Raw genomic sequence first — 56,223 nt, 5'->3', positions numbered from 1 at the left:
AGCCGTCATCTCATGACGAGCGGTTGCTCTGCAGCGGTTGCTGACCGTCGCGGCCATCGTCCGTGCGACAGCAAAGTGCCCAAAGCCGCTGCTTGCAACGAACTTCAGACTGGCCTGAGTCGTACGCGGACCAGTGAGCACGAGAGCTCCCACCAACACAGGGCGCTCAGCGTGACTGGCCTAGCCGGCGCTTTGCCCTCCAGAACCAGCCGCCCCAAAGTGGCGATCAACAACCGCAAACTAGGTTGCTCGTCGAACGTTAATGAAGCGCAGCGGCCTACTGCGCAGCCAGAAAGCGTTTGAAAAGTTCATCAGCAAACGACGCGCTGGTGTAAGCCGCGTAGGGCTGCCATCCGTCATGCTTTTGACTATCGGCATAGTCACAAACGCTCTTTATGGCGATACCCATCGTCGGGCGGGTGGTCGCGTATTCCGTAGCCACCATTACGGCAAACGCTTCCATCTCGATGGCAATGAGATCACGATTCTGATTCACAATTTCAAGCGCCACGGATTCGTTAGCAATCACACTAGCGCCGGAAGCCATCGGGCCGACATGGCATCCGAATTTTCCCGAAGGCAAATCTCGCCGCCAACCGTCGCGCACGCGAGCCGCAAACGTCCCACATCGAGAGATTTCGTCACACATATTCTCGATGCCGACACCGAGATCCGCTTGCTTAGGGGAGAGCCGAAACACGTTCGATCCCTCATCGGCCTCGGCATGCTTGCCACTCCCCCAGTCCCACGTTGGCGACCCGACAATCACGTCGCCAAGATTTGCTTTTCCCTTAACTCCCGCACAGATACCTGTCATCGCTAGCAGTGACGGCTCAAAGTTCAAAACAAGCTTAGTCGCGATCGCAGCAGAAGCCGCCATACCTTTCCTCAGGGCACTGGCGGCGACGATTGAAAAGATCTCGCCATTTTGCAGTTGAATTTTCCCAAAGCGATAAAGCGTGGGGTCCTCCGGAATGCGAAAGTCAGTCCAGCCATATTCCAGCTGGAGCACGGCTTCCAACTCGGAGCCCATGGCAGTTACGACCGCCACATCAACCTTGGGAATGCTTCGTGCCGCCCGCTTGAGCGCTAGCGTGGCCTTGCCGGAAAGGTGCGTCTTCCAATCATCCGCGCGATCCGATATTTCGCAAATGGCGCACCCGCGGATCAGCACTTCGCTCTGCATCTTAGCAAATAGCCCATCTTCGCTAGTGACGAAAACGACGTCACCCGGAAAGCTAGACCTATTGTCTAGAAGAAGCAAATCAAAAAAATCTAGGCCTCCACGTTCTGCGGGCGCAGCCCCCGCATTTGGCGGCAGTTTTAGATCGATGAGCAGCAAATCGAACTTCTCTTTTCTCAGCCTTCTGCGCGCAGATGCGACGTTCGTCTCATGAACGATCTGCACCGCTAGATCAAGAGATTTGAGCACGTCATAGACCTTTTCCACCTTCTGGTGCGTGTCATCGACTATCAAGACATTCATTTGGCAGATTCCATGATCTTCGTAACGAACCCACTAAGCTGACTTTTCCATGCTTCTTGAGTCGAACTAAAGTAGACAACACCCAAGTATGCTGGACAAAACTCCTCTTCCAACTGACGATCTAATTGCTCCAAAGTCAGCTGGGCTGAGCCGCTCCCAAATCTATCCAACATTGTCACAACGACAGTGGGCTTCTCGATTTTTCTCAGTTTGCATTGTTTTAGGAGATCCCGACCAGCAAAATGCTCTGGCGCCTCCAAAGAATTATCGTAATTGGGCATGCTCATATCCAAAACAATTCCGGCTATCTCGTTCTTGCGCTTAACCAGCATCTGAAGTGCAGACGTAAATGACCGAGCGCGCAGTAGAGTCACCTCTGGGTGTTTCCCCTCGAGCTCAATAATGATCTTGTTTGCCTTGTCTTCATCGTCTTCCACAAACAGCAAGTTCATTGCAGCTCCGCAGTTTTGAAGGAAAAAACAACTCGGAATTTAGATCCCTCGTACCCAAACGACAGTAGTGGATTCTTGTATAAAGGACTATCGAGGGCAATGTAGATCTTTCGAAATCCACTTCGACCCTCTCCTTGTGCAAGTCTACGAGACTCCGGCGTGGCCAACGTCTCCCTCAAATGCTCCAAATGGCTAAGTTGCTCATCGCTCGGCAAACCAGCGTCGCTCAATACTTCACCCCTGAAGTCTCCGCTCACATAGGAAAGCGAAATATCAACACGCAGAGCGACTCCTGCGTCTTGAGAATGCTTAACAGCATTCTCAAACAGCACATAAAAGATGTCGACTAACGTATCCAATGAGCGTCCAGGAAGCTGTGCGTCCGCAGTCTCGATGGCGCATTGCGGGCCTATCCAAGGATTTGGGATGGACATTGTGCGATTGACCATCGCCGCAGCTATCTGCGGCGGGAAGTCGATGTCAAAATCCTTGCGGTCATAAACTTCGCTGCGCCGGAACCAACCAATAACGTTCTCCAAGGCCTGTTGAGTCGCAGTGCGCGCGCGGGCCGTGGCATTCTGCAACCCGCCCAGACCGGTGCGAATTGCGACGACGGACAGCTCCGCGTCTAGCTGATTGAAGGCTTCCATAAGCTCAACACGCAGCAGTTGTTCCAAGTACAGCCTGACTCTTGACAAGTTATCGTCAGTCTTTTCCCACAGCGCGTCTACACAGCGAACGATAAGCTCATCCAGATCCTTGAAGTCCGCGTCATATCGTTGGAAGAGCTTCTTCTCCAGCGTGGAGAAAAAATACTTAAAAAGAGCGGCAGACTGCTTGTCGCCAGGCCTAAAACCGTAAAACGATTGAATCTGTATACGCTCATCTCTTGTTTTTGACAACAGGTCATCAAAAGTGCTTGAGAACTTATCCAGTGCTACTAGTGCTACTAGTGCTTCTTTAGCTGCATCTTCCGGAACGCGCTGCTGCCAATACACGTTTTTAGAATACTCGCCTGATGAATTCTTCGCAGTTACCAGATGCTCATCCATGACCGCTTTGCGAAGGGCATCGACGAACTTTCCGTGTCGAACACGGGTGCTCAAATAGGCATTGAGACCGTGATCGCCGGTCAGGAACTCCTTAGATATCTCTTCAAATATTGCGGTGAACTGAATGTCCGCTTGACTGGGAGGTTCTTCGAAATCAACGAGATGCACCTTGGACAATAGGAACGGAACTGAAGCCTGTCCTTCCATGCCCGCAACGGCATTTTCAAACTTGCGCAGCAAATCGTCGATTGACTTGCCGTGAGCCCCGACGGAACCTTTGTATTGTGCATATGGATTTTTTAGGCGCCCCTTCAGCGAGCGCTTGATGGCTTCAATGTCAACGTGCACCTTGCTTTTCTCAACCAACGCAGTAGTTTTTGCTATTTCCTGCTGCTTAATACGAGAGGCAAGCTCCTCGTGGTACACCTTGGCATTTTCGGGGTCAACTTGCGCCAAGACCTTGCACGCCTCTATACGCGCCTCTTCTATTTCCTCTGCGGAATTATAAATTAGGGTCTGGCGCATAACCTCGGGTTGCCAAACGTATTTCAAATAGGCGGCCACGAAGTCCACTCCGAACTGGTCGCTTCGCGCAAGAAGCTGGAACGGAGTGTATATTTCATTTTCTGTACAAAACCTCTCGAAGGCCAGTCGAGGTATGCTCATATCTCCAGGTTCGCCATTGACCTGCTGATCGAGGCTCAACAAGATCCCCATGCAAATGCTATTGGGCCATAAATCAATATCCGGCAAACATTCAACGAGGCGCGTGGTAGGGAGCAAGGTCGGCGCATCAGGGGAATTCATGTATGCGCCAACAACCATATCGACGGCTTCCAGATATTTGCCATCGAGCATCAAAGCTAGCGCCGCCCCGCCCGCACAGCGGAGCTTCACCGCTGCCCTTGTGTCGCTTTCTACTACGCGGATATACAGCGCAGTTGCTTCCACATAGCACTTTTGCACGAGTAGAAAACGAGCCCTGTATCGCGCCACCCGTATATCCAGTTTATTGGAGCATTTGCTACCAATGACGTCTTCAACCAGTGCCGATGTTATCGGGAATTTTCCCGCAGTCTTCAGCTTCTCAATCACGGCTTCACGCTCAGGCGCTACCATGCAGAGCGCGGTAAACGGCGTGGTGTATGGATCCCTCGTGAACATGTCTCGCATCCAGTCCTGAACGTTCTTATCTTGTTCAGGCGTGATCTCATACATGACCACGACGCGTAGATAAAGCGCCCAGCAATGGTCCGCGAAACGATCAGCCAATATGAATAAGTTGTGTGCACCTTTAAAGAACGCTGCTCCTGCAGATAGAACGCTGAAAAGGTGCTGATTAACTAATTCGCCTATATTCTCGCTACCAGTTAACGCCTCATCTAAAGCGACGCACGCTTTGACATAGAGGACCCGCATCGCTCCATCAGTGGGATCCTCATCCAACAATCCTTTCGTCAGGCTCTTACAAGCAGGATAGTCACCAGCCGTGTATCGTTCGATTGATTGAGCGCGCGTAGCGTGTCGAAGGGATAGAGCATTGAAATTCACAGGGCCGCCGAGCATCGTGACGACCCCGCCAAGTCGAGAGTCAGAAGTCTCTCGGTATAAACGATTCACGGCTTTTAGTATTGGGCTCGTCAGCTCAGCCGGAAGCATGTCATCTGAGGTCGCCGCTTGTAGGCAATGGACGAGACTCTCGTAGTGATCGATTACCGAAGCCTGGGAATCAACAAAAAGGCGACTGGAGACGGCTTGCTCAGAGGAAGTAACTAGATCAAATACTTTCGCCTGATAATAGGACTTGTATATTGGCGACTGGACGCTTTCTGCAATGTCCTCGCGAATCTTATCCCGAAGATTCGCCCCTTCTGCCCGCTTGGCAATAAAGTACACCAGAACGTGCAATCTACCGTTGAGATGCACTTCTTCAAGCGTTTTTCTAGCCATTTCCGCCGGAGCGCTATCTCGCGGCGAAATATATGAGCACGCAATCCTGTTTTGGTACAACCAGATCGATTTTCCAAATGCCGATTCGATACCGTCAAGAACAGCCGAGGCGCTCTCATAATCACTACGCAGGATGGCTTTCTCAAACAGAACTCTCTGTGTAAGGAAATCGGCAATCTCTTGAGAAAAAACGGTCGCTCGCGCCAGACCCCACAACATCTCGCGAACCGCGTTACTTGCCTCGCGTGGAGTTCTTGAAGAGAATAACTGTGAGGCCGATCGCGGAAATGCAGGGCCGTGATAGTCTTGCAATGAACCTTTAAGCGGGAAAATCTTTCGGTACGCAGAAAAATACTCACCTTCAGGCATCAGCTCCCGAAAATGATAGATTCCCAAATACCGTTTTGCTGGATTTCTGATCTTTGCTTGAATAGCGGCAGCGATTTTTGTATTTGCCATGTTCCGTCCCTGAGCACCTAACATGATGGTGAGCGTACTGTGAAGTCAGGTTGACGTTGGGCAAGACGTCAGCTCGGCTACCCCTTGCGGCTTCCAACGAGCCTTGAACGCTCGTTTTGGGCAACTGAGTCGAACCTGTTGGCGGCCGCTCGGGGCACTTTGCTGAACCTCGGACGCCGCCGGCGAAGGACAGGACCCAGCCTGAAGCGGGCGCCAACGCTTCTCCAATCCCTTGGCTCAAACCATGTCGACTGAGCCTGCGCTGCGGCAGCGCGGACGTGAGCTAAGCCACGGCTTTGGCCGCCTGATCGCATACCGTGTGTCGAGCGGCCGCCGAAGCGGTGTTTTTCGGCAGGCGCGCCGCAGCGCTCGGTCTATCTTGGCGGCCATGAACTCCCGCCACCGCCACCGCCGGCCGCTGCCGCAGCCCAGCCTCGCACCGCGTCGCATCAGCCTCGCAAACGGAGCCGTGAGGCTGGTCGTCGACGACCTCATCCCTTGCCACGAGCGGCCGGTGCAGGCCGAGTTGAGGGCGCTGGAGCGCTTCTCGGCGCTGATGGCCGGGCAGGGGTGGCCTGCGCATGTGTCGCGCATGGCCTATGACCGCATCTATGCCGGCGAGCGCTTCGGCTTCGCCAAGCGAGTGGGCCGGGGCGCGCTGCCGGCGCTGGCGCGCCAGCTGCTGCAGAGCTGGCGCGTCAATCGCAGCCAGCTTGTGTAGAGCGCTTCGGGGGCTGCCCCCGGCGTGCGGTCAGTACGCGCTGCGCGGAGTGTTGCGGTCGAGCACGGAGGTCAGGTGCTTGCACATGTTCTCGCCCGTCGTGGTCAGCCGCAGTGAGCCGCCATGCCATTCGAGCCAGTTCAGGGTCACGTACTCCTCGATGGTGGCCTCGTCGATGTCGGCAGCGCGGCGGCGCTTGAGCAGGTCAACGGTGGCGAGCAAGCCGTCGCGAAGCGCGTCGCGTCGCAGGGTTTCGGGGGCGGGGCGGGCCGGCTTCATCAGGATCTCCAGGGTGCATGTCAGGGGAGCTTCGTCGAAGGACGAGATCGGCCCTGTCATGCAGGTCGTCAATGGGTTGCGCAAGGTCGCGTTCGGGCGCGCTTGGGCAGAGGGTGCGGCGCCAGCGGTGCCGGCTCGAAGCGGATTCGAGAAGGGGAGTGTGGCGCTCGCCGCTGGAGGCAGGTGACGACCGATGTGCGCCGGCGGGAGCCGACAAACCGGGAGACGCGGGTGTGATGCGTGGCGTCCAGCCTACCGAGGTGTCGCGGCAGTGAGCAGACGCGCGACAGGCGGGGGGAAGTGTACGCCGCGCCCTTGTCGGACAGCACCTCGTTTGGGCCGCCGCAGCCGATCGGACGGCTTGGCGTCAATACACTGAAATTCACCGCTGCTTGCCGCTGCGCGCACGCAGCCACTTTGACTGGAGAGGTGCGAATGATTGGGAGCAGAACCCGTTCCGCAAGCGGGGTGCCTGGCCTGGATGAGGTGCTGCATGGCGGGCTGATTGCCGGCCGGGTCTACCTGATCGATGGCGAGCCGGGTGCTGGCAAGACGACGCTGGCGTTGCAGTACCTGATACAGGGCGTGCGGGAAGGCGAGCCCTGTCTGTACGTGACGCTGAGCGAGACGGCCGACGAGCTGCGCGCGGGAGCGGAGTCGCACGGCTTGTCGCTGGACGGCATCGAGATCGTCGAGCTCGTCGTCGACGAGGACGACCTGCTGGGCGACACCGAGCTGACGATGTATCTCCCCTCGGAGGTCGAGCTCAACGAGACGACCCGGCGCATCCTGGCGGCGGTGGAGCGCGGCAAGCCCAGCCGCATGGTGCTGGATTCGCTGTCCGAGCTGCGCCTGCTGGCCCAGAGTTCGCTGCGCTACCGCCGCCAGATCCTTGCGCTCAAGCAGTTCTTCGTCGGCCGCCAGTGCACGGCGCTGTTTCTGGATGACCGCTCGGGTGACACCATCGACACGCAGGTGCACAGCATTGCGCATGGCGTCATTGCGCTGGAGCGCAGGGTGCCTGCCTACGGGCCGGCCCAGCGGCAACTGCATGTCACCAAGCTGCGCGGCAGCGACTTCATCAGCGGCCAGCAGGACCTGCTGATCCGCCGCGGTGGCCTGCAGGTGTTCCCACGGCTCACGCCCAATGAACACGGCTCGGCCTACGCCCGCGACACGCTGTCCAGCGGCATCGCGGCGCTGGACCAACTGCTCGGCGGCGGTGTGGACCGCGGCACGTCCACGTTGCTCATCGGCCCGGCGGGGGCGGGCAAGTCCACCATCGCGTCGCAGTACGCGGTGCAGGCCGCGCAGCGCGGCACGCATGCAGCCATCTTCACCTTTGAGGAGTCCCGCACGCTGCTGCTGGACCGTCTGGAAGGCCTGGGCATGGACATCGATGGCCTGGACGGCAAGCTGGTCGTTCGTCAGCTCGACCCGGCCGAGGTGCTGCCCAGCCAGTTCGCCAACATCGTGCGCAACGCCGTAGAGAACGACGGGGCACGGGTCGTCGTCATCGACAGCCTCAACGGCTACCTGAACGCGATGCCGGAAGAGCGCGCGCTAACCGTCCAGTTGCACGAGTTGCTGAGCTACCTCAACAACCACGGTGTCGCGACCTTCATCGTCGCGACGCAGTCGGGCCTGATGGGCGCCGGCATGCGCAATGTGGTGGACACCAGCTACCTGGCCGACGCCATCGTGCTGTTCCGCATGTACGAGCATGCCGGCGCGGTGCGCAAGGCCATCTCGGTTGTCAAGAAGCGCAGCGGCAAGCATGAAGAGACCATCCGCCAGCTCTGGTTCGATGAGCAGGGCGTTCACGTCGGGCCGCCGCTGACGCATCTGCGCGGCGTCATGTCGGGCGTGCCCGTCGAGCTCAGCAGCACCCCTGTGCCCGTGAGAGGGGCCGACGATGGCGGCGGGCAGCTCTGAGCCGACCTACAGCGAGCGGGTGATCATCCTCGCGCCGACGGTGCGCGATGCGGATGTCACGCGGCGCGCGCTGGCGGGGGCCGGCCTGGAGGGCGCCGTCGCGCGCGACTGGTGCCACGCGCAGGAGCTGATCCACGACGGCGCCGGTGCGTTGATGTTCACTGACCTGACGCTGGCCGGCCCGGGCTTTGCCGGTCTGCTCGTCGCGCTGCAGAACCAGCCGGCGTGGTCCAACCTGCCGCTGCTGGCCCTGTGTCGCCAGGGCTTGCTCACGCCGACGCTGAGTGAGGCCGGGCTGCGCAACCTGACGGTGCTGGACCGGCCCACGTCGATGCGCACCATGCTCAGCGCCGTGATGACGGCGCTGCGCGGGCGGCGCTGGCAGTACCAGATCCGCGACCAGATCGAAACGTTGGTGCAGGCCGATCACTCCCTGCGCCGTGCCGACCAGCGCAAGGACGAGTTCCTCGCCACGCTGGCGCACGAGCTGCGCAACCCGCTGGCGCCCATCCGCACCGGGCTGGAGCTGCTGGCGCAGTTGCCGGCAGACGCGCCCCGGCGCGAGACCGTCACGGCCATGATGGACCGGCAGATGAGCCAGCTGCTGCGCCTCATCGACGACCTGCTGGAGGTGTCACGCATCTCCACCGGTAAGCTCATCCTGCAGCGTGAGCGCCTGGACCTGCGCCGCGTGGTGGAGACGGCGCTGGAATCCTGCGCGCCCCTGGTGGCACGCGGTGGGCACCACCTGAGCGTGGACCTGCCCGACGAGACGCTGTGGGTCGACGGCGATGCGGCGCGCCTGGCGCAGTCGCTGAGCAACCTCGTCAACAACGCGGCCAAGTACACGCCCGACGGCGGCCGCATCGCCGTCACGCTGGCGCGCGCAGGCCAGCAGGCGGTGCTGACCGTGCAGGACAGCGGCGTGGGCTTGCCGCCCGACATGACGGCCCGGGTGTTCGACATGTTTGCCCAGGTCAACCGTTCACTGGAGCGTGCCCAGGGCGGCCTGGGCATCGGCCTGGCGCTGGTGCGCAGCCTGGTTGCGCTGCACGGCGGCCAGGTCAGCGCCGCCAGCCCGGGGCCGGGGCAGGGCAGCACCTTCACGATCCGCCTGCCCATGCTGGCACCGCAGCCGGTGACCGTGGCTGCCGCGCCCGAGGCGGCGGCGCCGTCGCACAAGGCGCTGCGTGTGCTGGTGGTGGACGACAACGAGGACGCCGCAGAGTCGCTGGCGATGCTGCTGGCGCTGGAAGGCCATGAGGTGCGCGTCCAGCACAGCGGCGCCGAAGCGCTGGACGCCGCGCCCGTGTTCCAGCCGCAGGCCGTCTTCTGCGACGTGGGCATGCCGGGCATGACGGGCCACGAGTTCGCGACCCAACTGCGCCAGGACCCGCGCTTCGCAACGACGCTGCTCGTGGCGCTGACCGGCTGGGGCACCGAGGAGGACAAGCGCCGCTCGCGTGCCGCCGGCTTTGATGAGCATCTGACCAAACCGGCCGGCGAGCAGGCCTTGGCGATGCTGCTCGGGCGGATCTAGCGGCAAGGCGACGGGCCATCGGGCGGCTGCAATCGCACCCAACGGGGCGTTTGGAACTGACGAACGGCCGCCCTCGGAAAACCACGCAGAATCCGCGCCAAGCCGAAGATGCGGCTGCTTGGAGAGAGACAGATGCGGATCAAGTTGGATGGGTGGGTGTCGCGAGGCCTGGGTGTCGCCTTGCTGGGCCTGACGCTGGGAGGCGCACAGGCCCAGCCTGTGGCCAAGGTCAAGCCCAGGCCTGCGCTGGTGCGCACGGTGGCCGCGCCCGTTACCGTTGAGCCCAGCTTCGTGCGCGAACTCGGCGGCATCGAGGAATACCGCCTGCCCAACGGCCTGCAGATCCTGCTGTTCCCCGACGCGACGCAGACCACCACCACCGTCAACATCACCTACCGCGTCGGCAGCCGCCACGAGGCGCCGGGCGAGTACGGCATGGCCCATCTGCTGGAGCACATGCTGTTCAAGGGCACCGAGCGCCACAAGGACATTCCCGGCGCGATGAAGGACCATGGCGCCCAGTTCAACGGCACGACGACGGCGGACCGCACCAACTACTTCGCGAGCTTCAACGCCAACGCCGAGACGCTGGACTTCCTGCTCGACCTGGAAGCCGACCGCCTGGCCAACAGCCGCGTCGCGAAGGCCGACCTTGACACCGAGATGACGGTGGTGCGCAACGAGTTCGAGCGCGGCGAAAACCAGCCCTTTGCCGTGCTGTCCCAGCGCGTCAACGCGGCGGCTTTTGCGTGGCACCCGTATGGCCACGCCACCATCGGCCCGAAGAGCGACATCGAGAACGTGCCCATCGAGAAGCTGCAGGGCTTCTACAAGCGCTACTACCGGCCCGACAACGCGACGCTGCTGATCGCCGGCGCCTTCGACAAGCCCGCCACGCTGGCGCTGATCGCCAAGCATTTCGGCCCCCTCGCCAAGCCGGCCACGCCCGTGCAGCTTCCCTACACGGTGGAGCCCGCGCAGGATGGTGAGCGCAGCGTCGTCGTGCGCCGCGTGGGCGGCCAGCCCATCCTGCTGGCGGCCTATCACGTGCCGGCCATCACCCACCCGGACACGCCGGCCCTGATCGTCTACGGCCTGCTGATGAGCCTGCAACCCAGTGGCCAGCTCTACAAGCAGATCGTTGAGCCCAAGCTGGCCGTGGCGGCCGGCATCGGCGGCTCGGGCGGGGTCGACCCGGGCACCGTGAGCGCCTTCGCGGCGCTGCCGCCGGGTGCGGACGTGAGCCAGGTCGAGACGCTGCTGCTGGACCTTGCCGAGGGCCGCAGCGCCAAGCCGTTCGAGGAGAGCGAGCTGGTGCGCGTGCGCGACATCGCCGTCAACAGCTATCGCCAGCGGATGAAGAACCCCGAGGCGTTGATCCAGCAGATCTCGGGCCTGGTCGCGGCGGGCGACTGGCGCCTGCTCTTCCAGTTGATGGAGGACATTCCCAAGGTCACGCTGGCCGACGTGGAGCGCGTGCGCGCGGCCTACTTCAGGCCCGCCAACCGCACGCTGGGCCGCTACCTGCCGGCGGACGCCGTGGAGCGCGTCGAGATCCCGGCCGCGCCCGCGCTGGACCAGCGCCTGGCCACGCTGCAAGGCCCGCCCAAGGTGGAGGCCGGCGAGCAGCTGGAGCCCGTGCCGGCGGTGCTGGAGTCGCGCATGAAGCGCACCACGTTGCCGAGCGGCATCGCCTTGCACACGCTGCAAAAGCAGACGCGCGGCAACACCGTCGTGCTGCAGATGCAGCTGCGCTGGGGCGAACGTGACGCGACCTATGCGCGCAACGGCACCGGCCTTGTCGGCGCGCTGATGGACGAGGGCAGTGCCGGCTACACCAAGCAGCAGCTGCAGGACGCCCTCATCAAGCTGCGCGCCAGCCTCAACGTCAGCAGCTACGACCAGGGCGCCACCCTCTTCATCAGCGCCGAGCGCGATACGCTGCTGCCGGCCTTGCGCGTGGCCGCCGACGCGTTGCGCAAGCCGCTGCTGCCGCAGGACGCCTTCGACCGCGAGATCAAGGCCGGCATCGCCGGCATCGAGGCCTCGCGCCAGGAGCCCGGCGTGCTGCGCCAGGAGGCCACGCGCGGCCACTACAACAAGGCGCGCGGCGTCACCCTCGGGCATCCGGACTACGTCATGGGCGTGGACGAGCGCATCGCCAACCTGAAGGCCACGACGCTGGACGACGTGAAGCGCTTTTACGCCGACTACTGGTCGACCAACGAGGCCCAGGTCAGCGCGGTCGGCGCCTTGCCGGAGGGCCTCGCCGCCGAAGTGGACAAGCTCTTCGGCGACTGGAAGAAGCCCGCCGCACCGAAGTTCGTGCGCCATGTGCCGCAGCACCTGGCCGTGCCGCCGGCACGCTTTGACGCCATCGCGCGCGACAAGGCCAACGCCATCGTGCGCATGCACCAGACGTTGCCGCTGAACAGCGAAGACCCCGACTACGCCGCGCTTGAGCTTGCTGTGCACATCTTCGGCGGCGGCGGGCTGGAGAGCCGGCTGTCCGAGCGCGTGCGCCAGAAGGAGGGCCTGACCTACGGCATCGGCGCGTCGCTGGGCGCGAGCTACTGGGGCACGGCAGGCAGCTTCGCCATCCAGGCCAGCTACGCGCCCGACAAGCGCGAGCGCGTCATCGCCGTCGTGCAGGAAGAGGTGGCCCGCATGGCCGCCGACGGCGTGACGGCCGCCGAATTGGCGCGCGCCAAGAAGGACATCCTGGAGGGCCGCAAGCAGGGCCGTGCCGACCCCGGCGCACTGGCCGGCGGCCTGACCAGCCTGGCCGAGCGCGGCGAGACCTGGGCGGCGGCGCAGAAGCGCGACGAAGCACTGGCCGCCGTCACCGTCGAGCAGGCCAACGCCGCCTGGCGCAAGCACATTGACGCGAAGAACTTCATCATTTCGACCGCAGGCGACTTCAAGTAGCAGTAGGTCTAGAGTTGGCCATTCCCCTTCAGGAGACCCGCGATGAAGATCGACCCCTACCTGTTCTTTGACGGCCGCTGCGAAGAGGCCATCGAGTTCTACAAGAAGGCGCTCGGCGCCCGTGTGGAATTCATGATGCGCAACTCCGAGAGCCCCGAGCCGCAGCCCGAGGGCATGCTGCCGCCGGGCTCGGAGAACAAGATCATGCATGCCTCGGTGCACATCGGCGGCGCGCTGGTCATGATGTCCGACGGCATGTGCACGGGCGAAGGCAGCTTCAAGGGCTTCTCGCTGTCGCTGGACTGCCCCGACCACGACGCCGCCCGCGAGGCCTTTGCCGCGCTCGCCGTTGGCGGCAAGGTGACGATGCCGCTGGGCAAGACCTTCTGGGCGCCGCTGTTCGGCATGGTCACCGACCCCTTCGGCGTGGGCTGGATGGTCGGCGTGTCGCCTGATGCGGAGTGAAGAACGGATTGCAGCTGCCCGCGCACCTCAAGGCCGACTGCTCGGCCTGCGCGGCGCTGTGCTGCGTGATCCCGCCCTTCGACGCGGTGCAGGGCTTCGGCTTCGACAAGCCCGCCGAGAAGGCCTGTCACCATCTCTGCGCGGACTTCCGCTGCGGCATCCATGACGGGCTGATCGAGCGGGGGTTTTCCGGCTGCGTGGCCTTCGACTGCTTGGGCGCCGGCCAACGGCTGACGGCGCAGGCCGTCGAGCGCTTCGGCAGCGCCGACTGGCGCGCGCGGCCCGACGTGGCGCGTTGGCTGTTCGCGGCCTATCCACGCATGCGCCAGGCGCAGGAATGGCTGGCGCGGCTCAGCCTGGCGGCAGCCGTGTCGGACTCGGGCGACCTGCGCATGCTGGCGGCCGAGCTGGAGGCGCAGTCGCCGAGCTGGCCGGACTGGAGCGCGGCCGAGCTCGCCGGCTGGCAGACTCGCGTGCAGGCGGCCCTGGCGCCGCTGGCACGGAATGGAAATTCAAGGAACTGATGCGATGCATGGATTGATGGGCAGCTTCAAGGCTGCAGAGGGCCGGCGCGCCGAACTGATCGCGCTGATGCTGGCCGAAACGGGCGAGATGCCGGGCTGCCTGAGCTACGTGATTGCCGAGGACCCGGCCGACGACGTGACCGTCTGGATCACCGAAGTCTGGGACAGCGCCGACGCGCACCAGGCCTCGCTCAAGCTGCCGGCGGTGCAGGCCGTCATCGCCAAGGCCCGGCCGCTGATCGCCAGCTTCGGCGAGTACCGCGTCACGCGGCCCATCGGCGGCCATCGCCTGGGAGCGCGTTGACATGCAATGGCACCGCCCCCGATCCCGCCGCGTTCAGGTGGCCGCCGTGCTGGCCAGCGTGATCGCCGCAGGCACGGTGCTCTACCTGTTCGACAGCTTCGGCATCGTCGGCCCTTCGACGCACACGGACCGGCAACTGGTCGCGACCGTCGACCTGCGCATCGGCAACCCGGTGGTGGAGCTTGCACGCGGCGAAGCCAAAGCCCGCAAGGACCTCGACGACGGCCTGCTTCAGCTGCAGACCTTCCTCGAACAGCCGCCGAGCAAGGCTGACCTGGCCAGGGCCGAGCGCCTGAAGACGCGTTACGGCGTCATCTGGATCAGCCGCGGCGCCGTGCCCACGCCGCAGTCGCAGGCCTACGCCGACGGCTACAACCGCGTGGTGCAGGCCGAGATCGAACGTCTGCATGGCCAGGACTTCCTGGAACGGTTGTTGCGCGACAGTGGACTCCCCAAGCTGGACAAGGCGGCACCGCCATGAAGCTCATCGGCATCCTCGATTCCCCCTTCGTGCGCCGCGTCGCCATCTCGATGCGCCTGCTGGGCCTGCCCTTCGAGCATGCGGCCGTGTCGGTGTTTCGCGGCTTCGGCGAGTTTCAGCAGATCAACCCGGTCGTGAAGGCACCCACGTTGATCGCCGACGATGGCAGCGTCTTGATGGACTCGACGCTGATGCTGATCTACGCCGAGGCGCTCGCCGGGCGCAGCCTGATGCCCGCCGAGCCGGCCGCGTTGCTGCGCGAACTGCGCCTCGTCGGCCTGGCGCTGGCGGGCTGCGAGAAGACGGCGCAGATCGTCTACGAGCGCGGCCTGCGCCCGGCCGAGAAGCTGCATCAGCCCTGGATAGACCGCGTCACCGGCCAGCTGCATGCCGCCTATGGCGAGTTGGACGCCGAGTTGGCCGCCCAGCCGCTGGACACGCGCGAGGCCGGTCTTCAGCAGGCCGCCATCACGGCCGGCGTGGCCTGGACCTTCACGCAGTTCATGCTGCCCGACGCGGCACCGGCCGCTCGCTTCCCGCATCTGGCCGCGCACGCGGCGGCGATGGAAGCGCTGCCGGTGTTCCGCGCCATTCCCTGTGACGACGCACTCAACCTCTGACATGGCTTCCAGGGCGGCGGCGCGCTGGGCGCCTACCAGGCGGGCTTTGTCGAGGCGCTGGAGGACGCGAACCTGCCGCCGGACTGGCTGGTGGGCACGTCCATCGGCGCCATCAATGCGGCCTTGATCGCCGGCAATGCGCCGGGTGATCGGGTGGTGGCGATGCGCAGCTTCTGGGAACGCGTGACGCGGCCGGCCTTTGCGCCGCAACTGCCCTCCAGCCCCTGGACGGCGCTGTGGCAGCAGGGCCTGCAGACCCGGCAGACGCTGACCAGCGGCGTGCCGGGCTTCTTCAAGCCGCGCGGCCCGCAGTCGTGGGACATGAACCGCCGCGCGCCGCTGGCGGACCTTCCCGAAGGGTTGTGGACTGAAAGGCCGCGCGCGGCGTTGCAAATGCTCGCCGGGTGCCCAACCCGGCTCCGCTTTGCGCCTTGCTCGCGGCCTTTCTGACCACAACGCGACCCGTTGCCATGGCGACAGCTGGCCCCCACGCTAGCCGAATCATGGAGCACCTGGGCGACCACGAGCGCATGCAGAACCTGCGCCGCGCGCAGCGCCTGGTCGGCAGGCAGCTCGGCGCCAAGGCCGCCGCCGACCCGGGCGTCAAGGAGCTGCTGGCGCTGGGTTGCGACTCGCGCATCGCGAGAACGGCGATTGATGGACGCCGATGCGCGGCTCGTGAATTCGAGAGAAGCGTAACGTCGGTAAGCGAATCCACCGCGATCTGCGTTCGCGCATCTGCTGGAGATACTCCCGCGCCTGACCGACCCAGGGCGACCCAGGGCACGTGCCAGATGGCTTGCTTATTGGCGGGTCATCTCGGGCTGGGACCATGAACAACTATTGGAGGAACACCATGAAATTCTCAAACTGGATTCGCTGCGCCATCGTGGCGGTCATGACCCCCCTGCTGAGCGTCGGCGCGTTGGCACAGGCCGGCTATCAGTCGACCCATACCGGCAAAGGTACCTACTACGGATACGGCGGTGGCGGGAATTGCAGCTTGCCCATGCCGGCAAGCACCACCCTCACAGCCGCCATGAATGCGGCGGACTACAACGGCTCGCAAGCCTGTGGTGCCTACATCGAGGTGACCAACCTCAACACGATGCAGAAGGTCGTGGTGCGCATCGACGACCAATGCCCTGGATGCGGCGTCGGCGATGTCGATCTTTCGGAGCAAGCCTTCGCCAAGATCTCTCCACTGGGCGCGGGCATCATTCCGATCAGCTGGACGTATGTGAGCGGCACGTCCACGCCGGCCAAGGTGTACTTCAAGGAAGGCTCCAGTGAATGGTGGGCTGGCATCCAGGTGCGCGAGCATCGCAACCCGGTCGCCAGCGTTGCCTACCGGCGCACGGGCAGCGGGTCGTCCTATGCCGGCCTGCCGCGTGAGTCGTACAACTACTTCATCGCGTCCGGCGGCATGGGCGCGGGGCCCTATGACCTGCAGATCACGGATGTCTTCGGCAACGTGCTCAACGTCGGCTCGGTGGCGCTGGCGGTCACCACTGAAATTTCCACGGGCCAGCAGTTCCCACAGGTTCTGGCCACGGGCGTGACCGGCGGCGGGTCGTCCGGGTCGCCCGGCACCACTACCACCGTTGGAGCCACGACGAGCCTGAGTCCCATCAACGAATGGAACGGCGGCTACTGCACCAATGTCAACGTCACCAACCCGAACAGCTCGCCACTGACCTGGACGGTCAAGATCACCATCGCCGGCACGGTGAGCAGCTCGTGGAATGGCAACCTGACCCAGTCGGACACCCAGCTCACCGCGACCGGGGCGGACTGGAACAAGACGCTGGCCGCAGGCGCGACAACGCAGTTCGGGTTCTGCGCCAACCGCTGAAATGCGGCGATAGGTCTGCGGATGGGCCATGGTGGCCGCCAAGCCGACAACAGTAGCTCAGGCACCGGCTGACTGTGCCGTCAGCTCAGGCCTGGGCCAGCGCATCCAGTTTCTGCACTGTCGCCCAGTTGCGTGTAGTGCCCGCTTCGCCGAGCTTCTTGAGCAACAGCACCGCTGCCTTGCTTTCCAGGATGCCGTTGCCGCACCACAGATAGGCCGCGTACGCCGTGATGACGAAGCGCTCGCCGCTGTCGGCCATGACGGTTGCGGCGGCCTGCAGCGTGGTGGTGTCGGCAGGGATGGCGACCAGGAGGCGACTTGGGTCGTCAGCCTCGGCAATCGGATGGGCCGCCGCGATGGTGGCCCACTCGGCGGCCGTCTTCAGGATGACGACGGCGTCGACGCCGAGCTTCTCGGCCACTGCCGCGCGGATCTTGTCGGCGCTGAGCTTCTTCTTCACGTCGAAGACCGCGTTGCCGCTGTTCAGCAGCGTCGCGACGTTCGTGGCGCCCAGTTCAGTGAGCAGCGCCTTGAGGTCAGCCATCGCCAGGCGCTTGGCCTTGCCGACGTTGATGCCGCGCCAAAGGGCGACGTAGCGCATGTTCCGAACTCCTGTGAAAGAAAAGGCGGGCTGCCGAGCCGGGGTTGTAGCTCAGAACCAGGGGCGCAGCCTCTCGACGTAGCCCTCAGGCAGCACATGCCCGCCCGGGAAGCGCAGGTGCTGCTTGCTGGTGCCGGGCAGCGCGTCGAACAGGGCCTGGTTCTGCGCCGCGCTGGCGTGCTCGTCGTCATCCGCGCTGAGCAGCCACACGGTCTTGCCGGCCAGCCCGGCGAGGAGGCGTTGCGGTGAGACGGCGGCCAGCTTGTCGTCCACGTAAGGCGGCACGATGGCCGCGACCGCCTCGATGCGCGTGTCCAGGCCGCCCAGCAACAGTGCCATCTGCGCCCCCATGCTGTAGCCGGCCGCGCGGATGTGGCGGGCGTCGATGGTGGGCTGGCGCACCGCCCAGTCCAGCAGCACGCGGTAGTCCTTCACCGTGTCGACGACCATGCGCTCGTAGGCTTCGCGCCGGCCCCACAGGTGCAGGTCGCGCATGATGTGTCGGACGGTGTGGTCAGGGTTCTTTCGATCACCGTGCTCGCGCGCGTCGAGCGCCAGCACGGCGTAGCCGCGGGACAGCGCCAGCGCGGTGATGCGCTGCGTCTGTTCGATGGTGGGGCGTTCCTTGAACTCGGCCTGCCACCAGCGATGGTGGTTGCGGCCCATGCCGTGCAGGCCGAGCAGCACGGGCACGGGCCCGGTGGCGCCCCTGGGGTAGACGATGCGCCCCGTCGCCTCGCGGCCGTCGAAGCTGATGAAGCGCAGCGTCTGCGCCCGGTGGCCGCCGTCGATATCTTCCAGCGGGTCGAGCCGAACCTCCAGCCCGGCCACCGGCGCAAGGGCGTGGCGCGACTGCAGCTCGGTCGGCGAGAGGTCATAGGGTCTGAGACCGAAGGCGGCCCACCAGACGGCGCCTGCGGCGGCGGCCAGCCCAAGGAGAGCAGAGATGTATTTGCCGGCTTTCTTCATCATCGTGGTGGCTGTCTGGTGGGGAGAGGCCGCCAGTCTGTGAGACCACGCGTGAAGGAAACGTGAGGCCTCAGGAGACCAGGCTGACGCGCGTGACGCCGGCCTCGTGGCTCAGTTCAAGCCTCAGGCCGTGGCGCTCGGCCAACCGCCGCACGATGGACAGGCCCAGGCCCAGGCCGGCGCTGGCCTCGCCCTTCAGGCCCGTCTCGCGGCCGGCCGCGCCAGCCTGCAGCAGCGCTGGCGGCGGCGGTTCGCTCGCATTGCTGAGGCTCAGGCGTCGCGGGTCGGCCTCGATGCGGATGTGCGGCGAGCCGCGATGCGCCAGCGCATTGGCCAGCAAATTGGCGAGCAACAGTCGCGTCAGCGCCGGTGGCCAGGGACGGGTCAAGCCGGGCGGCACATCGATCTCCAGCGCCACGCCGTGCCGGTCCAGCAGCGGCGCGTGGGCGAGCACCAGCTGTTCGATCTGGGGCAGCAGTGCCAGTTCGGGCGCGGCGGCGGGCACGTCGCTCTCGCGCGCCAGGGTGAGCAGCAGGTCCACGGTCTGGTGCAACTGCCAGATCGCCGAGTCCATGGTCGCCAGCGTCGCCTGCTGTGTGGGCGAGGCGCTGCGCTGCAGGTCCTCGCGGGCCATGCCGAGCACCGCCAGCGGCGTGCGCAACTCGTGGCTGGCGTCGCGCGTGAAGGTTTGTTCGCGTGCGATGAGATCGCGGGTGCGCCGGTTCAGCGCGTCCAGGTGGCGGGCCAGTCGGCCGACCTCATCCTCCGCGGCCTGCGGCGGGCCGGCCAGATCAAGCGGCAACTGCTCGGGGCGGCTTTGCGCCACGCGGTCCGCCAGCCGGGCCAGCGGCGCGCTGCTGCGCCAGGCCAGCCAGGCGCCCAGGGCCAGCGCCAGCAGCGTCGCACCGCCGCAGCACAGGCCCAGCCACAGCAGCAGCCGATGGCGCATGGGCCGCACCACCAACTGGCTGCCCACCTCGGCCACCAGCAGCGCCCCGGCGGCATCAAGTGGCTGCAGGTGATAGTGCCGGCCCGCCTCGCCCGGCAGCTCGCGGGCTTGCGGGCGCGCGGCGAGTGCTCGGGCGAAGTCATCGGGCAGCGAGGCGCCGTCGCGGTAGATGCGGATGAAGTCCTGTGCCGGCACGGCCCAGTCGCCATGCCGGGCATGGTGGGCCTGCTGGCGGCTGAGTTCCTGGCGCAGCGCGCTGGCGAAGAATTCGTCCTCGACGGCGTAGACGAACAGCATCGCGAACAGGCCGAACAGCGCGCTGACCGCCAGCGCATAGCCGGCGAAGGCCAGCGTCAGGCGGCGACGCAAGCGCGGTCGGTAAGCAGGCGCTGCTGCGCTCATCCAGGCAGATCCAGGCGCAGCCCCACGCCGTGAACCGTCTTGACCAGCGCCTGGTCCGCGGCCAGCGCCTGGCGCAGCGTGTAGAGATGGCTGCGCAGCGCGTCGGACTCGGGCGGCTCGTCTGCCCACAGCTGCTGCTGCAGCTCGCTGCGCGTGACGGTGCGCGGCCAGGCCTCGGCCAGGGCCACCAGCAGCCGATACGCTTGGCGCGGCAGTGGCAAGACCGGGCCATCCCCGGCACTGACTGCGCCTGCACGCCGGTCGATGCGCAGCGGGCCACGCTGCAGCACCGGGCTGCGCCCCAGCTCACCGCGCCGCGCCAGCGCCTGGCAGCGCCACAGCAGTTCCTCGCCGGCAAAGGGCTTGAGCAGGTAATCGTCGGCGCCTGCGCCGAAGCCCTGGCGCTTGTCGTCCAGGCCGTCGCGGGCGGTCAGCATCAGCACGGGCACGTGGCGGTCGGCTTGTTCGCGCAACCGGCGGCATAGCTCAATGCCGTCCAGGCCGGGCAGGCCCAGGTCCAGCACCAGCACGTCGGGTGGCTGCTCCAGCGCCAGCTGCAGGCCCAGCCGGCCGTCGCTGGCTTCCTCCACCAACCAGCCCGCGCCCTGCAGCAGCGCCGCGATCTGGGCGCGCAGCGGCGCATGGTCCTCGACGACCAGGATGCGATTCACGGCGTCTCCTCGGCGCAGGCGATGCGCGTCAGTCTAGGCAAGGCCGCGTGAAGGAAACGTCAAGGAAGCGCTGCGCTCGAGGGCGGGTTCGGCGCTTCCTCAGGCCATGCCTTGGTGCCGCAGCAGCGCGTCGATCTTCGGCTCACGGCCACGGAAGGCCTTGAAGTTCTCGATGGCATCGCGCGCGCCGCCTTGCTCCAGCACTTCATTCAGAAAGCGCTTGCCGGTCGCCGGGTTGAACACGCCTTCTTCCTCGAAGGCGCTCCAGGCGTCGGCGCTGAGCAGCTCGGCCCATTTGTAGCTGTAGTAGCCCGCCGCGTAGCCGCCCGCAAAAATGTGCGAGAAGCTGTGCTGGAAGCGGTTGAAGCTCGGCGGGACGAGCACGGCGACTTCGGCGCGAACGTCGTCGACCACCTTCTGCACGTCGGCCTCCGAGCCCGGCGTGGCATGCAGGCGCATGTCGAACAGCGAGAACTCGATCTGGCGCAGCGTCATCAGCCCGCTCTGGAAGTTCTTGGCGGCGATCATCTTGTCGAACAGCTCGCGCGGTAGCGGCTCGCCCGTGTCGACATGGCCGCTCAGCTGGCAGAGGACGTCCCACTCCCAGCAGAAGTTCTCCATGAACTGGCTGGGCAGCTCGACGGCGTCCCACTCGACGCCGGAGATGCCCGACACGCCCAGGTCGTTCACCTGCGTCAGCATGTGATGCAGGCCGTGGCCGAACTCGTGGAAGAGGGTGATGACGTCGTCGTGCGTCAGCAGCGCAGGTTTGTCGCCCACCGGAGGCGCGAAGTTGCAGGTCAGCAGCGCGACCGGCGTCTGCTGTTCGCCGGAAGGCTTGAGCCAGCGGCTGCGCACTTCGTCCATCCAGGCGCCGGGGCGCTTGCCGTTGCGGGCGTAGAGGTCGAGGTAGAACTGGGCGATCAACACGCCACCACGGCGCATCTCGTAGAACTTGACGGTCTCGTGCCAGACCGAGGCGTGGGCCTCGCTGATCGACACATCGAACAGCCGCTCGATGATGGAGAACAGGCCGGGCACCACCTTCGTGGCCGTGAAGTAGAGCTTCACCGTCTGGTCGCTGAAGGCGTAGCGGGCTTCCTTGAGCTTCTCGCTCCAGTAGGACACGTCCCAGGATTCGAGCGGTTGCCCCTTGGCGAACTCGCGCAGCTCGGCCAGGTCCTTCTCGGCGAAGGGGCGGGCACGCTTGGCGAGGTCGCTCAGGAAAGTCGTCACCTCGGCCGGCGTGGAGGCCATCTTGGGCGCCAGCGACACGTCGGCGAAGTTGGCGTAGCCGAGCAGCTGAGCTTCCTCCTGACGCAACGCCACGATCTCGCGCAGCGCGGCGGTGTTGTCCCACTCCGGCTTGCCCGATTCGCTCGCGCGGGTCACGTAGGCGCGGTAGAGCTTCTCGCGCAGCGCGCGGTTCTCGGCGTATTGCATGACGGGCAGGTAGACCGGGAAGTGCAGCGTGATCTTGTGGCCACCATCGTCCAGCTTGGTCGCGTCCAGCACGTCCTGCGGCACGCCGGCGAGTTCGTCGGCGGTCGCGATGTAGCTCCAGCCATCGGTCGCGTCCAGCACATGCTCGCTGAACTGCTGCTGCAGCTCGGCGCTGCGTTCCTGGATGGCCGCGTAGCGCTCGCGGGCCTCGCCCTGCAGCTCGGCGCCGGACAGCACGAAGTCGCGGATGGCGTGCTTGAGCAGCTGCTGGCGCGGCGCGCTCAAGGAATCGCCCTGCGCGGCCACGACGGCCTTGTACTTGGCGAACAGCGCCTCGTTGGCGCCCATCGCCGTGCTGAACTCGGTGACGGCCGGCAGCACCGCGTTGTAGGCCTCGCGCAGCGCGGGCGTGTCCGCCACGGCGTTGAGATGGCCGACGGCATGCCAGGCCGTGCCCATGCGCTCGGTCGCGGTGTCGAGGATGCGTGACAACACGTCGTAGTCGGCCGGTGTTTCGGGCCTGGTGGCCTCGTCCAGCGCGGCTTGCGCGGCGGCCAGCAGCTCGGTGATGGCGGGCTGCACATGTTCGGGGCAGATGGCCGCGAACTCGGGCAGGGCGGCGGTGGAGAGCAGGGGATTGGTCATGATGGAGATGCAGTAGGGCTCAGAGGCCGAAACTCAACTGGCGTTCGTGTCTTAGTGCGAGCAAAAGTACACGATCTTGACCATGAGCGTAGAGCAGGACGTAAGGCTTGACGACGAGTTCGCGCAGATGCGGCAGGCCTTGAGCCGCCGCTTGCGCGATGGCCCGCTCGGCCAGCGCTCGCCCCTGAAAAGATTGCGCCTGCAGGAAGCGAGCCGGGCGGCCGGAAGCAGGATTCCAACTGAGCAGTTCCCGCACCTCGGCCAACTGGGAGAGCAGCCGGGCGTAGCGCGCATCTGCACTGGCGTCATCCTGCTGGCGCATGAATTCGCCGCTCGCCCGCACGTCGCGGATGAAGGATTGCGAGGCCTGGAGCCGGGCGTGGACGGGCAGTGGCACGAAGCTCAGCGTGCAGGCAGGGCCAGCGCGGCATCCAGCAAGCTGTCGTCCACCACGCGTCCAGAGGCCAAGTCAGCCAACCCTTCCAGCGCCCCCTGGCCGAGCATCAGGTGGCCGTGCTCGGCTTCGAGCGCGTGGTAGTAGTCGAGCTTGCGGGCGTCCACCAAGGCGACATAGCTGCTGCCGTTTTTCGTCAGCACCTTCTCGCGACCGGCGCTCACCACGTCTTCCGCGAGCTCCGTCAACCGGGCGCGCGCATCGCTGATGGGAACCACGTCACTGCTTCGTATGCTCATGGCAACTCCTGTTAACGGATTCGTTGCAGCATAGTGCAACGGTCAGTCGACAGATTCAAGCCCGCTCTGCCGATTCAAGCGTGTTGACCAGCAACATGGCAATCGTCATCGGGCCGACCCCGCCCGGCACGGGGGTGATCCAGCCCGCCACTTCCTTCACACCGTCGAAGTCCACGTCGCCGCAGAGCTTGCCGTCGTCGTTGCGGTTCATGCCCACGTCGATGACGACGGCGCCGGGCTTGACCATGTCGGCCGTCAGCACGTTGCGCTTGCCCACGGCGGCGACGATCACGTCGGCCTGGCGCGTCATGGCGCCCAGGTCCGCCGTGCCGCTGTGGCAGACGGTGACGGTGGCGTTCGCGGCCAGCAGCATCAGCGCCATCGGCTTGCCGACGATGTTGCTGCGGCCGATGACGACGGCGTGCTTGCCCTTCAGGTCCTTCATGCCGATGTGTTCCAGCATCTTCATGCAGCCGTAAGGCGTGCAGGCCTTGAAACCGGGCTCACCCACCAGCAGCGCGCCAGCGCTGGCGACGTGGAAGCCGTCGACGTCCTTGGCCGGTGAGATGGACTCGATGACCTTGTGGTCGTCGATGTGCTTGGGCAGAGGCAGCTGCACCAGGATGCCGTGGATGGTCGGATCGTTGTTCAGCGCCTCGACGCGGGCCAGCAACTCGGCCTCGGTCATCGTCGCCTCGTACTTTTCCAGCCGCGAGTGGATGCCGGCTTCCTCGCAGGCCTTGACCTTGTTGCGCACATAGACCTGGCTGGCCGGGTTGTCGCCAACGAGGACGACGGCGAGGCCGGGCTGGTGGCCTTTGGCGGTCAGCGCGGCGGCGCGGGTGGCGGCTTCGGCACGCAGTTGCTTGGCCAGGGCGAGGCCGTCGATCAGTTGGGCAGTCATGGCAGATGAGTTCGGTTCATGTTCAGAAAGCAAAAAGCCGCTGAAAGTTCAGCGGCCTCTTGGGTAAATCAAGAACTCAAGCCTTGGCGGTCGCACCCAAGGCAATCTTGAGCAGGTCGGCCACCGTGTTGGCGTTGAGCTTTTCCATGATGTTGGCGCGGTGGGCTTCGACCGTCTTGATGCTGATGCCGAGGTCGTCGGCAATCTGCTTGTTCAGGCGGCCGGCGACGATGCGCTCCAGCACTTGCGCTTCACGTGTCGTGAGCCGCGCCAGCAGGGCGTCGCGGCTTGCGGCTTCCTGGTGGCTGGAGAAGGCTTCGCGGGCCTGGTCGAGCATGCGCTCCACGAGTGCCAGCAGTTCCTCTTCCTTGAACGGCTTCTCGATGAAGTCCATCGCGCCCTTCTTCATCGTCTGCACTGCCATGGGCACGTCGCCGTGGCCGGTGATGAAGACGATGGGCAAGGGGCTCTTGCGCTCGATGAGACGGTCCTGGAGTTCCAGGCCGGTCATGCCGTCCATGCGGATGTCTGCGATGAGGCAGGCGACCTCGCGGGGGTCGTAGCGCGTGAGGAAGGATTCGGCCGAGTCAAAACATTTGACCCGGTAGTCCTTGCCTTCAAGCAGCCACTGCAGGGAGTCGCGGACCGCTTCGTCGTCGTCTACGACGTAGACGTTGCCCTTTTTGGGGATCAAGCTCATGGTGTGGTGGGTTCGGTTCTCTGAGCGTGGCCGGCGGCACCGTTGGAGGCGTCCGCGCGCAGGTGTTCTGAGGTGATGGTGACCGGGATCGTGAAGGCGAATCGGCACCCAACGACGAGGGCGCCATTGTAGAGGTTCTCGGCTTTTATCCGGCCCTGGTGGGACTCGACGATAGACCGGCATAACCCTAAGCCGATGCCCAGGCCATCGGCCTTGGTGGAGAAGAAGGCCTCATACATGCGGGCCAGCACCTCGTCGGGCAAGCCGGGCCCCATGTCGGTCACCGAGAACTCGATGTGGCCGCCCAGCTCCGCGCTGTGCTTGGGCACCACGCGCAGCTCGATGTGGCGGCGCGAGGTGGGCAGGGAGGCGTTGTCGATGGCCTCCGCCGCGTTCTTCAGCAGGTTCATCAGCACCTGCTCGATGAGGATGGGGTCCACCATCATCTGCGGCAGCCGCTGCGCGATGTAGGTGTGGATGGCGACGTTGCGGCGGCGCAGTTCGATGCCCGCCAGCTCCACGGCGTCCTCGACGATGTCGGGCGCAAAGGCCGGCGCGCGCTGCGGCTCGCTGCGCTTCACGAAGTTGCGGATGCGGTGAATGATCTGGCCGGCGCGCTCGGCCTGCTTGGCCGTCTTGGTCAGCGCGGCCATCAGCGACTCCTTGTCGATGCTGTCCGCGCGCACGCGGCTGACCATGCCGTTGCAGTAGTTGGTGATGGCGGTCAGCGGCTGGTTCAGCTCGTGGGCCACGCTGGAGGCCATTTCGCCCATGGTCATCAGCCGGCTGGTGACTTGCGCCTTGTCGGCCTGCAAGGCGGCCTGGGCCTCGGCGGCGCGGCGCATCGTGATGTCGGTGGCGATCAGCATCTGCGCCAGGCGGCCGTCGGTCCACTGCAGGTAGCGGGCGCGCACGTCGAACCACATCGCCAGCGATTCCACGTAGACCTCGCGCGGGTCCGAACCCAGGTCGGTCAGGGCCTCGGCGGGCAGGCCGGAATAGTCGTCCACCTCGTCGGCGCTGTCGTCGATGCCGCGCCGGTTGGTGGTGCCCATCAACTGGCCGCCCGCCAGCAGCGCGTGGCCGGCCGGGTCGGCGCCGAACCAGAGCCGGTAGCTGCGGTTGGCGAACAGCAGCTCGGGCGGCGTGACGGACAGCACGGACACGGCCGCGTCCAGCCCTTCCAGCACGGTCGTGAAGCGTTCGTGCGAGGCGGAGAGCTGGTCGCGCACGCGCTTGGCCTCGGTGATGTTGGTCATCGAGGTCATCCAGCCGGTCTGCTTGCCCTTGGTGTCCACCAGCGGCGAAACATAGACGCGCGCATCGAAGGTCGAGCCGTCCTTGCGCTGGATCCTGACCTCCACGCCGCCCGAGGGGCTGCGGCCGCCGAGCTCCTGCTGCAGCAGCCGCGCGTTCTCCTCGCGGCGGTCGTTGGGCCAGAAGGGGTAGGGCGGCGTGCGGCCGACGAGGTCGGTGTCCGAGAACCCCGTCATCGCGCAGAAGGCCGGGTTCACGTAGGTGATGCGCGTGTCCATGTCCATGGCGCGCATACCGGTCAGCATGGAGTTCTCCATCGCGCGGCGGAAGTTGGTCTCCAGCGTCAGCGCGTTCTGAATCTGTGTGCGTCGGCGCATGTGGCGCCAGGTGCCGAGCAGCATCCACACCGTCATGCCCGCGAGCGCCAGCACCAGCCAGAACAGCGCGTTGTTGATGAGGCCGATGGACGTGCGCCAGCCCTGGCCGCGCAGCACCAGGCCGTTCAGCGCCGGCGCCAGCGGTACGTCGTGCAGCAGCGCCGCGCGGCGCAGGCGCTGGCCGGGCATGGGCGTGACGGTGCTGCTGACGACCTGGTCGCGCGAATCCAGCACGGCGATGCTGTGGCGCGTGGAGACCTCGCTGGGCACGTAGTAGCGCAGCAGGGCCTCGACGGTGTACTCGGCGATCAGCACGCCGACGAAGCCGCCCCGGTCGATCAGCGGGATGTGCAGCTGGAAGACGGTGACGCCGTTGCTGTCGGTGAATGGCGGCGAGTAGACGGGCTGGCGTCGGTCCTTGGCGGCCTCGAAGGCTTGTTCCGCCGCGTTGGACTGGTTGGGCATGGGCATGGACGGGTCGTTGCCGTCGGCGGACATCAGGCCGTCGGCCTGGAAGCCCGACGCGCCCACGCTGCTGCGGCGCTCGCGCTTGTTGCTCAGCCAGGTCACATGCGTCAGCTCGGGCCGGTCGCGCGCAAAGGCCTGGGCCTGGGCGGAGAACTCATGCGCGTCGATCTGGCGGGTGACCACTTCGCGCGCAATGCGCACGAGCTGCTCCTGGTTCTCGATCAGGCGCAGGCGGATCTGCTGCTGGGCGATCTCGGTGTCACGCTTGACGGACTCGGTCTCGCGCTCGATTTCTTCGTTGCGCAGATACCAGAAGGCCGAAATGATGGCCGCCAGGAAAAGCAGCACGGAGATCAGCGGGCCCAGCGTGGCCAGCCTGTCCTGGCGCGACGGCGACTGCCGGAACCACCAGGTGGCGACCAGGCGGCGCCAAGGCGCCAGCAGGCGTTGTCGGCGTGTGCGGGTCACGGGAGCGTGCGAATCAAGGGCCATCGCTAAATTATCCGGGGCGGCGGCAGTCACCGTAATTTCACAATAAGAAATCGTCTCGCGCCATTTGGGAAGTTCAAGCGCTTTATGAGACACTGCGGCCGCCCGCAGCGCCTGCGTTCGCGCACGCCCTTGTAGAACACCCGCCGCCCGTAGAGGTGGCACTTGAAGGAGACACGGCCATGTCAGCCCAGCCACAAGAGTTTCTCGGCGCCGCCGCGAACGACAACGACCCGCAGGAAACCCGTGAGTGGCTGGATGCCCTCTCGGCCGTCATCGGCGAGGAGGGCGATGCATCAGGAAGCGAGCGCGCCCACTTCCTGCTCGAAACCCTGATCGACCACGCCCGCCAGGCCGGCATCGACGTGCCGTTCTCGGCCAACACGGCCTACGTCAACACCATCCCGACCGACCAGGAAGAACGCTTCCCCGGCAACATCGAGATCGAGGAGCGTCTGCGCGCATTCATGCGCTGGAACGCGATGGCGATGGTGGTGCGTGCCAACAAGCACAACCCCGAAGATGGGGGTGACCTGGGCGGCCACATCAGCTCGTTCGCGTCGCTGGCCACCATGCTGGGCTGCGGCTTCAACCACTTCTGGCATGCCGACGACGGCGTGCACGGTGGCGACCTGCTCTACATCCAGGGCCACAGCGCCCCGGGCATCTACGCCCGCGCCTTCATGGAAGGCCGCATCACCGAAGAACAGCTCATCAACTTCCGCCAGGAAGTAGACGGCAAGGGCCTGTCGAGCTACCCGCATCCCAAGCTGATGCCCCACTTCTGGCAGTTCCCGACCGTCTCGATGGGCCTGGGCCCCTTGATGGCCATCTACCAGGCCCGCTTCCTGAAGTACCTGCATGCCCGCGGCATCGCCGACACGAGCAAGCGCAAAGTCTGGGTCTTCCTGGGCGACGGCGAGATGGACGAGCCGGAATCGCTGGGCGCCATCGGCCTGGCCGCACGCGAGAAGCTCGACAACCTGATCTTCGTCGTCAACTGCAATCTGCAGCGCCTGGACGGCCCGGTGCGCGGCAACGGCAAGATCATCCAGGAGCTCGAAGGCGAGTTCCGCGGCGCCGGCTGGAACGTCATCAAGCTGATCTGGGGCGGCTACTGGGACCCGCTGCTGGCGCGCGACAAGGACGAGCTGCTGCGCAAGGTCATGATGGACACCGTCGACGGTGACTACCAGGCCATGAAGGCCAACGACGGCGCCTTCGTGCGCAAGAACTTCTTCGGCAAGCATCCCAAGCTGCTGGAACTCGTCGCCAAGATGAGCGACGAGGACATCTGGCGCCTGCAACGCGGCGGCCACGATCCGCAGAAGGTCTATGCTGCGTATCACAAGGCGGTCAACACCGTCGGCCAGCCGACAGTGCTGCTGATCAAGACCGTCAAGGGCTTCGGCATGGGCAAGATCGGTGAAGGCAAGAACACCGCCCACCAGACCAAGAAGCTGCAGGACGACGACATCCGCGCCATGCGCGACCGTTTCAACATCCCCGTGTCGGATGAAGACCTGCCCAAGATCCCGTTCTACCAACCGGCCGAAGGCTCGCAGGAACTGAAGTACCTGCACGAGCGCCGCAAGGCCCTGGGTGGCTACCTGCCCAAGCGCCGCGCCAAGACCGACGAGGCGTTGAAGGTGCCCGACCTGGCCACCTTCCAGCCCGTGTTGGACCCGACGGCGGAAGGCCGTGAGATCTCGACGACGCAGGCCTATGTGCGCTTCCTGACCACGCTGCTGCGCGACAAGGAGCTCGGCCCGCGCGTCGTGCCCATCCTGGTGGATGAGGCGCGCACCTTTGGCATGGAAGGCCTGTTCCGCCAGATCGGCATCTACAACCCTGCGGGCCAACAGTACACGCCGGTCGACCGCGACCAGGTCATGTACTACCGCGAGGACAAGGCCGGCCAGGTGCTGCAGGAAGGCATCAACGAAGCCGGCGGCATGGCCAGTTGGATCGCTGCGGCAACGTCGTACTCGACGAACAACCGCGTGATGATTCCGTTCTTCGTCTACTACTCGATGTTCGGCTTCCAACGCATCGGCGACCTGGCCTGGGCCGCCGGCGACATGCAGGCCCGTGGCTTCCTGCTGGGCGGCACGTCCGGCCGCACGACGCTGAACGGCGAAGGCCTGCAGCACGAGGACGGCCACAGCCACATCTTGGCCAGCACGATTCCTAACTGCGTGTCCTATGACCCGACCTTCGCGCACGAAGTGGCGGTCATCATGCAGCGCGGCTTGAAGCGCATGGTGGAAGACCAGGAAAACGTCTACTACTACATCACCCTGCTGAACGAGAACTACCCGATGCCTGGCCTCAAGGCCGGCACCGAGGAACACATCCTCAAGGGCATGTACCTGCTCGAAGAGGCCGACGCGGGCAAGACCATCGCCGTCAACCTGCTGGGCTCCGGCACCATCCTGCGCGAGAGCCAAGTGGCCAAGATGCTGCTGGAAGAAGAGTGGGGCGTGGGCGCCAACGTGTGGAGCTGCCCGAGCTTCAACGAGCTGGCCCGCGACGGCCAGAACGCCGAGCGCTGGAACCTGCTGCACCCGACCGAACTGGCCTGCGTGCCTTTCGTGACGCAGCAACTCGGCCACACCAAGGGCCCGGTGATCGCGTCGACCGACTACATGAAGAACTACGCCGAGCAGATCCGCGCCTTCATCCCGCGTGGCCGTTCGTACAAGGTGCTGGGCACCGACGGCTTCGGGCGCTCGGACTTCCGCAGCAAGCTGCGTGCGCACTTCGAAGTCAACCGCCACTACATCGTCGTGGCCGCGCTGAAGGCGTTGGCCGATGACGGCGCGGTGCCGGTCGAGCGCGTGGCGGAGGCGATTGCCAAGTACGGCATTGACGCCAACAAGATCAATCCTTTGTACGCGTAAGCCCGGGGAGACAAAAAAATGGCATTGGTTGAAGTCAAGGTTCCGGACATCGGCGATTTCGACGAAGTCGGCGTCATCGAGGTGCTGGTCAAGGTGGGCGACACCGTCAAGGTCGAGCAAAGCCTGATCACCGTCGAGAGCGACAAGGCGTCGATGGAGATTCCGTCGTCGCAGGCCGGCGTCGTCAAGGAGATCAAGGTCGCCGTGGGCGACAAGGTCAAGCAGGGCAGCGTGCTGGTGCTCGTCGAAGGCGAGGGCGCTGCTGCGCCCGCGCCTGCGGCGGCCGCCCCGGCCCCTGCCGCTGCTGCACCGGCCCCAGCTCCTGCGGCCGAGCCCGCCGCGCCTGCGCCGGCCCCCGCGCAGAGCAGCGGCCCCGTCACCATCGAAGTGCCCGACATCGGCGACTTCGACGAAGTGGCCGTCATCGAGCTGCTCGTGAAGGTCGGCGACACCGTCAAGGTCGAGCAGAGCCTCATCACCGTCGAGAGCGACAAGGCCTCGATGGAGATCCCGTCGTCGACCGCCGGTGTCGTCGAGGAGTTGCTCGTCAAGATCGGCGACAAGGTCAAGAAGGGCTCGCCGCTGGCGCGCGTGACTGCTACCGGTGGCGCATCTGCGCCCGTCGCAGCGCCCGCCACGGCCGCTGCGTCTCCGGCCCCGTCGCCTGCGGCTCCCGCAGCCGCCGAAGTAAAGACGGTGCCAACCGCCGCGCTGCCGCCGCACCAGCCCTCCGCGCCCACTGGCAACCTGCCGCACGCCTCGCCCAGCATCCGCAAGATCGCCCGTGAACTCGGCGTGCCGCTGGCCGAGGTGAAGGGCAGTGGCGCCAAGGGCCGCATCGTCGAGAGCGACGTGCAGGGCTTCGTCAAGGCCGTCATGAGCGGCGCGGTGCAGACCGCTGCGCAAAAGGCTGTCGCACCCCCGGCAGCTTCTGGCGGTGGCTCTGGCCTCAATGTGCTGGCCTGGCCCAAGGTCGACTTCGAGAAGTTCGGTGCCGTCGAGCGCAAGGAGCTGTCGCGCATCAAGAAGATCTCGGGCGCCAACCTGCATCGCAACTGGGTGGTCATCCCGCACGTCACCAACCATGACGATGCCGACATCACCGAGCTGGAAGCCTTCCGCGTCCAGCTGAACAAGGAGAACGAGAAGGCCGGCATCAAGGTCACGATGCTTGCCTTCATGATCAAGGCGGCCGTGGCGGCGCTGAAGAAGTTCCCCGAGTTCAACAGCTCGCTCGATGGCGACACGTTGGTGCTGAAGCAGTTCTTCCACATCGGCTTCGCGGCAGACACGCCCAACGGCCTCGTCGTGCCCGTCATCCGCGACGCCGACAAGAAGGGCATCTTCCAGATCACCGCCGAAATGGGTGAGCTGGCCAAGAAGGCCCGCGACGGCAAGCTCGGCCCCGCCGACATGACCGGCGGCTGCTTCTCGATCTCGTCACTCGGCGGCATCGGCGGCAAGTACTTCACGCCCATCATCAATGCGCCCGAGGTGTCCATCATGGGCGTCTGCAAGAGCAGCATCGAGCCCGTGTGGGACGGCAAGGCCTTCCAGCCGCGCCTGATCCTGCCGCTGTCGTTGAGCTGGGACCACCGCGTCATCGACGGCGCTGCGGCTGCTCGCTTCAACGTCTACTTCGCGTCGCTGCTGTCCGACTTCCGTCGGATCGCGCTGTAAGAGGGGCTGGACTCATGGCAATCATTGAAGTTCAAGTTCCGGACATCGGCGACTTCGACGAAGTCGGCGTCATCGAGCTGTTAGTCAAGCCCGGCGATACCGTCAAGGTCGAGCAGAGCCTCATCACCGTCGAGAGCGACAAGGCGTCGATCGAGATCCCGTCGTCTGCGGCCGGCGTGGTGAAAGAGCTGCGCGTCAACATCGGCGACAAGGTCAAGAAGGGCTCGGTCGTGCTGACGCTGGAGTCGGCGGAAGCCGCTGCCCCCGCGCCGACTCCTGCTGCTGCGGCGCCTGTGGCGGCTCCCGTTGCCGCCGCACCGGCTCCTGCCGCTGCGACGTACACGGGCAGCGCCGACCAAGCCTTCGACCTCGTCGTCCTCGGCGGTGGCCCCGGTGGCTACTCCGCTGCCTTCCGCGCCGCCGACCTGGGCCTGAAGGTGGCTCTCGTCGAGCGTTACGCCACCCTCGGCGGCGTCTGCCTGAACGTCGGCTGCATCCCGTCCAAGGCGCTGCTGCATGTGGCGGCCGTCATGGACGAGGTCAGCCACATGGCCGACCTCGGCGTGAAGTTCGGCGAGCCCGAAGTCGACATCGACAAGCTGCGCGCCCACAAGAACAAGGTCACCGGCAAGCTGACCGGTGGTCTGGCGGCGATGGCCAAGATGCGCAAGGTAGCAGTGCTACGAGGCGTCGGCACATTGCTCGATGCCCAGAACCTCAAGGTCGAAGCGACCGAAGGCGCCGTGGGCCAAGCCAAGACCGGGTCCTCGCAGACCGTGGCCTTCAAGCGCCTCATCATCGCGGCCGGCTCACAAGCCGTGCGGCTGCCCTTCCTGCCCAACGATCCGCGCATCGTGGACTCGACCGGCGCGCTGGAGATGGACGTCGAGGCCGAGAAGATGCTCATCGTCGGCGGCGGCATCATCGGCCTGGAGATGGGCACCGTGTACTCCACGCTGGGCACGCGCCTGGACGTCGTCGAGATGCTGCCCACGCTGATGACCGGCGCCGACCGCGACCTCGTCAAGGTCTGGCAAAAGTTCAACGCGCACCGCTTCGACAACATCATGTTGAACACGAAGACGGTGGGCGCCGAGGCCAGGCCCGACGGCATCTGGGTCACCTTCGAAGGCGAGGGCGCCCCGAAAGAGCCGCAGCGCTACGACCTCGTGCTGCAGGCCGTGGGCCGCGCGCCCAATGGCAAGAAGGTGGGCGCCGAGAACGCCGGCGTGACGGTGAGCGACCGCGGCTTCATCCCGGTCGACGTGCAGATGCGCACCAATGTGCCGAGTGTGTTCGCCATCGGCGACATCGTTGGCCAACCCATGCTGGCCCACAAGGCGGTGCACGAAGGCCACGTCGCGGCGGAAGTCATCGCCGGCGAACTGCTGGGCGACGAGAAGCTCAAGAAGAGCCAGTTCGACGCCCGCGTGATTCCGAGCGTGGCCTACACCGACCCCGAGGTAGCGTGGGTCGGCATCACCGAGGACGAGGCCAAGGCCAAGGGCATCAAGATCACCAAGGGCCTGTTCCCGTGGACGGCCTCGGGCCGTGCGATTGCCAACGGCCGCGACGAGGGCTTCACCAAGCTGCTGTTCGACGAAGAGAGCCACCGCATCATCGGCGGCGGCATCGTCGGCACGCATGCCGGCGACATGATCGGCGAGATCGCGTTGGCCATCGAGATGGGCGCGGACGCAGTGGACATCGGCAAGACCATCCACCCGCACCCCACACTGGGCGAGTCGCTCGGCATGGCGGCGGAAGTGGCGCACGGGTCCTGCACGGACATACCGCCGGTGCGCAAGCGCTGACCCGGCCTGCGCAGGCAAGGCCCGACCCTGGTGCTCCAGCGTCGGGCCTTTGTCTTTCAGCGCGCCTCCTCGCTGGGGGGCTCGCGATGCTGCTCGTCCTTGCGATGCGGCTTGTGCTCACCGCGCTCTTCGTCGTGGCGGGCCTCTGGCGGCGTGGCCAGCTTCGCCGGTGGGCGTGGCCGGTGCGTGTCGGCCGGGGGCGCTGAAGGCGCCTCGTGACGCTGTGCTTGTGGATGTGCCGCTTCCTGTTTAAGCGCCTCGCGAGTCGGTTCCGGGTGGGGCGGCTGGGGATGGGGTTCCTGCGCATGAAACGGCTGCGGAGCCTGAGGGCGGTACTCCGGTGGGCGGTCGTCCTGTGGCCTTGGACGCGGCCCCTCGGACGCGGGCATGGCATGCGGTGTCGGCATCTCGGTCGCAGCGCGGGGTGGCGAGGCAGGCGGCCGAGCAAACTCCGCGCCCTGGGCACCCCTCGGCTGTAGCGGCATCGCATGTGGCTCGGGCTCGCGGGCCGTGCTGGTGGGCGTCGCCCCGTGCGGCGCGGCGGGCTCCAGGCGCACGGCTTGGGCCGGAGGCAGCGCTGGCGGGGTGTGACCGGTGCTGAAGTTGGCCACCGGGGTCGTGCTGGTCGGTCGCGGAGCCTGGGCGTGCACAAGCGCCGGCAGCGCGGCGGCGAGGTGGGCTTGCGCCGGCACTTCGGTATGGAAGGCCTGCCCGTTGGCTGTCGCGGTGGGCGGGGCGACCACGGTCACATTTGTCACGTTGGTGATGTTCGTGACGTGGTTGATGTTGTTGATCGTCGTGTTGCGGGAGACGTTGTTCGTCACGTTGTTGTTGGTCACGCGCATGCCCACGTTGACCACTGGTGGTGCGCTGACCACCACCGCAGGCGGCGTGCCGATAGGCGCCGGGATGATCAGGCCCGCGCGCGAGCCGGGAGGCGGCGGGATGAACACACCGGCTGGGCCGATGGGCCGCTCGCCCCCGCCGATGGAGACCTGTAACGACAAGCGCAGGCCGGGCGCCGGTGGGGCGAAGTTGACGCCCGCTGCGGCCCAGTGGCCGGCGACGTAGACCACCGCGCTGTCACGATGCTCGTAGTAGGGCTGGGTCCAGTGGTAGCCCGGCTGCGGCGGCGGCAACCAGCGGCCGGCGCACCACACCCACTGGCCTTGCCAGCCCCAGTAGCCGCCCACCCAGACGGCCTCCGGCATCGGTGGCGCTGGTGGCGCCTCGACCAGCATCGGCGGCGGCGCCACGTCCACCAGCACGGCGTCTGGCTGGACCATCGGCGGCTCGATGTAGACGCTGATCGTGGGCGGCGGCGGTAGTGGCGTCCAGGCCGGTGCGGCGACGTTCATCCGGACATCGGCGTGCAGATCGACGTGGCGCGGTTGTGCGCAGCCGGCCAGCAGGGCTGCCACGAGAGCGGCCACCGGGGTGAGGGTGGATTTGAGCGACATGAAGGAACAAATAGCCGAGAGGCCGGTTCAATGTCGCGTGCGGCCTCCTGGTTGACCCGGATCGGCCGGAGCGGCAGGCTGGACGGTTCTCTGCAAGCGAGTAAGCAGATGCGCCAGCCCGCCCGCCACAATGGCACATGACCTTTTTCTACTGGTTCATGGCCTTCGTGATGGCCGCCAGCCTGCTGCCGTCGGCGCTCTTCATGGGCATCTATGTCTTTACTGGCGAAGACGAGGCCTTCCTGCGGGCGCGCAAGTTCTGGACCTTCCTGCGCGTGTTCACGCTGCTGTGCTTCAACGTCACGTTGTGGGGCCACGTCATCGTCGGCGCCTGGCAGTTGCTGCACTGACGCCGAAAGCTCAAAGCCTCGACTCGTACATCGCCGGGCAGTTCGCCGTGCCGAAGCGGTCCACCGGCACGCGGAACCGCTGGCCCACGCGCAGCTGCTGCCAGCGCGCCTGCGTGACGCGGCAGACCCAGGCGTGGTCGCTGCGGTCGCGCAGCTCGATCTCGAAGTAAGCCTCGCGCTTGCCCAGGCGTTCGCTGCCGGCCTCGCCCGGCGGGGCCACGCGTAGCGGCGGGCGGGGCCAGTCGGGCCGGTCGGCCGGGCCGCCGGCGCTCTGGGCGATCCACTGGCGGCGCCAGACGATCTGGGTGTAGCGGCAATGCTCGCTGGGCTCGGCGCGCTTGCCCGTGAGGTCGGCCCTCAGGCGGCGCGTCACGTCGCGGGCATCGGCGGGCAGGTCGTCGCACCAGTCCGAGCCCGACTCGCTGCGCAGCCGCTCGATGACGATCTCCATGCGCCAGCTGCGTTTCGTCAGCTGCACGGCAACGCCCGAGGGGCCGAAGATCCACCAGCCCAGCGTGGCGAGCGTCACCACCACCATGGCGACGAGGACGACGACGCGCAGGCGAGGCAATTTCACGCCGCGTCGAACTGCTCGTCGACGGCTTCTTCCCAGTGGCCGAGTTCTTCCCAGTCGATGTGCAGCCAGTCCATGGCGCTCGCGTGGTGGCTGGCCCAGTCAGCGTCTTCGGGCAGACCTTCGTGGCGGCGCATCAGGTGCTCGGCGATGAGGCCGGCGGCGATCAAGGTGTGGGTCTCGGGCTCAATGCCGGCGTGTCCCAGGGCCGCGTAGTCGTGGTGCAGGCGGATGGCGGCCAGCAGCGGCGCCGGCAGGTTCCACACGCGAATGACCAGCGCGCCGACGACGGCGTGGTCGGTGCGGTGGTTGGCGTTCTCGGTGGCGATGTAGGGCCGGTCGATGCGCGCGCCGGCCTCCACCATCGTCGCCGCGTAGCCGCGCACGCTCTGCAGCAGCACCGGCACGCCGACGTGCAGAAACAGGCCGAAGCTGTGCGCCAGCTCGGGCGACAGGCCCGGCAGCTCGCGCGCGATGGTCGCCATGGCGATGGCGCGCTTGGCGCTGCGCTCCCAGAAGCGGGCCAGTTGAGGCGAGTTGACGGGGATGGCGTGCCGCACGAGAAAGCCCGTCATGACGGCCACGCTCTCGCGCAGGCCGATGCGCGTCATCGCCTGGCCGACGGTGGTGCAGGGCAGGCCCACGGGCTTGAACAGCGGGCTGTTGGCGGTGCGCAGCAGCGTGGCGGCCATGGCCACGTCGCTGGAGGCGATGCGGGCGACGAGGTTGAGGTCGGGCTCGGGCTGGCTCATGGCCTGCTGCAGCTGGGCCAGCAGTTCGGGGCAGGGCGGGATCTGGATGTGCTGCAAGGGGCCGCGGCGGCGCGACTGGTCGAGGTCGTCGCGGATCTGCTGCGCGCGCGCGCCGGGAGCGGCAGCAACGGCGCTCGCGTGGGAAGGTGCCGGGTTCTGCATGGCAAAAATCTTAGAGGGCCGGGGCGGCAGTTGGCCCGGGTACAGTGAAATCAATCCCTGCCCGCCGTCAATCTTGCCGACTTCGCCCGCCCGTTTCGCCGTGCCAACCCCGCCCCGCCGTTGGTGGCTGGCCGCGTTGCTCGCGTTGCCCCTGCTGGCCTCTGCGGCCTATGACGCCGGGCGCGTGCTGGAGGCCGCCGCCGAGCGCGGGCCGCGTGTCGTGGAGCAGGCCCGGGCGCTGGTGCAGCAGATCGAGCGCAGCGGCACCCACGAGGAGCTGCAGCGGCTCAAGGACGTCAACGACTTCTTCAACCACCGCCTGGACTTCAGGGACGATGCCGTTACCTGGGGCCTGCCCGACTACTGGGCCTCGCCGCTGGAAAGCCTTGATAAGCGCGCCGGTGACTGCGAGGACTACGCCATCGCCAAGTACTTCAGCCTTGCCGCCGCCGGCGTGCCCACGGTGCGGCTGCGCATGGTTTACGTGCGGGCGCGGCAGCAGGGGCAGTCGCTGGCGCACATGGTGCTGGCCTACTATGCCGAGCCGGGCGCCGAGCCCTTGATCCTGGACAACCTGCGCCCCGAGGTGCTGCCGGCCTCGCAGCGCACCGACCTGACGCCGGTGTTCAGCTTCAACACCGAGGGCCTGTGGCAGGGCATGGGCCAGGTCACGGCGGGCGACCCGCTGGCGCGGTTGTCGCTGTGGCGGGAGCTGGTGGCCAAGGTCAAAGCCGAGGGATTCTTATGAGGAATGAGACATGTCGTTGATGCGGCAGATCGCCTGGCTCGTGTTGGGCGTGGTGCTGGCGGCGCTGGTGGGCGCGGTCGGTCTGTCGACGTTGTCGTTGCGGCAGCTGATGCAGACGCAGCTCGAGCTGAAGAACGCCGACAACGCGCAGTCCCTGGGCCTGGCGCTGTCGCAGCAAGGCGGGGATGCCGAGCTCATCAAGCTGCTGATCTCGGCCCAGTTCGACACCGGCTCCTACGAGTTCGTGCGTTGGCGCAGCGCCAAGGGCGAGATGCTGTTCGAGCGCGCTGGCGCGGCCCGGCCGGGGCAGTCGCCCACGTGGTTCCGCAACCTCGTGCCCATCGAGGCGCCGGTGGGCGTGGCCCAGCTGTCCAGCGGCTGGAACGCCATCGGCGCCGTCGAATTGAAGAGCCAGTCCAGCTACGCGCATGACGCCCTCTGGCTGGCCTCGCGTCGGCTGCTGGCCTGGCTGCTGGTGGTGGGCATTGCCGCCGCCGTGCTGGCCTGGGCTGGCCTGCGCCGCATCCGCCGCCCGCTGGACGCCGCCGTGGCCCAGGCCGAGGGCGTGCTGGCCGGCAGCTATGGCCAGGTGGCCGAGCCGCGCGTGCCCGAGCTGCAGCGGCTGACGCGCGCGATGAACGCGATGGTGCAGCGCGTGCGCGATCTTTTTGAGGCGCAGGCCGGCCAGTTGCTGGTGCTGCGCGAGCAGGTGCACCACGACCCGCTGACCGGCGTGTCCACGCGCAAGCATTTCCTCGCCGAACTGGACGCCTCCTTGCAGCGCGACGACGGCCCGGCCGTGGCCGGCCTCGTGCTTGTGCGCCTGCGGGACCTGGGCGACCTCAATGGCCGCCTGGGCCGGGGCGCGGTGGACGACGTGCTGCTGACGGTGGTGACGGCGCTGCAGGCCTATCCCGAGTCGGTGCCCGGCTGCCGCGTCGGCCGGCTCAACGGCGGCGACTTCGCGCTGTGGCTGCCGGCCGAGGGCGTGGCGGCCGAGACGGCGCATGCGCTGTCCGACGCGCTGCGCGCCAGCCTGCCGGCCTTCGGCCCGGGCGTGCAGGTGGCGCTCGGCGCCATCGAGCTGCCGCGCGAACGGCCCAGCACGGTCTGGCTCGGCGAGGCCGATGCGGCGCTGGCGCGGGCCGAGCATCTGAGCGAGTCGCGTGGCGGCTTCGTCGTCGAGATCGTGGCCGAGCCGAGCGTGGGCCGCGAGCAGGGCGAGGGTCTGTGGCGCCAGCAGTTGCAGGAGGCGGTGACGCAGGAGCGCGGCCGGCTGGTCGAGTTCCCGGTGCGTGACCGCAGTGGCCGGGTGCTGCATCTGGAATGCCCGCTGCAGCTGCAGCTCGATGCCGGCGATCTGCAGTCCTTCCTGCCCGCCGCATCCTGGCTGCCGTTCGCAGCGCGGGCGCGCATGACGGCGGCGGTGGACCTGTTCGCCGTCGGCCTGGCGCTGAAGGCCATCGCGGCCGATGGGCAGGCGCGCTGCATCAACGTGGCGCCGGCGTCGCTGGCCGATGCCAGCTTCCTGCCGCAGTTACGCGAGCTGCTGAGCCAATGGCCGCAGGCGGCACGGGCGCTGCTGCTGGATCTATCCGAGGCGGCGGCGACCGAGCATTTCGAGCGGCTGCTGGAGCTGGGCCTGCAGCTGCGGCCGCTGGGCGTGAAGCTGGGCCTGGAGCACGCCGGCGCTGGCCTGGCGCAGGTGGAGCGGCTGTATCAGGCGGGGCTGGACTACGTGAAGCTGGATGCGTCCGTGCTGCTCGGCGTTGCCGGCGAGGCGGGGCGGGCGGCGTTTGTGCGGGGCATGGTGATCATGCTGAGGAGCCTGGCGCTGAAGGTCTACGGCGAGGGCGTCGTCGACGAGATGGATGCGCAGGCGTTGTGGGATTGCGAGTTGGATGGGCTGACGGGGCCGTGGGTGACGGCTAGTCGCGGGCGTTGACTGCTTGCTATGACAGAGAGAGTGCGTGCTCGGGGCATTGCCGGGAGTCCGCCGCCGGGCGGGACTTCCGGCAATGCAGCGAGCAGGCGCTCTCCTCGCAAAAGCAACCCAACCAACCCAACCTCAGATCTTCATCTCCCACCGCAATTGCCACGACGTATAGCTCGCCCCACCGCTGTTGCTCGTGATGACCTGTGCACCTGTGTTGATCACGCTGCCCGTGAAGTAGTCCAGCGGCGCCAAGTTGCTGGCCGACAGCCGCAGCGACTGCGCCGGCGTGAAGTTCCACAGCGCGAAGGCGTCCGTCACGGCCTTGCGGCTCGTTGTCGCTTCCGTCAACAAGCTCTGCTGGATCACCGACTGCGGCGTCCAGTTCAACGATGCGCCGATGGACAGCGGCAGCGAGCGCAGCCGGTAGTCGAAGCCCAGATTCGCCGTCGCCGTCGCCTTCGGCTGTGCATCCAGCCGGTTGTTGGGCCCCGGAATGCCCTCCACCTTGGACGTGAAGAAGCTCAGGTTGCTGCGGATGCTGACGGGTAGCGCGTCGTCGAAGTACTCGTCCAGCCGGAACTTCGCCTCCAACTCCACGCCCGTCGTGCTGGCCTTGCCGATGTTGCGCGGCCGTGAGACCCAGCGCTGCGTGGCGGCCCAGGGCACCGTTTCCAGCTCGGTCACGCTGCGCATCAGGTTGGTAATCCGGCGCGTGAAGAGGTTGACGCTCAGCAGCCCGCCCTTGCTGAGGTACTTCTCGTAGCCGATCTCCACGCCCGTCGCCAGTTCGGGCTTCAGGTCGGGGTTGCCGGCGCGGTCGGGCGTGTTGGCCTGGTGAGGCACCTGGCTGTTGATGCTCGGGCGGGCGATCAAGTCCTGCACCTGCGGGCTGCGGTAGCTGCGCGTCAGGCTGGCGCGGATGTTTTCCTTGCCATTGGCGTCGAGCTTGTAGCGCGCGTGGGCCAGCGGCGTGAAGACGCTGGACTTGTTGTTCGCCGCATAGCTGGCCGCGCTGCTCTCGGTCTTGATGCCCTCCCAGCGCAGGCCGGCGTAGAAGTCCCACTGCTTGCCGACGTTCCACTCGTCCTGGGCATAGGCGGCGAAGCGGGTCGTCGACGCATCCAGGTCGTCGCCGAACTCGCCCAGACCTGGCTGCGGCGCGCCGTTGACGAGGGTCATGCGGTTCTGGTGCTGGGTGCTGCCTTCGCCCTCGACACCGAACACGAGGCTGTGGTCGTTTTCCAGGCTGCGTGACAACTTGCCGACCAGGTTCCAGTTGCGGCCGCTGCTGTCGGTCGTGTCTTCCTGCGTGCGGTTGATGAGGCCGGTTTCCTGGCGCAGGCTGTGGCTGTCGCCGCTGACCCGGCCCAGGCCGCCGCGCAACTCGATGCGCGTCTCGCGGCTCGGGCGCGCCATCCACTGCAGGTTCAGCCGTGCCATCGTGAAGCGGTTGTCGCCGGCCGTGTCGGCGCGGTTGTAGCTGTCGTTGGTGCGCAGCAGGGTCGAGCTCGACTCGGACTTGTTCGCGACGATGAACGGCATCACGGTCAGGCTGTCCGTGCCGCTGAGTTTGAACTGCACGCGGCTGTTCAGGTTGATGCTCTCGCGCGTGTTTTCGTCGCGGCCCCGCGTGGTTTGCAGCAGCTCGTTGCCGGTGGCGATGGTGCGCGTGGTGGTGTCGTTGATGATGTCGTCACCGCGCTCGCCGCGTATCGCGGACACGCTGATGTTGTAGGCATGGCCGGCGCCGAAGGCGTCGTTGCGGCTCCAGCTGATGCCGGGGCTGAGCTTGTCGCGCTCGACCTGGAAGCCGGCGCGGAACTCGTTGAGCGTCTTCTTCAGCGCCTCACGCAGCACCACGTTGATGGTGCCGGCCATGGCGCGCGTGCCGTACTCGGCGGTGGGCGCGCGCAGCACCTCGATGCGCTCGACCTGCTCGGGCGGCAATTGGTCGAGCGAGAAGCCGGGCGGCATGCGTTCGCCGTTGACGAGGATCTGCGTGTAGCCGCCACCCATGCCGCGCATGCGCACGTCGCCGCCGCGGCCGGGGCGGCCGCCGGTGGTCACGCCGGGCAGGCGCTTGAGTACCTCGCCCACCGTGGAGTCGCCGAACTTCTCGATCTCCTCGCGCGTGATGACGATCTTGCTGGCCGTGGACGCTCGGCGGATGGAGTCGTCGCTGACCGTGCCGCTGATCTCCACGCGCTTGAGCTGCTCGGCGGACCTTGCGTCGGCAGCGGGCCTGCCGGTGGGGCGCTGCGGCGCTGAGGCGGAGTCGGCCGGGGCGGCGGGGGTGGCAGACGTGTTCTGGGCGGAAGCAAGGCCGCTGCAGGCGAGCAGTGCAGCGGCGGCGGTGAGGCGGTAGTGATGCATGGGTCCGCAGTTTGCCCTCCGGCCCGGCGCGCTCTGTGGCGCCGCCGCGAACGAAAAAGTTCTTTACGGGCGCTGATGCGAATCAGTCTGCCGCGTGACGGCAGCGGCCTCGGAGGCTGGATGCAAACTAGACTCCTGACCCTGTCTCCACGCGAACTTTTCCTTGCCATGACCGCCATCTCCGAAGCCGCGCTTCAACCCCTGCTGCAAGCCGTGGCAGGCCCTGACGGCGGGCGCACGCTGGGCGAGGCCAAGGCGATCAAGTCGGTCAAGCTCACAGGCAGCGACGTGGCCATCGCCGTCGAGCTGGCCTACCCGGCCGCCAGCCAGCATGCGGCGCTGACTGCGGCGCTGGTGGCCGCCGCCAAGGCGTTGCCGGGTGTCGGCAACGTCAGCGTCGCCATCGCCACGAACGTCGTTGCCCACGCCGTGCAGCGCGGCGTGCAACTGCTGCCCGGCGTGAAGAACATCATTGCCGTCGCCTCGGGCAAGGGCGGCGTGGGCAAGAGCACCACCGCTGCCAACCTGGCGCTGGCCCTGCATGCCGAAGGCGCCCGCGTCGGCGTGCTCGACGCCGACATCTATGGCCCCAGCCAGCCGCTAATGCTGGGCGTCAGCGGCCGGCCCGAGTCGGAGGACGGCAAGACCATGGAGCCGCACGTGGCCCACGGCCTGCAGGTCAACTCCATCGGCTTCCTCGTCGACGACGACCAGGCCATGATCTGGCGCGGCCCGATGGCCACCCAGGCGCTGGAGCAGTTGCTGCGCCAGACCAACTGGCAGGACCTGGACTACCTCGTCATCGACCTGCCGCCCGGCACCGGCGACATCCAGCTGACCCTGTCGCAGCGCGTGCCCGTGACCGGCGCCGTCATCGTCACCACGCCGCAGGACATCGCCCTCATCGATGCCAAGAAGGGCCTGAAGATGTTCGAGAAGGTGGGCATCCCCATCCTCGGCATCGTCGAGAACATGGCTGTGCACATCTGCAGCAACTGCGGCCACGCCGAGCACATCTTCGGCGCCGACGGCGGCCAGAAGATGGCGGCCCAGTACGGCACCGAGCTGCTGGCCTCGCTGCCGCTGGCCATGAGCATCCGCGCCCAGGCGGACAGCGGCACGCCGACTGTCGCTGCTGAGCCGGACGGCGAAGTCGCTGCGCTCTACAAGGCCTTGGCCCGCAAGGTCGCGGCCAAGGTGGCGGCGCAGAGCAAGGACTACTCGGCCAAGTTCCCGACGATCTCGATCTCCAAGAACAGCTGAAGTCGGCAATGACGGCGACAGCCGCCCTGGACGCGCTGCTGACCCGCTACTCGGTCGGCCCCAAGCACCTCGCCGAGCCCGGGCCCGACGATGCCCAACTCGCCCTGATGGTGCAAGCAGCCTTGCGCGCACCCGACCATGCCGAGCTGGTGCCCTACCGCTTCAAGCTGGTGCGGGGCTTGGCGAAACAAGCCATGGCTGAGCTGTTCGCCGACGCCGCCCGCGCCGCCGGCAAGGGCGAGGAGGGCGCGGCGCTGGACGCCGAGCGGGCGCTGCGGCCGCCGGTCACCGTCGCCGTCGTCGCCCGCATCGACCTGGGCCACCCGCTGGTGCCGGCGCACGAGCAGTGGGCGGCGGTCGGCGGCGCCGTCGCCAACTTTCTGACGGCGGCGCATGCGCTGGGCTTCGGCGGCAAGATGCTCAGCGGCGCCAAGGTCCGCAACGCGGCCATCGCGACAGCCTTCTGCGAACCCGGTGAGACCCTGGTGGGCTGGATCGCGCTGGGCACCCCGGCCCGCAAGCCGACCGGCCCGTCCCGCAAGCCGGGCCCGGGCCAGGTGTTGATCGACTGGCCTTGAGCGCTGTTCAGCCCTTGCGGCGATAGCGGCTCGCGCCGCCCAGGGCCAGCAAGGCCGCCGCGGCCAGCGCCGGCATGCCGGGCTCGGGCAGGGGCTGCCCGACATCCCTGATGCGTTGTGCCGTGACGAAGATGCCGTCCTCGGACTGCAGTGGCAACGTGCCCACCTGGGTGACGGTGAAGTTGTTGAGCAGGTCGCCGTTGTAGTGCAGGTCCCAGAGCGCTGAATTCGAGCCGAACTCGCTGGTGACGATGGTGTCGCCGAGCAGGCCTGCGAACTGGCTGGCGTCGGCCTTCTGCACATCGCTCGCATAGTTGGCGACGTAGAAGCCCTCCAGCGGATTGCCCGACAGGCCCAGGTCCAGCGGCACGGTGCTGACGGTCTCGGCGACCGGGATGGCCATGGCACTGCCGCCGACATTGAGCAGCTGCAGGTCGGTCACCGTGCCATCGGCCTTGATCGCCCGGATCTTGCCCGAGCCCTCGGACGCCACCAGCAACTGCCCGGCGTACTGGCCGTAATTGGCGGAGGCGATATCCATGCCTTCAGTGTCTTCATGGACGTTGGCGATCAAGCTGCGGGTGCCGCCGGCGTCGAAGCTCAACACGTGGCCGGAGGTCGTCGTGACGATCATCACGCCGCCGAAGCTGGAGCCAGGGTCGAAGAAGATCTGGCGCACGCCTGAGCCATCGTCGGTGCTGCCAAAGAGCACGGGGGCGCCGCCATTGGCGGCATAGCGATAGATCTTGGTGTCCGAACCCGAGGCGTAGATCGCGCCGGCAGCAAAGCCGGCCTGGCCCAGCCCAGCCGCCACCACCGGTTCACCCCCGCCCGTGGGCATCGGCGTGCCGAACTTCTGCACGTTGCCGCCGCTCAGATCGCTCTGGTAGAGCTGCAGGTTGTTGGGGCCGAAATAGACAGTGCCGACGAACTTGTCGCCGGCATAGGTGATGGCGATGGTGTTGTTCTGCCCCAGCGTGGCGTTGATGTCGATGGCCTTGATGAAGGTTAGGAAGCTGACGGTTGCGCTGGCGCTGCCAGCGGCCAGCAGCATCGTCAGGCCCATCAGGCCGGCGGCCAGCGGGGAAGGGCGGAAGCGAAAAGGGCGGTTCATGTTTGTCTCCTGAATTCGCGCGACATAAATGGTCTGTCAGCTCGGCCTTTAGCAACAACTGATCCAGGAAGGCAAGTCTTTGAATTGATTGGATTTTTATGAGAAAAATGTTGCTGGGACCAGCGTCCTGTAAGCCGGTTCGACACCCACGTTTGAACTTGAAAAATCCGCAATCGTCGCCTTGGGCCTTCATCAAGTGGTGACCGAGTCGTCGCGGCGCCTGGCACGGTTCGCGCTAACCTCTCGGCTTTGCAACTCTGGGCAGGTCGGGCATGGACTCACTCCCCGAGGTCAGCCGGCATTTGCGGCTGCACGTGCTGACTTGAACGAATCGAGCGTAGCGCGATGGAACTGACCCCACGTGTTCGGCCGGCCTTTGCGGCCGCTCGGGCTAACTGAAAAGAATCGAGCGAAGCGAGATGGAACTCACTCCCCGAGGTCAGCCGGCATTTGCGGCTGCACGTGCTGACTTGAACGAATCGAGCGTAGCGAGATGGAACTGACCCCACGTGAGAAGGACAAGCTGCTGCTGTTCACGGCGGCCTTGCTCGCCGAACGGCGCAAGGCACGCGGCCTGAAGCTCAACTACCCCGAGGCTGTGGCCTTCATCAGCGCCGCCATCCTCGAAGGCGCACGCGACGGCAAGAGCGTTGCGCAGCTGATGAGCGAAGGCCGCGAGATCCTGACCCGGGACGACGTCATGGACGGCATCGCCGAGATGATCCCGGAGATCCAGGTCGAAGCCACCTTTCCCGACGGCACGAAGCTCGTGACCGTCCACCAACCCATTGCCTGAGCCCACACCATGCGCAAGATGCTTCTGCTGCTGCCCCTGATCGGCGCTTCGGCCCTGGCCCACGACGGCCACGGCGCTGCCGGCCCGCACATGCACGGTTGGGACGGCCCCGGCACGCTGGCCCTCGTGGCCGCAGCCGGCGTGGCCTTCTGGTGGTTCACCAAGGGCCGCAAGTGATGATCCCCGGCGAGCTGATCACCGCCGACGGCGAGCACGAACTCAACCCCGGCCGCCGCACGCTGACTCTCAAGGTGTCCAACACCGGCGAGCGGCCCATCCAGGTCGGCTCGCACTACCACTTCGCCGAGACCAACGCGGCCCTCGGCTTCGACCGCGAGGCCGCGCGCGGCATGCGGCTCAACATCTGCAGCGGCACGGCGGTGCGCTTCGAGCCGGGGCAGTCGCGCACGGTCGAGCTGGTCGACCTGGGCGGTGACCGCACCGTCTACGGTTTCCGCGGTCTGGTTCAAGGCAAGCTATGAAGATCAGTCGACGCGCCTACGCCGAGATGCTCGGCCCCACCGTTGGCGACAAGCTGCGCCTGGCCGACACCGCCCTCGTCATCGAGATCGAGCAAGACCTGACGCTGCGTGCCGGTGGCTACGGCGAAGAGGTCAAGTTCGGTGGCGGCAAGACCGTGCGCGACGGCATGGGCCAGTCCCAGCGCATCAACGGCCCCGGCCCGGGTGACGCGGTCGACACCGTCATCACCAACGTCGTCATCCTTGACCACTGGGGCATCGTCAAGGCCGACATCGGCTTACGCGGCTGCCGCATCGCCGCCATCGGCAAGGCCGGCAACCCCGACGTGCAACCCGGCGTGGACATCGTCATCGGCCCCGGCACCGAAATCATCGCGGGCGAGGGCTTCATCGTCACGCCCGGCGCCATCGACACCCACATCCACTTCATCTGCCCGCAGCAGATCGAGGAGGCGCTGATGAGCGGCGTGACCACCATGATCGGCGGCGGCACCGGCCCCGCCACCGGCACGCTGGCCACCACCTGCACGCCCGGGCCGCACCACATCGCGACGATGCTGAAGGCGGCGGAAGCCTTCCCGATGAACCTCGGCTTCATGGGCAAGGGCAACGCCAGCCGCCCTGAGGCGCTGATGCAGCAGATCGACGCCGGCGCCATCGGCCTGAAGCTTCACGAGGACTGGGGCACCACGCCCGCAGCCATCGACAACTGCCTGAACGTGGCCGAGCTGACCGACACGCAGGTCGCCATCCACACCGACACGCTCAACGAGTCGGGCTTCGTCGAAGACACGATTGCCGCCTTCAAGGGCCGCACCATCCACAGCTTCCACACCGAAGGCGCGGGCGGCGGCCATGCGCCGGACATCATGTGTGTGGTGGGCGAAGCCAACGTTCTACCTTCCAGCACCAACCCGACGCGGCCGTTCACCGTCAACACGCTGGACGAGCACCTCGACATGCTGATGGTCTGCCATCACCTGGACGCGGGCATCGCCGAGGACCTGGCCTTCGCCGAAAGCCGCATCCGCCGCGAGACCATCGCCGCCGAAGACATCCTGCATGACCTCGGCGCCATCAGCATGTTCTCGTCCGACTCCCAGGCCATGGGCCGCGTGGGCGAGGTGAGTCTGCGCTGCTGGCAGACCGCGCACAAGATGAAGGTGCAGCGCGGCGCCTTGCCCGGCGACGGCGCTGGCAACGACAACGCCCGCGTGAAGCGCTACCTCGCCAAGCTCGCCATCAACCCCGCGCTGGCCCACGGCATCAGCCACGAGGTCGGCTCCATCGAAGTCGGCAAATGGGCCGACCTTGTGCTGTGGAAGCCCGCCTTCTTCGGCGTGAAGCCGTCACTGATCCTGAAAGGCGGCTTCATCGCCGTTGCCGCGATGGGCGACGCCAACGCAAGCATTCCGACGCCGCAGCCGGTGCACTACCGGCCGATGTTCGGCTCGTTCGGTGGCGCGCTGGCGCAGGGCTCGCTGACCTTCGTCAGCCAGGCGGGGCAGGGCAATGTCGAGAAGCTGGGCCTGGCCAAGACGCTGGTGCCGGTGAAGGGCTGCCGCTCGGTCAGGAAGGCCGACATGGTGCTCAACAACTACCTGCCGGTCATGGAGATCGACGCGCAGACCTACGAGGTGAGGGCGGATGGCGTGCTGTTGACCTGCGAGCCGGCGAAGGAGTTGCCGATGGCGCAGAGGTATTTCTTGTTTTAGGGCATCCGATTCCGTGCATTGATATGAACAGCAGCGTCACAACCGTTGGGACGGATCTGACAATCCTCCTGCTGCTGTTCGGGATGTCCAGCTTGGTCATAGCGATTGAGCCGGCACCCATTCTGGCGAGCGAGGCGGTGGCCCTGCTCACGCTCGAAGAGGCGCCGGGCATTTTTCGTCAATGCAGCCGCAAAGCACCAAAGGTGCCGAAAGCCGCGCTGTGGATTCCGAGCTCGGCGCAGATCAAAGAACTTGAAAACGGACTACCCGCCTTTGTCGCTGCAGCCACAGCCCGCGACAGCTCCGCGGCACCGCACGCTTCGGGCAACTACGCCCGCCAGTACGTGGGCTACACCCTCAAGAGGCGGCGCTATATCTACGGGAGTTTCTTTCCGGTGGACGTGCTCAAAGAGGCCGGCCCCCCGTGGAAGGGCGCGATCATCATTTGCGACGGTGGCCCAGCTATCTGGGGCGTCGTGTACGACTTGCAGCGGAAGGCCTTCATGCAGCTTCAAATCAACGGTTCGTGACGACCAGCGAAATCTGGCCAAGACGCTGGTGTCGGTGAAGGGCTGCCGCTCGGTCAGGAAGCCGACATGGTGCTGAACAACTACCTGCCGGTCATGGAGATCGACGCGCAGACCTACGAGGTGAGGGCGGACGGCGTGCTGTTGACCTGCGAGCCGGCAAAGGAGTTGCCGATGGCGCAGAGGTATTTCTTGTTCTGACAGAACTTCTACGTTTCAGTAGACGCGTAATGTATGCATGGCCTTGGCTGACCTATTGACCATGTTGGCCCCAATGAAATGCTCCTCCGAGCAGCCTGAGTTCTGTGAATTTGATTGGATCTCAAACGGATAGGAACGCGATCTTGAAGTTCCGCTGTTCGAGATCTCGTAGAAGCCTTGCCAAGCCGCACTTGGCGAAGAACGGTAGCTTGTTCATCGGCGTACCCATCGAAACCAGGCAGAGAGTCCACTCGTCGCGTCGCGGCTTTGCGCTTGTCCAGCTTGCGTCCCAACTCGTTCCGGCTTTCGCAATGGCCTTCGCAAGCGCATCGCGATAAGTTTGGTCATTGCCGAAGAACAATTCAGCAGTCCTTCGCAGTTGTTCACTGAGATGACTCACGCTTGCTGAGCGCGTCGGGTGTTTGACGAAGTACAAGGTTTTCGTCGGAAGGTGCAGGATGTCACAGAACTCAAACTTCGACTTGCTTTGACCATAGTGGACGTCCATCTTGTCAAACAACCAGAGCGTTTTGTCTGTGGCACAGGCTCTCTGGTTGTAGACGCCCTCATCCTCATTTGTGGCCCAAGCGCATAGGCCTGACTTCGGAGCAAGTACCTGAGCGAGTTCCTGATTGGTGCGCTGCACGAATGCGGGGTCGGCTTGGTACCACTTCCCAGACGACAGCGCGAATGAGCCTGACGCATCGGAGACCTCTATGCCAAAGCAGTCAAACATGGTGCAACTGCCCAGGTCTTCCTTATCCCCATCCAGCATATGAACCGTCGTCCCAATGGCGGAGGCAACTGATGGCGATAAGTTCTCCTTCTTGAGATGAGCTAGCCAGTTGCCATACATGAGGTACGGTGCAGTCGCAGGGAGCTTGCCTTTCCGACCGATGATGAAGTGCTGCGGAAGCTGGCCATCTCCGGTGCGCTCTGCTGAAGCGGAAAGAGCGACTTTCGCGGCTGCGTTTGGGTCAGCAAGAACGGCGTCTAACAGGAGGTTCAGAGCTTCAAGTTTGTCGTTGTCTCGTATCAGAGCGAGATTGTTTAGCTCAGGCCAGTTGCGCTTGTGGTCATCAGATCGAAACCGCTCTATCAGCAGGTCCAGCGTTTCCGGGAGCTTCTTGACGTCGAGCTCAAAACGGAGCGCTTGGCCCCCGCTAACCTTGGCACCGAGTAGTGGTCGATGTTCGAACTTGACTGCACCTTCGACGGCGCCAACCATATCTCGATCAGGCTCAAAACCAAAGTCACGGACCCCGGCGCCACGGGGGGATCGCTCACTGGCGGTGTGCTGCCTGCCAAAGACCTGCTCGGATCGCATCTCTCTGACCTGACCGCCGGCCAGTACTGCCTGCGCGGTGATCTTGCCAAAGTCGGGCTCAATCCAGTCGTTCTTCACCCTGTTGTGCGCTTGTCCGAAAGTGAGCAGGAAAGAGCGGCCGCCCCGTTTTGCGAGCAGTACTGCGCTAGGGAACTGCGCTTGCAAGGGCGGTGACGCCGTCGCCAGCAACAAGCTCACCTGATCAAGCCAAGGCGGATCTTGTGCGTCAGAGGGGAGTGCAAAGAAATGACCCTCACCGGCCCCTTCCCGGAGCGGCGTGCCGTCCTCTCCTGTGAGCGTCTTGAAAAAAGTAGTTGCCTCTGCGACGCGGGTTGCCTTCAACAGATATGCCGTTACCTGAAGCCTGGGCACCTTTTTCTCGGTCATCGCCTCTCCTCCCTACTGTTTCGTGCAGCATACACAGACGTTAGGGAATTCGAAGGCAGCCTTCATCGTGCCAGCTCAGCTGGTACGCGGAGCCGAGGGTCACGCGGAGCCGAGGGTCAGGTCTCAATTTTCAACCCCCTGGCCTGATGCGGTGGAGGGCTGGGGGTGAGGAGAAGCCTGCGCAGCGGGCGTGGCCGGCACATCGATGCATTGCGGAACCGCACCGCAGCGAGCGGCGACTCTCAGTCCAGCAGCAGCCCCAACACATACTCATCTACGTAGTGCGCTTCGTGGGAGGGAGCCGAGGGTCAGGTCTCAAATTTCAACCCCCTGGCCTGATGCGGTGGAGGGCTGGGGGTGAGGAGAGGCCTGCGCAGCGGGCGTGGCCGGCACATCGATGCATTGCGGAACCGCACCGCAGCGAGCGACGACGCTCAGTCCAGCAGCAGCCCCAACACATACTCATCGACGTAGTGCGCTTCGTGGGAGCGCTTGTAGAAGGCCCTGAGCGTTCCTTCGTGCACAAAGCCCAGCCGCTTGTAGAAGGCGAGCGCCGGCTGGTTGTCGCTTTCCGCGTAGAGCTCCACGCGCCGGATACCGTCACTGCGCAGATGTCGGATCGCGTCGTCGATCATCGCGCGCCCCACGCCCCGCCCATGGAGTCGCGGGTCGACGGCCAGCGTGCCCAGCTGGGCGACATGGCTCACGCGACCGGGGTAGCGCGTCGTCCTGTAGAAGCCCGCGATGGCGCCGTCCAGCTCCCAGATCCAGAACGTGCCGCTGCGCAGCAGCTCGTCGAAGATGGGAACAAACGCTGACTCCTCCATCGGGTCGTAGGTCAGGTAGGGCACGACGGCGGGGTGGGAGTAGATCGAGAAGACGTGCTTGAGGTCGGTGGGCAGGGCAGGGCGGCGCATGCGTGTCAATCGGCTGAGAAGTCTGGCGACATCGTAGACAGCTGCTGCGTGTGCTGCAGTCATGCGCATGCCTTGAGGCACCGACGCGCTTGGTTGCACCGGGAACCGATGGCCTGGCAGCTCGTAGGTTAATGGGGTGAGCCCCGCGAACCCCAACGTTTTGGGCCGCTAGGATTCGTTGGGGTTCACTCCGTTCACCCCAACCTACCGGGCTAGTCCGTCTTTTTCGGCGGCAGCAGCGCCTTGGGCAGCCGTGCCGCCACGCCCACGCTGCGGCCCGCCAGGTTGGGTACGCTGTAGCGCACCGCGCTGCCCAGCACCTGCGCGGCCTCGGACAAGGTCAGTCCGTAGTCCTGTTCCAGCCAGCGGATCAGCCCCGTGCTGGCCGCTTTCAGCGCGTCATCCAGCGAGCCCGCTTGGCCCAGCGCCATGATCTCGGTCGCCGATTCCACGCGCGGCAGCGGCAGCTCGCGGCCCTTGATCAGCTCAACGCGCAAGCTCACGTCCATCGACGTCTCCAGCGCGTACTGCGATGTCTCGCCATCGCCCTGCAGAGCGTGCGCGTCGCCCAGGTAGAGCAACGCGCCGGGTTGCTGCACCGGCAAATAGACGGTTGCGCCTTCCACCACTTCCGGGACGTCCATGTTGCCGCCCGAGCGGCCGGTGTCGCCGGTGGACATCGGTGCCGAACCGAAGCCGGGTGCCAGGCCCAGGCCGCCCAGCATCGGGCGCAGCGGCACGGCGAACGCCCGCAGCGCGCCCTTGGCGTTCTGCGGGCGTGCGACGCCTGCCTGGCGGTCGAGTGCCCACCGCACCGGCTGGCCGAGATCGCCCGCGCGGCTCGTGAGGCTGGCACCCAGCGCGCGGCCGACGATGCTGTCCAGGCTGTCGGCCCAGTCGCGGTTGGGTGTCAGCTTCACGAGATGCACCACCAACGTGTCGCCCGGTTCCGCACCGCTGACAAAGAAGGGGCCGGTCTGCGGGTTGCCGAACAGGGCCCGCGTGACGCCGCGCTCATCCACGCCGCCCGAGTCGATCGTGCGCGTGTGCACCGTGTCCCCCGGCCAGATCGTCAGGACGGGCTCCCGGTCCGCAGTGAAGAGATTGGAGAAGTCCTTGGGGTCGTAGGTGTGCTGTTGCGGCCCGCCAGGCGGTTGCTCGGGCAGCAAGCGCGCGGTGAAGCGGTGGCGGATGCGGACGCCGGCATGGTTGGAATCCGGCCAGTCGGCTTCACCGGCGAAGCGGTCGGCGTCGATGCGGCCTTCATAGGTGTAGCGCTCACCCTTGCTGTCACGCGTCGTGAAGCGCAGCACGCCGGCGTCAGTGCTGCCTTCCAGGGCGTCGCCATCCAGCGTGCCGCTCAAACGCTGGCCATCGCGCACCAGCGCCAGCGTGGCATAGGCCTGGTTGCCCCAGAGGTCGGTGGCGACCAGCCAATGCTGCGTCGTCGCGGCGAATGCGAGGACGGGCAACAGCCAAAGAGCGGCGAGCAGGGCGCCCCGGTGGGTGGGTGAGAGCATGCGCATGGCGGCGGATTGTGGTCGGCCGATGTCGGGCCGTCCCGTGCCGTCGGTCATCAGGCCAGCTCGGTACGTTGGGGCAAGCACAGCGAACCCCAACGCCCCCAGCCGCCTTGACGCCACGCCCCATGCGCTACCGCCGCGCCAACACGGCCGGCGTCATGTACTTCTTCACGTCGAATGCGGCCGACCGCAGCCCGATAGGTCAGTGGTTGAACATTGCCCTTCCACTCTGGCACATCGATGCCGTTCAAGGTGGGGGCGTCCATCCCATTAACCTACCGGTTGACCCCGTTCGGCGGCGTCATGTCGAAGCCTGGCACCCCCCCAATGCACCGATTGCTCGTTGCGCTGCCTCTAAGCTTCAACGTCCACCTCCGCCGAACGCATGCCTTCATCCTCGATGCCCGACGACGAACTCGTGGCCTGCGCACGCGCGGGCGACGCTCAGGCGCTTGAGGCCTTGCTTCGCCGCTGCCAGCCCGACCTGCGACGCTATGCCCGCCGTCATTGCGCCAGTCACGATGTCGACGACGCGGTGCAGGACGCCATGTGGATCGTCGCTCGCCGCGTGCCGACCTTGCGGGTGGCCGCCGCGCTTTCCAGTTGGCTGTTCGTGACCGTCCGGCGGCTGTGCATGCGGCTGCTCAAGCAGCGGCAGCCGACGGAGCCGCTGAACGAGGAGGAACCTTTCCACGCGGTGGAATCGCAGGATGCCTTGCGATTGGATCTCGCCCGCGCGCTGGAGGAATTGGCACCGATCTACCGCGAGGTCCTGGTGCTGGTTGATGTGATGGGGCACACCGTGCCCGAGGCTGCCGACGCGCTGAGCGTCGGCCTGGAGACAACAAAAAGTCGCCTGCATCGAGCGCGCGCGCTGATGCGCCGGCGGCTGACCCTCTGAATCACGTTGATCGTTGAACCGAAACGGCGCCGCCGAGCCTCTTAGCGGATGTCTTCATCTGAAAGGGTTGGATCTATGTGGTACGTCAAAAACCTTCCTGCCTGGGAGCGCGGGCTGCGCCTCCTGGCTGGCATGCTGATGGGCGCCTGCGCCTGGCACTTCGGGCTCAACCCTGTGGGCATCGGCTTCGCTGTCGCCGGCGTGATTAGCGGGCTCACCGCAGTGGTGGGCTACTGCCCGATGTGCGCGATGGCGGGACGTAGCCCTCGCAAACTTGGGGGCGCCCGTGATCTTCGGTAACCGCAGTCTCGGTGTGCACCTGCTGCGCGGCACGTTGGGCGCCGCCGCGCTGTGGTGGTCGCTAAGCACCATCGACAGCAGCTGGGTGCCCAGCCTGTTTCTGATGCCGATGGCCTTGTGGATGTTCAAGGGCTGCCCGATGTGTTGGACCGTCGGCTTGTTCGAGAGCGCGGCCCATTGGATCCATCGCCGCAATGAGCAGGCAATGTCCGATACCTGAGACGGCAATGCAGGCGGCCGACGGCCCAAAGCCGCCGGCCGAAAAACGGCTTCAAAGAATCTGGCCGAAGGAGCTACCGCCGCGCCGACACCCCCGGGCGCTACCTGCTTCTTCAAGTTGAACGTGGCCAACCGCAGCGGGCAAATGCTGACGGACCCTATCGACGGCCCGCGGAACAGCTTCAATCCGGTGAAGCACGGCTGGGCCGAACGGGCAGCCGGCTGGCCGTACCCCAGCATTCATCGCTTGATTCGCGAAGGCGTCATCGACGCCTTGGGGGCAGCGTCAATTGATAGAGGCGCCGATCAGCGAATTCCATCAGGGGCAGCAGCGCTCAAGCGCATTCAAAGCCCGAATGTATAGCTGCAATCTTTTCCTCTCCGTCACCACTGAAAGACCGCTTGGCAAACGGGGGCGTCCATGTATGGGGTGAGTGCAGCGAACCCCAACGTCGCGGGCACACACCAACACGCCAGCGGCACCTCCGCGCGACTGTCTCAGCGCACTAGGGATCGATCGCCCGATTGGCTGAACGTATCCTGCCTAACGCCATTTCAACCCGGATACCTGAATGAAAAAGAGCCGTTTGCAAGTCAATCAATGGAGCCGTCGGATTGCAGTCGCTGCATGCTTGGTCTTCACAGGGCTGAGTCAGGCCCAGCAGACCTACGCGGGGGGCGCGGTGCAGGTCGACGGCGAAGTCCTCACTTACGCGGACACGGGGCTGCAACAGGCCAGTGGGTCGCTGCTGGTCGGCGGACTAGAAACACGTTCCTCTGCCGACCTCGCGACCGGTGCCTTGAAGGCGTACGTCTCGGGCGGCAGGCCGGGAGACGGGATGGCCGTCGGCTCGGCCGGTGCCACGTTCGCAGATTCGCTCTGGTTCAACGGAGCGTCGGTCGGCACCTATGTGGGTGAGTTGAGGGTTTCCTTCGAGGCGATGCTCACCAGCGACACAGGCTACGAAGCCACGTTCAAAGGGATTTCGGCGCTGTCGAACGTGGCGGTCGCCACGGCGCCTGGCAACACGCAGATGCGATTCGTCTCGACCGACTGCAGCGCCATCACCTTGCCGTGCAAAGAGGGCGGACGCGTTCAGGAGGTCTTCTCCCTGCCTCTGGTCATCACTTCGACCGACTTTGAAGGCCGCGGTTCCATCTTGCTCTCTGCCAACCTCCAGGCGACGGCGGTGGGGGGCGGCATCGCTGATGCAGGACACACCTTGCGCCTTTCTCTTGCGCTGCTTCCCGAGTACCAGTCGTATTCCTCGGCCTCGGGCGTGTTCCTGACGGCGGTACCAGAGCCCTCCACGCTGCTGATGCTGCTCGGTGGATTGCTTGCGGTGGGAGTCGCAAGCAGGATGGCGTGCGCCCGGCGGGAGTCGGTGCAAGCCGACGGTCATCGCACGCTGCTGGCGTAGCCCGTAGGTTGGGGTGAGCCTGCGAACCCCAACGTTTGACCACCGGAGCTTGTTGTGACCTTGCCCCTGGAATCCGTATCCCTTAACCGAGCCGTGAATTGGCTTGCTTGGACTGCGCTGCAAGCCAGTTTTTCTCGAACTGCATCGGACTGAGATAGCCCAGCGTCGAGTGCAGCCGGGT

At 65.8% G+C, this 56,223-nt stretch carries 51 protein-coding genes and 2 pseudogenes; 31 read left to right on the top strand and 22 right to left on the bottom strand.

Features of this window, described 5'->3' with window-relative positions:
* Positions 1-277: 277 nt before the first annotated feature.
* The 3 genes from ABIS05_RS20800 to ABIS05_RS20790 are packed head-to-tail and all read right to left on the bottom strand — an operon-like array spanning position 278 to position 5,399.
* Positions 278-1,486 (bottom strand): hypothetical protein, encoded by a 1,209-nt coding sequence (locus ABIS05_RS20800; protein ID WP_348011692.1) that lies wholly within the window; start codon positions 1,484-1,486, stop codon positions 278-280.
* The gene (locus tag ABIS05_RS20795) at positions 1,483-1,938 is read right to left on the bottom strand and encodes a hypothetical protein (RefSeq protein WP_348011691.1); all 456 of its coding nucleotides are present in this window, start codon (positions 1,936-1,938) and stop codon (positions 1,483-1,485) included. Before ABIS05_RS20795 ends, ABIS05_RS20800 begins: the two co-directional genes overlap by 4 nt.
* Entirely contained in the window at positions 1,935-5,399 is a 3,465-nt protein-coding gene (locus tag ABIS05_RS20790) for a hypothetical protein (protein ID WP_348011690.1), read from the bottom strand. Before ABIS05_RS20790 ends, ABIS05_RS20795 begins: the two co-directional genes overlap by 4 nt.
* A 388-nt stretch (positions 5,400-5,787) precedes the next feature.
* Between ABIS05_RS20790 and ABIS05_RS20785 the strand changes: the two genes are divergently transcribed.
* Positions 5,788-6,120 (top strand): hypothetical protein, encoded by a 333-nt coding sequence (locus tag ABIS05_RS20785; RefSeq protein ID WP_348011689.1) that lies wholly within the window; start codon positions 5,788-5,790, stop codon positions 6,118-6,120.
* 30 nt (positions 6,121-6,150) lie between these two features.
* Here the strand turns inward: ABIS05_RS20785 and ABIS05_RS20780 are convergent, their stop codons facing one another.
* Positions 6,151-6,459, bottom strand: coding sequence for a hypothetical protein (locus tag ABIS05_RS20780; protein ID WP_348063323.1), 309 nt, complete (start codon positions 6,457-6,459; stop codon positions 6,151-6,153).
* Positions 6,460-6,867: 408 nt separating this feature from the next.
* Between ABIS05_RS20780 and ABIS05_RS20775 the strand changes: the two genes are divergently transcribed.
* From ABIS05_RS20775 to ABIS05_RS20725, 11 genes and pseudogenes are all read left to right on the top strand, one after another.
* The gene (locus ABIS05_RS20775; protein WP_348011687.1) at positions 6,868-8,334 is read left to right on the top strand and encodes an ATPase domain-containing protein; all 1,467 of its coding nucleotides are present in this window, start codon (positions 6,868-6,870) and stop codon (positions 8,332-8,334) included.
* The gene (locus ABIS05_RS20770) at positions 8,315-9,874 is read left to right on the top strand and encodes an ATP-binding protein (protein ID WP_348011686.1); all 1,560 of its coding nucleotides are present in this window, start codon (positions 8,315-8,317) and stop codon (positions 9,872-9,874) included. The genes ABIS05_RS20775 and ABIS05_RS20770 overlap by 20 nt, the downstream gene beginning before the upstream one ends.
* A 132-nt stretch (positions 9,875-10,006) precedes the next feature.
* On the top strand, positions 10,007-12,802 hold the full coding sequence (locus tag ABIS05_RS20765) for a pitrilysin family protein (protein WP_348011685.1): 2,796 nt from the start codon (positions 10,007-10,009) through the stop codon (positions 12,800-12,802).
* 42 nt (positions 12,803-12,844) lie between these two features.
* Positions 12,845-13,267, top strand: coding sequence for a glyoxalase/bleomycin resistance/extradiol dioxygenase family protein (locus tag ABIS05_RS20760; protein WP_348011684.1), 423 nt, complete (start codon positions 12,845-12,847; stop codon positions 13,265-13,267).
* A complete protein-coding gene (locus ABIS05_RS20755; RefSeq protein ID WP_348011683.1) occupies positions 13,264-13,791 on the top strand; it encodes a hypothetical protein in 528 nt (175 codons plus the stop codon). The genes ABIS05_RS20760 and ABIS05_RS20755 overlap by 4 nt, the downstream gene beginning before the upstream one ends.
* 4 nt (positions 13,792-13,795) lie before the next feature.
* Entirely contained in the window at positions 13,796-14,095 is a 300-nt protein-coding gene (locus ABIS05_RS20750; protein ID WP_348011682.1) for a putative quinol monooxygenase, read from the top strand.
* A gap of 1 nt (position 14,096) precedes the next feature.
* A complete protein-coding gene (locus ABIS05_RS20745) occupies positions 14,097-14,576 on the top strand; it encodes a hypothetical protein (RefSeq protein ID WP_348011681.1) in 480 nt (159 codons plus the stop codon).
* Positions 14,573-15,196 carry a glutathione S-transferase family protein gene (locus ABIS05_RS20740; protein ID WP_348011680.1) on the top strand — a complete coding sequence of 208 codons (624 nt, stop codon included), beginning with the start codon at positions 14,573-14,575 and terminating at the stop codon, positions 15,194-15,196. The genes ABIS05_RS20745 and ABIS05_RS20740 overlap by 4 nt, the downstream gene beginning before the upstream one ends.
* 18 nt (positions 15,197-15,214) lie before the next feature.
* Positions 15,215-15,646 (top strand): annotated as a pseudogene (locus tag ABIS05_RS20735) (patatin-like phospholipase family protein); the annotation flags it as partial.
* A gap of 53 nt (positions 15,647-15,699) precedes the next feature.
* The gene (locus ABIS05_RS20730; RefSeq protein ID WP_348011679.1) at positions 15,700-16,032 is read left to right on the top strand and encodes a hypothetical protein; all 333 of its coding nucleotides are present in this window, start codon (positions 15,700-15,702) and stop codon (positions 16,030-16,032) included.
* A gap of 20 nt (positions 16,033-16,052) precedes the next feature.
* Positions 16,053-17,051, top strand: coding sequence for an expansin EXLX1 family cellulose-binding protein (locus ABIS05_RS20725; protein ID WP_348011678.1), 999 nt, complete (start codon positions 16,053-16,055; stop codon positions 17,049-17,051).
* An 85-nt stretch (positions 17,052-17,136) separates the two neighbouring features.
* Here ABIS05_RS20725 and ABIS05_RS20720 read toward each other — a convergent pair whose 3' ends face one another.
* The 10 genes from ABIS05_RS20720 to ABIS05_RS20675 all read right to left on the bottom strand — a co-directional run bounded on the left by ABIS05_RS20720 (position 17,137) and on the right by ABIS05_RS20675 (position 27,622).
* Complete coding sequence (locus ABIS05_RS20720) at positions 17,137-17,652, bottom strand: DUF1697 domain-containing protein (protein WP_348011677.1); 516 nt, start codon at positions 17,650-17,652, stop codon at positions 17,137-17,139.
* Positions 17,653-17,703: 51 nt separating this feature from the next.
* Positions 17,704-18,624: an alpha/beta fold hydrolase gene (locus tag ABIS05_RS20715; protein ID WP_348011676.1), complete on the bottom strand. Its 921-nt coding sequence runs from the start codon at positions 18,622-18,624 to the stop codon at positions 17,704-17,706.
* A 67-nt stretch (positions 18,625-18,691) separates the two neighbouring features.
* Entirely contained in the window at positions 18,692-19,939 is a 1,248-nt protein-coding gene (locus ABIS05_RS20710) for a histidine kinase dimerization/phospho-acceptor domain-containing protein (RefSeq protein ID WP_348011675.1), read from the bottom strand.
* A 29-nt stretch (positions 19,940-19,968) separates the two neighbouring features.
* Positions 19,969-20,643, bottom strand: a complete 675-nt coding sequence (locus ABIS05_RS20705; protein ID WP_348011674.1) for a response regulator transcription factor — start codon at positions 20,641-20,643, stop codon at positions 19,969-19,971.
* A gap of 99 nt (positions 20,644-20,742) precedes the next feature.
* Positions 20,743-22,731 carry a M3 family metallopeptidase gene (locus tag ABIS05_RS20700; protein WP_348011673.1) on the bottom strand — a complete coding sequence of 663 codons (1,989 nt, stop codon included), beginning with the start codon at positions 22,729-22,731 and terminating at the stop codon, positions 20,743-20,745.
* Positions 22,732-22,750: 19 nt separating this feature from the next.
* Positions 22,751-23,128: a type II toxin-antitoxin system RelE/ParE family toxin gene (locus ABIS05_RS20695; RefSeq protein ID WP_348011672.1), complete on the bottom strand. Its 378-nt coding sequence runs from the start codon at positions 23,126-23,128 to the stop codon at positions 22,751-22,753.
* A gap of 5 nt (positions 23,129-23,133) precedes the next feature.
* Positions 23,134-23,424, bottom strand: a complete 291-nt coding sequence (locus tag ABIS05_RS20690; RefSeq protein WP_348011671.1) for a type II toxin-antitoxin system Phd/YefM family antitoxin — start codon at positions 23,422-23,424, stop codon at positions 23,134-23,136.
* A 55-nt stretch (positions 23,425-23,479) separates the two neighbouring features.
* Positions 23,480-24,328 (bottom strand): bifunctional methylenetetrahydrofolate dehydrogenase/methenyltetrahydrofolate cyclohydrolase FolD, encoded by an 849-nt coding sequence (folD, locus tag ABIS05_RS20685; RefSeq protein WP_348011670.1) that lies wholly within the window; start codon positions 24,326-24,328, stop codon positions 23,480-23,482.
* A gap of 76 nt (positions 24,329-24,404) precedes the next feature.
* Positions 24,405-25,028 carry a response regulator transcription factor gene (locus tag ABIS05_RS20680; protein WP_348011669.1) on the bottom strand — a complete coding sequence of 208 codons (624 nt, stop codon included), beginning with the start codon at positions 25,026-25,028 and terminating at the stop codon, positions 24,405-24,407.
* Positions 25,025-27,622, bottom strand: coding sequence for a PAS domain S-box protein (locus ABIS05_RS20675; RefSeq protein WP_407074861.1), 2,598 nt, complete (start codon positions 27,620-27,622; stop codon positions 25,025-25,027). The genes ABIS05_RS20680 and ABIS05_RS20675 overlap by 4 nt, the downstream gene beginning before the upstream one ends.
* Before the next feature lie 179 nt (positions 27,623-27,801).
* Between ABIS05_RS20675 and aceE the strand changes: the two genes are divergently transcribed.
* Genes aceE through lpdA form a run of 3 tightly spaced genes read left to right on the top strand, consistent with a single transcriptional unit; the run spans position 27,802 to position 34,016 of the window.
* Positions 27,802-30,522, top strand: a complete 2,721-nt coding sequence (aceE, locus tag ABIS05_RS20670; RefSeq protein ID WP_348011667.1) for a pyruvate dehydrogenase (acetyl-transferring), homodimeric type — start codon at positions 27,802-27,804, stop codon at positions 30,520-30,522.
* A gap of 18 nt (positions 30,523-30,540) precedes the next feature.
* Complete coding sequence (aceF, locus tag ABIS05_RS20665; RefSeq protein WP_348011666.1) at positions 30,541-32,202, top strand: dihydrolipoyllysine-residue acetyltransferase; 1,662 nt, start codon at positions 30,541-30,543, stop codon at positions 32,200-32,202.
* Positions 32,203-32,216: 14 nt separating this feature from the next.
* Positions 32,217-34,016, top strand: coding sequence for a dihydrolipoyl dehydrogenase (gene lpdA / locus ABIS05_RS20660; RefSeq protein ID WP_348011665.1), 1,800 nt, complete (start codon positions 32,217-32,219; stop codon positions 34,014-34,016).
* Between the two features lie 56 nt (positions 34,017-34,072).
* Here the strand turns inward: lpdA and ABIS05_RS20655 are convergent, their stop codons facing one another.
* On the bottom strand, positions 34,073-35,476 hold the full coding sequence (locus ABIS05_RS20655; RefSeq protein WP_348011664.1) for a hypothetical protein: 1,404 nt from the start codon (positions 35,474-35,476) through the stop codon (positions 34,073-34,075).
* 137 nt (positions 35,477-35,613) lie between these two features.
* Here ABIS05_RS20655 and ABIS05_RS20650 point away from each other — a divergent pair, with 137 nt between their 5' ends.
* A complete protein-coding gene (locus ABIS05_RS20650; RefSeq protein WP_348011663.1) occupies positions 35,614-35,826 on the top strand; it encodes a hypothetical protein in 213 nt (70 codons plus the stop codon).
* Between the two features lie 10 nt (positions 35,827-35,836).
* On the opposite strand, the gene ABIS05_RS20645 is transcribed toward ABIS05_RS20650, so the two are convergent.
* Both ABIS05_RS20645 and ABIS05_RS20640 read right to left on the bottom strand, forming a co-directional pair.
* The gene (locus ABIS05_RS20645; RefSeq protein ID WP_348011662.1) at positions 35,837-36,403 is read right to left on the bottom strand and encodes a hypothetical protein; all 567 of its coding nucleotides are present in this window, start codon (positions 36,401-36,403) and stop codon (positions 35,837-35,839) included.
* Positions 36,400-37,314 (bottom strand): HDOD domain-containing protein, encoded by a 915-nt coding sequence (locus ABIS05_RS20640; RefSeq protein ID WP_348011661.1) that lies wholly within the window; start codon positions 37,312-37,314, stop codon positions 36,400-36,402. The genes ABIS05_RS20645 and ABIS05_RS20640 overlap by 4 nt, the downstream gene beginning before the upstream one ends.
* 100 nt (positions 37,315-37,414) lie before the next feature.
* On the opposite strand from ABIS05_RS20640, the gene ABIS05_RS20635 reads away from it, so the two are divergent.
* Positions 37,415-38,062, top strand: a complete 648-nt coding sequence (locus ABIS05_RS20635) for a transglutaminase-like cysteine peptidase (protein ID WP_348011660.1) — start codon at positions 37,415-37,417, stop codon at positions 38,060-38,062.
* 10 nt (positions 38,063-38,072) lie between these two features.
* Positions 38,073-40,007, top strand: a complete 1,935-nt coding sequence (locus ABIS05_RS20630) for a LapD/MoxY N-terminal periplasmic domain-containing protein (RefSeq protein WP_348011659.1) — start codon at positions 38,073-38,075, stop codon at positions 40,005-40,007.
* 123 nt (positions 40,008-40,130) lie between these two features.
* Here the strand turns inward: ABIS05_RS20630 and ABIS05_RS20625 are convergent, their stop codons facing one another.
* Positions 40,131-42,371, bottom strand: coding sequence for a TonB-dependent receptor (locus tag ABIS05_RS20625; RefSeq protein ID WP_348011658.1), 2,241 nt, complete (start codon positions 42,369-42,371; stop codon positions 40,131-40,133).
* 168 nt (positions 42,372-42,539) lie between these two features.
* Between ABIS05_RS20625 and apbC the strand changes: the two genes are divergently transcribed.
* Positions 42,540-43,634 (top strand): iron-sulfur cluster carrier protein ApbC, encoded by a 1,095-nt coding sequence (gene apbC, locus ABIS05_RS20620; RefSeq protein WP_348011657.1) that lies wholly within the window; start codon positions 42,540-42,542, stop codon positions 43,632-43,634.
* Between the two features lie 8 nt (positions 43,635-43,642).
* Complete coding sequence (locus tag ABIS05_RS20615; protein WP_348011656.1) at positions 43,643-44,212, top strand: nitroreductase; 570 nt, start codon at positions 43,643-43,645, stop codon at positions 44,210-44,212.
* Between the two features lie 7 nt (positions 44,213-44,219).
* Here the strand turns inward: ABIS05_RS20615 and ABIS05_RS20610 are convergent, their stop codons facing one another.
* A complete protein-coding gene (locus ABIS05_RS20610) occupies positions 44,220-45,326 on the bottom strand; it encodes a hypothetical protein (protein ID WP_348011655.1) in 1,107 nt (368 codons plus the stop codon).
* 493 nt (positions 45,327-45,819) lie between these two features.
* Here ABIS05_RS20610 and ABIS05_RS20605 point away from each other — a divergent pair, with 493 nt between their 5' ends.
* The 6 genes and pseudogenes from ABIS05_RS20605 to ureC (ABIS05_RS20580) all read left to right on the top strand — a co-directional run.
* Positions 45,820-46,122, top strand: a complete 303-nt coding sequence (locus tag ABIS05_RS20605; RefSeq protein ID WP_348011654.1) for an urease subunit gamma — start codon at positions 45,820-45,822, stop codon at positions 46,120-46,122.
* Positions 46,123-46,131: 9 nt separating this feature from the next.
* Positions 46,132-46,299: a hypothetical protein gene (locus ABIS05_RS20600; RefSeq protein ID WP_348011653.1), complete on the top strand. Its 168-nt coding sequence runs from the start codon at positions 46,132-46,134 to the stop codon at positions 46,297-46,299.
* Complete coding sequence (locus tag ABIS05_RS20595) at positions 46,299-46,604, top strand: urease subunit beta (protein WP_348011652.1); 306 nt, start codon at positions 46,299-46,301, stop codon at positions 46,602-46,604. Before ABIS05_RS20600 ends, ABIS05_RS20595 begins: the two co-directional genes overlap by 1 nt.
* On the top strand, positions 46,601-48,319 hold the full coding sequence (gene ureC / locus ABIS05_RS20590; protein ID WP_348011651.1) for an urease subunit alpha: 1,719 nt from the start codon (positions 46,601-46,603) through the stop codon (positions 48,317-48,319). Before ABIS05_RS20595 ends, ureC (ABIS05_RS20590) begins: the two co-directional genes overlap by 4 nt.
* A gap of 23 nt (positions 48,320-48,342) precedes the next feature.
* On the top strand, positions 48,343-48,849 hold the full coding sequence (locus tag ABIS05_RS20585; RefSeq protein WP_348011650.1) for a hypothetical protein: 507 nt from the start codon (positions 48,343-48,345) through the stop codon (positions 48,847-48,849).
* A 13-nt stretch (positions 48,850-48,862) separates the two neighbouring features.
* Positions 48,863-49,047, top strand: a pseudogene (ureC, locus tag ABIS05_RS20580) (urease subunit alpha); the annotation flags it as partial.
* Between the two features lie 121 nt (positions 49,048-49,168).
* Here ureC (ABIS05_RS20580) and ABIS05_RS20575 read toward each other — a convergent pair.
* The 3 genes from ABIS05_RS20575 to ABIS05_RS20565 form a co-directional block, all read right to left on the bottom strand.
* Positions 49,169-50,761, bottom strand: coding sequence for a TIGR04141 family sporadically distributed protein (locus tag ABIS05_RS20575; protein WP_348011649.1), 1,593 nt, complete (start codon positions 50,759-50,761; stop codon positions 49,169-49,171).
* A gap of 434 nt (positions 50,762-51,195) precedes the next feature.
* Positions 51,196-51,678, bottom strand: coding sequence for a GNAT family N-acetyltransferase (locus ABIS05_RS20570; protein ID WP_348011648.1), 483 nt, complete (start codon positions 51,676-51,678; stop codon positions 51,196-51,198).
* A gap of 212 nt (positions 51,679-51,890) precedes the next feature.
* Positions 51,891-53,204, bottom strand: coding sequence for an acetamidase/formamidase family protein (locus ABIS05_RS20565; protein WP_348011647.1), 1,314 nt, complete (start codon positions 53,202-53,204; stop codon positions 51,891-51,893).
* 397 nt (positions 53,205-53,601) lie between these two features.
* Here ABIS05_RS20565 and ABIS05_RS20560 point away from each other — a divergent pair, with 397 nt between their 5' ends.
* The 5 genes from ABIS05_RS20560 to ABIS05_RS20540 all read left to right on the top strand — a co-directional run bounded on the left by ABIS05_RS20560 (position 53,602) and on the right by ABIS05_RS20540 (position 56,042).
* On the top strand, positions 53,602-54,102 hold the full coding sequence (locus ABIS05_RS20560; RefSeq protein ID WP_348011646.1) for a sigma-70 family RNA polymerase sigma factor: 501 nt from the start codon (positions 53,602-53,604) through the stop codon (positions 54,100-54,102).
* 48 nt (positions 54,103-54,150) lie between these two features.
* Positions 54,151-54,402, top strand: a complete 252-nt coding sequence (locus ABIS05_RS20555) for a DUF2892 domain-containing protein (RefSeq protein ID WP_348011645.1) — start codon at positions 54,151-54,153, stop codon at positions 54,400-54,402.
* Positions 54,389-54,622 (top strand): hypothetical protein, encoded by a 234-nt coding sequence (locus ABIS05_RS20550; protein WP_348011644.1) that lies wholly within the window; start codon positions 54,389-54,391, stop codon positions 54,620-54,622. The genes ABIS05_RS20555 and ABIS05_RS20550 overlap by 14 nt, the downstream gene beginning before the upstream one ends.
* Before the next feature lie 117 nt (positions 54,623-54,739).
* Positions 54,740-54,985 carry a hypothetical protein gene (locus tag ABIS05_RS20545; RefSeq protein WP_348011643.1) on the top strand — a complete coding sequence of 82 codons (246 nt, stop codon included), beginning with the start codon at positions 54,740-54,742 and terminating at the stop codon, positions 54,983-54,985.
* A gap of 208 nt (positions 54,986-55,193) precedes the next feature.
* Positions 55,194-56,042 (top strand): PEP-CTERM sorting domain-containing protein, encoded by an 849-nt coding sequence (locus ABIS05_RS20540; RefSeq protein ID WP_348011642.1) that lies wholly within the window; start codon positions 55,194-55,196, stop codon positions 56,040-56,042.
* Positions 56,043-56,223: the final 181 nt, after the last annotated feature.

This window comes from Roseateles sp. (assembly GCF_039929605.1).
GTDB lineage: Bacteria > Pseudomonadota > Gammaproteobacteria > Burkholderiales > Burkholderiaceae_C > Pelomonas.
Note: the sequence above shows the minus strand (reverse complement) of the source record. Positions and strands in the feature narration are given on the sequence as shown.

Coding starts and splice junctions, on each gene's coding strand:
- ABIS05_RS20800 (WP_348011692.1), bottom strand. CDS start 1,486: ATGAATGTCTTGATAGTCGATGACACGCACCAGAAGGTGGAAAAGGTC.
- ABIS05_RS20795 (WP_348011691.1), bottom strand. CDS start 1,938: ATGAACTTGCTGTTTGTGGAAGACGATGAAGACAAGGCAAACAAGATC.
- ABIS05_RS20790 (WP_348011690.1), bottom strand. CDS start 5,399: ATGGCAAATACAAAAATCGCTGCCGCTATTCAAGCAAAGATCAGAAAT.
- ABIS05_RS20785 (WP_348011689.1), top strand. CDS start 5,788: ATGAACTCCCGCCACCGCCACCGCCGGCCGCTGCCGCAGCCCAGCCTC.
- ABIS05_RS20780 (WP_348063323.1), bottom strand. CDS start 6,459: ATGACAGGGCCGATCTCGTCCTTCGACGAAGCTCCCCTGACATGCACC.
- ABIS05_RS20770 (WP_348011686.1), top strand. CDS start 8,315: ATGGCGGCGGGCAGCTCTGAGCCGACCTACAGCGAGCGGGTGATCATC.
- ABIS05_RS20765 (WP_348011685.1), top strand. CDS start 10,007: ATGCGGATCAAGTTGGATGGGTGGGTGTCGCGAGGCCTGGGTGTCGCC.
- ABIS05_RS20760 (WP_348011684.1), top strand. CDS start 12,845: ATGAAGATCGACCCCTACCTGTTCTTTGACGGCCGCTGCGAAGAGGCC.
- ABIS05_RS20750 (WP_348011682.1), top strand. CDS start 13,796: ATGCATGGATTGATGGGCAGCTTCAAGGCTGCAGAGGGCCGGCGCGCC.
- ABIS05_RS20745 (WP_348011681.1), top strand. CDS start 14,097: ATGCAATGGCACCGCCCCCGATCCCGCCGCGTTCAGGTGGCCGCCGTG.
- ABIS05_RS20740 (WP_348011680.1), top strand. CDS start 14,573: ATGAAGCTCATCGGCATCCTCGATTCCCCCTTCGTGCGCCGCGTCGCC.
- ABIS05_RS20730 (WP_348011679.1), top strand. CDS start 15,700: ATGGAGCACCTGGGCGACCACGAGCGCATGCAGAACCTGCGCCGCGCG.
- ABIS05_RS20725 (WP_348011678.1), top strand. CDS start 16,053: ATGAAATTCTCAAACTGGATTCGCTGCGCCATCGTGGCGGTCATGACC.
- ABIS05_RS20720 (WP_348011677.1), bottom strand. CDS start 17,652: ATGCGCTACGTCGCCCTTTGGCGCGGCATCAACGTCGGCAAGGCCAAG.
- ABIS05_RS20715 (WP_348011676.1), bottom strand. CDS start 18,624: ATGATGAAGAAAGCCGGCAAATACATCTCTGCTCTCCTTGGGCTGGCC.
- ABIS05_RS20700 (WP_348011673.1), bottom strand. CDS start 22,731: ATGACCAATCCCCTGCTCTCCACCGCCGCCCTGCCCGAGTTCGCGGCC.
- ABIS05_RS20690 (WP_348011671.1), bottom strand. CDS start 23,424: ATGAGCATACGAAGCAGTGACGTGGTTCCCATCAGCGATGCGCGCGCC.
- folD (WP_348011670.1), bottom strand. CDS start 24,328: ATGACTGCCCAACTGATCGACGGCCTCGCCCTGGCCAAGCAACTGCGT.
- ABIS05_RS20680 (WP_348011669.1), bottom strand. CDS start 25,028: ATGAGCTTGATCCCCAAAAAGGGCAACGTCTACGTCGTAGACGACGAC.
- ABIS05_RS20675 (WP_407074861.1), bottom strand. CDS start 27,622: ATGGCCCTTGATTCGCACGCTCCCGTGACCCGCACACGCCGACAACGC.
- aceE (WP_348011667.1), top strand. CDS start 27,802: ATGTCAGCCCAGCCACAAGAGTTTCTCGGCGCCGCCGCGAACGACAAC.
- aceF (WP_348011666.1), top strand. CDS start 30,541: ATGGCATTGGTTGAAGTCAAGGTTCCGGACATCGGCGATTTCGACGAA.
- lpdA (WP_348011665.1), top strand. CDS start 32,217: ATGGCAATCATTGAAGTTCAAGTTCCGGACATCGGCGACTTCGACGAA.
- ABIS05_RS20655 (WP_348011664.1), bottom strand. CDS start 35,476: ATGTCGCTCAAATCCACCCTCACCCCGGTGGCCGCTCTCGTGGCAGCC.
- ABIS05_RS20650 (WP_348011663.1), top strand. CDS start 35,614: ATGACCTTTTTCTACTGGTTCATGGCCTTCGTGATGGCCGCCAGCCTG.
- ABIS05_RS20640 (WP_348011661.1), bottom strand. CDS start 37,314: ATGCAGAACCCGGCACCTTCCCACGCGAGCGCCGTTGCTGCCGCTCCC.
- ABIS05_RS20630 (WP_348011659.1), top strand. CDS start 38,073: ATGTCGTTGATGCGGCAGATCGCCTGGCTCGTGTTGGGCGTGGTGCTG.
- ABIS05_RS20625 (WP_348011658.1), bottom strand. CDS start 42,371: ATGCATCACTACCGCCTCACCGCCGCCGCTGCACTGCTCGCCTGCAGC.
- apbC (WP_348011657.1), top strand. CDS start 42,540: ATGACCGCCATCTCCGAAGCCGCGCTTCAACCCCTGCTGCAAGCCGTG.
- ABIS05_RS20615 (WP_348011656.1), top strand. CDS start 43,643: ATGACGGCGACAGCCGCCCTGGACGCGCTGCTGACCCGCTACTCGGTC.
- ABIS05_RS20610 (WP_348011655.1), bottom strand. CDS start 45,326: ATGAACCGCCCTTTTCGCTTCCGCCCTTCCCCGCTGGCCGCCGGCCTG.
- ABIS05_RS20605 (WP_348011654.1), top strand. CDS start 45,820: ATGGAACTGACCCCACGTGAGAAGGACAAGCTGCTGCTGTTCACGGCG.
- ABIS05_RS20600 (WP_348011653.1), top strand. CDS start 46,132: ATGCGCAAGATGCTTCTGCTGCTGCCCCTGATCGGCGCTTCGGCCCTG.
- ABIS05_RS20595 (WP_348011652.1), top strand. CDS start 46,299: ATGATCCCCGGCGAGCTGATCACCGCCGACGGCGAGCACGAACTCAAC.
- ureC (WP_348011651.1), top strand. CDS start 46,601: ATGAAGATCAGTCGACGCGCCTACGCCGAGATGCTCGGCCCCACCGTT.
- ABIS05_RS20585 (WP_348011650.1), top strand. CDS start 48,343: ATGAACAGCAGCGTCACAACCGTTGGGACGGATCTGACAATCCTCCTG.
- ABIS05_RS20575 (WP_348011649.1), bottom strand. CDS start 50,761: ATGACCGAGAAAAAGGTGCCCAGGCTTCAGGTAACGGCATATCTGTTG.
- ABIS05_RS20570 (WP_348011648.1), bottom strand. CDS start 51,678: ATGCGCCGCCCTGCCCTGCCCACCGACCTCAAGCACGTCTTCTCGATC.
- ABIS05_RS20565 (WP_348011647.1), bottom strand. CDS start 53,204: ATGCGCATGCTCTCACCCACCCACCGGGGCGCCCTGCTCGCCGCTCTT.
- ABIS05_RS20560 (WP_348011646.1), top strand. CDS start 53,602: ATGCCCGACGACGAACTCGTGGCCTGCGCACGCGCGGGCGACGCTCAG.
- ABIS05_RS20555 (WP_348011645.1), top strand. CDS start 54,151: ATGTCTTCATCTGAAAGGGTTGGATCTATGTGGTACGTCAAAAACCTT.
- ABIS05_RS20540 (WP_348011642.1), top strand. CDS start 55,194: ATGAAAAAGAGCCGTTTGCAAGTCAATCAATGGAGCCGTCGGATTGCA.